We start from the raw sequence: 57,671 nt of genomic DNA, 5'->3' as shown, positions 1-57,671 counted from the left end.
GTACTGGGGATGCCACCGGCTGCATGGCTGGTATTCACTTTCAGATATTGAAGCTTCACATTACTGCTCAAATCGAGGGAATCGATCGCGGTGACGTAACTGGTGAGCGAGCGGAGGCTTACGAAATATTTAATCCCCCGAAGGCTGGTTATGCCCCTGCCGGTCACATAAAGGCTGTCTACATTTTTAACATCGGCATATCTGACAAGCCCGTCTTTTACTTTGCTTTTGTCAATGCCGGTCTGGATCAGATATTCCTCAAAACCGGCCGCCAAAGGTACCAAGTCATTATCCGAAGGGACGGTTTCGGCGGGCTCCTGCGGACCAGGCTCAATAACCTCTTTTTTCTTATGGCACGCGCTAAAAATCACAGATAAGCCCAGCGCCAGGCCTAACGCGATGTTCCTCAGGTTTGTAAAGCTTTTTTCCTCCATTTAACTAATATCCGGTAAAATCGCCGGTCTTCAAAAACCCTCCCTGGAAATTATTTCAGCTTCAGTCCCGGAACAGCGCCGAGGATCGCTTTAAACTGAGCAGCCTGGTCTGCGGTAAATGCTCGTTTTGGAATGATGTTGGCGCTGCCGTCGGATGTTTTCAGCAGAAAAAATTCATCGGTCTCAATGGCAGAGTGCAGCTTTTCGTAGGTAAGCCTGTTGGTAAAGGTTTCGCCCGTCAGGATATAATAGGTTTTATGGACTGCCAGCCTGAGTGGCTGCACCATGGGGTTATTGGCTTTGATGATGGAAGGGGCCTGGACTTTTGCCGATATCTCTGCCAGGAAATAGCCATATATCGCCAGGGCAATGGTAACATAGTATCCGGAATTCGGGTTGAAATTGCCATTTTTCAAAGTGACCACGGTGACGAAAACCAGGCCACCCAGCAGGACCATGCCCACGATCTTAAATATTTTGGTAATGAGCCGGGTCTTTGCAACGGCAACCAGGCCGCGGTACAATTCTTGGGCACTCAGGGTAAAGGGTATTTCATTCATTAAATCTGGGTTTTTAAGGCTACATAACGGTTTCCGATTTCGCTAAGTTAAGGCTTAGGATTGGTTCTTTTGCCAACAGGCTTTCATGAAAAAATAACCCGGGTGTAATGACAAACCCGCTCTGGTTTGCGATGTATTGTGAGAATTGCCGATATTTAATAAATTTTTCAAGAGAAGTTAAACCTTAATAAGCGTAACATGAAAAAGAAAATGATTTCAAGAGGATTTGTTTTTGCATTGATATGCATGCTGGTGTCCACTGTGACATTCGCTCAGGGTGACAAAGCCAGTCGACCAAGTCCGCCGATGACCGCTTCTGGCAAAGCCGGCGGAGCTACAATCACCATCAATTATTCGAGTCCGTCGGTAAAAGGCCGTAAAATTTTCGGAGACCTGGTCCCATTTGATAAAGTATGGAGAGCTGGCGCCAATGAGGCCACCATTTTCGAAACAGATAAGGCTATTACGGTGGAAGGCAAAAAACTGGCCGCTGGAAAATACAGCTTGTACGCCATTCCGGGCGAAAAAGAATGGTCGTTTATTTTTAACTCGGAAACCGGCCAGTGGGGTATCAAACGCGATGGAAGCACTTCCAAGGACGCAGCCAAAGACGTACTGACTGTGAAGGCAAAACCTGCTAAGAGCGCTTCCAAGAACGAAAAACTCGTGTATGAGGTCACTTCAAAAGGATTTGTACTTCGCTGGGACAATACCGAGGTGCCGGTGGCGATCAAGTAATGAACTAACAAAGTATAGAACGCCCTGCAGATCTGATGATTCGCAGGGCTTTTTTTTATCAGGCAGCGCCCCGCTACTTACATGCGCATTGGCACTTTATTCATAAACCCTTAGGTCAATTTCACGATCGGCTAATGCAATTACGGTTACAAAAAACACATTACTCCCGCAAAGCATCATGCCACTTTGAAAATATTGACATTTTATAGGTATATTTTTATATTTTTATAATTGCTGAATATTACCTTTGGAGCAGGCTGTTTTTAAATCACTTGAAAATAGAGGCTTTACATAATGAAACTGAGTTGCTTGTACAAGCGGCGTCCGGTAGCGAAAAAGCATTCGCCGCCTTGTTTCATGGGTACCGCGACAAAATCTACTCCGTGGCCATGCGCCTGACCCGGTCCACATTTCAATCTGAAGAGGTTGTCCAGGATATTTTTCTAAAACTCTGGGTAAAAAAAGAAACCCTTCCTGAAATCCAGGACTTCGAGGACTACGTGTTTATCATGACGCGTAACCATGTGTTCTCCGCCATGAAAAGGATGGCTCGCCAGCAACAACTGGTAGACGACCTCCAGCTGGAAATGCCCTCCGCCGAAGACAGCACCTACAACCGGATCCTGGACCAGGAAATTGAAGAGATCATCCACCAGGCGGTGGAACTGCTCCCTGCACAGCAGAAACAGATCTATCTGCTCAGTAAAGAACAGGAATTGAAGCGGGACGAAATCGCTAAAATGCTGCGAATTTCCTCTGAAACCGTCAAAACGCATCTCGCCCGTGCCCTCCGCCACATCCGCGCCTACAGCAAACTGAAACTGGATCTCACCATCTCACTACTGCTTTTTTTCTTGATAAATTAATTTTTTAACTTTTTTTAATCTTATTGTCCCCCAAAACATTTTGTCGGAAGTCTTTAGCGTGAAGGTCTGATACAAGTCGGCCGTTACCCTGATAGCACTTATGCATAGCCAACGCCTGGACGATCTGTTTTTTCGGTACTGCGAAAAACGCCTTACCGGAGAAGAACATGATGAACTGATGAGTTTGTTACTGTTGGAAGAAAATCGTCTGCAGATCAACGGGCTGATCGATCAGCTTATCCGCGATGATCATTCCGACTACCGTTTACCGGAGGAAACGGCAGATGATATCCTGACCTCCATCTTCACAGCCACCGCGGCCCAACCCGGGGAGCACGCCGATATTCCCGTGGCCGAACGAGAAGAGGAAACCAGGTTAGCCGTCTGGCCGATTTGGTTGCCAAAGCTTGCAGCGGCTTCGCTGGCTTTGCTATTGCTTTATGGCGGCTATCGCTGGTGGGAAGGAAAAGAACAGCAGCCGGCCCGCGTTGCGGTTTTGCAAAGTGTCTATGGCGAAGACATTGCGGCAGGGGGAAATAAGGCCAGCCTTACATTGGCCAACGGACAAACGCTCGATCTTGCCACGATCACCAGCGAAAGCCTGGAGAGTCAGCCAGGGACCATTATCGACAGGTCCATGGGCGAGGTCAGGTACCAGCAGGGTAAAACAAAAGACCAGGCTATCGGGTACAATACCTTAAAAACACCTTTGGGCGGACAATACAAAGTGGTGCTGCCGGATGGTTCACGTGCCTGGCTCAATGCAGGTTCCAGCCTGAAATATCCGACTGCTTTCGTAGGAACTGCGAGAAACGTGGAAATGACCGGTGAAATCTATTTCGAGATCGAACATAACAAAAAGATGCCCTTCCACGTGCAGGTGGTCGACAGCCATGTCGACAAGAAGGATACCGAAATCATTGTCCTGGGCACGCATTTCAATATCTGCTCATACGACGACGAGCCCACCATACAAACAACGCTGCTCGAAGGGTCTGTGAGGGTTAAAAAAGGCGACGTTGCCAAGATACTCTCCCCTGGCCAGCAAGCCCGGGTCCGTGCCTGCAAAGACGAAGAGGACATTGCGCTCAAAACGGTCGACACAGAAAGTGTGGTAGCCTGGAAAGAAGGACGATTTGAATTTAACGGGACCATCCGTGAAATCATGCGGCAGATCTCCCGATGGTACGATATCGATGTAAACTATGAAGGCAACGTGGAGAAGAAATCTTTTGCAGGGACTATATCCAGGAAAAACAATGTCTCCGAAGTACTGAGAATGCTGGAACTGACCGGCGGCATTCAGTTCAGGATCGACGACCGTAAGATAACCGTAAGAAATACAGACTAAAATGCGCAATCTATCCTAACCCTTAAACCTGAAAACCGTGAATACTTCCTGAAGAAAGTCATTTCCGGATTAATCAAAAAGCCGGATGCGTTGCGACCGCACCCGGCTTCACCTGATTGATCTCTGATCATTGGACAACGAAACATTAACCTTAATCAAGCATACAAAACTATGAAATTTGTATACAAGGGCAAAACCGTCCCATTGGCATCGTATATACTATTGCGTTCCCGGGATTTTCGTTTTGCCGCAGCTAACCGAGTAGACTTTGGCAAAGTACTCCTAACCATGAAATTAACCGCGATAATGATCCTGATTGGCACGCTGCAAGTGTTGGCTGACAACACTTTCGCTCAACAGGTTTCCCTGCGAAAAAAAGATGCGTCCCTGCTGGAAGTACTGAAATCTGTCAGGAAACAAACTGGGTATGTCTTCATTTGCGACCTGGACATGCTCGAAAAAGCCCAGAAGGTAGATATCGACGTGAACAACGCGCCGCTCAGGGAAGTCCTGGATGCCTGCTTTTCCAAACAGCCGCTGACCTATAACATCGTCGACAAAACGATCATTGTCAAAAGAAAGCGGGAAGCACCTCCCAAAAGAAAGGAAGAAACCAGTTTAAAGGAATCCTATCCCTTCACCCCGGACCCGGAAGTGAAACAAAAAATGATGGATTTGATGCTGGAAAAAGTGAAGCCGGAGAACTTCCTCGACATTACCGTCCAAGGAAAAATATCCGACGAGAAGGGCGAACCCCTGGCAGGTGTTAACGTGATCCAGAAAGGCACCCAGCGCGGAACTTCCAGCGATGAAAAGGGGAACTTCAGTATTGAAATCAGCGATCCCGATGCGGTCTTGATATTTTCTTTCGTCGGGTTTGTTTCGCAGGAAACCGTAGTGGGCCGCAGGAGCAACATCGACATTGTTCTTAAAATCGACAATAAAGCGCTTCAGGAAGTGGTCGTCGTCGGTTATGGAACCCAGAAACGTTCGGACCTGACGGGGTCTGTTTCCTCAGTAAAGGCCGAGGATATCAAAAGTTTGCCTGTTCGGAGCGTAAGCGAAGCGTTACAGGGACGCGCAGCCGGGGTGCAGGTAACACGCAACGACGGTTCCCCGGGAGCTTCGTCTGACATTGTCGTCAGGGGCGTGGGATCGATCGGAGGTATGGCGCCGCTCTACATTGTGGACGGCATCAGGATGTCGGCAGGCAATAACTTCAACCTGCAGGACGTGGAGTCCATTGAAATCCTGAAAGATGCAAGCGCAGCAGCTATTTACGGTGCGCAGGCGGCAGGAGGCGTGGTACTGGTCACGACCAAGCGTGGTACGAACCTCGAGAAAATGAACATCAATTTCAATGCTTATTACGGGGTGCGTCAGCCCAGAAACCTGTATAAATTGCTTGATACACCGGATTATGTAAAAGCCAAGTCGGCTTTCGGGGTGGCTACCGGCGGCTGGGGTGACCCCAATACATTACCGAACAATAACTGGGTCGATGATTTGTACCAGAACGGAAGCGACCAGAGCTATTCTCTTTCGCTTTCCGGTGCTACCCCAAAAACCAATTACTATTTATCTGCCAACTACCAGCGCGAGGGCGGCACCATCATCGATAACTATTTTGAAAGGTATGGTATACGGTCCAATGCCGATTTCAAAATCAACAACAGGCTGAAAGTCGGCGAAACCCTTTATGCCTGGCGTACGGGAAACAACCCTGTGCAAACCAGCACCTTCCCTTTCCGGTCAGCTCCATTAGTGCCGGTTTACGATGCCAGTAACCCCGTTGGCGGCTGGGCAAAGACGGGAACATTTTTTACAGGGCCTAACCTGGTAGGAAATGAGCTGATTAACCATGCCAGAAATATCCAGTACGCATTGGAAGGGAATGTTTACGCCGACTGGGAAATTCTGAAAGGGTTAAACCTGCGGGCAACTGTCGGAACCTCGATTTACAGTAGCGCCAATTATAAATTCACAGAGGCCTATGACTTTGGAACGCTGAAAAACGTCAACGCTTTCCTGAGCCGCGACCAGTCCAACTCACGCAACCTGACAGGCAACTTTGTTCTAACCTACAACAAAGTTTTCGGCCCGCACGAATTCAAGGTAATGGCAGGTTATGAGGCCTATCAATCTGATCTGAGCAGTCTGCATGGTGAGGCCCAGGGCTTTCAGGTAATTACCTATAACCTCGGCATGACCACCAATCCGAGTACCTACAAAGCAAGTGGGGGCGAGTTTCCGCAAACGCGGTTATTGTCACAATTCGGACGGGTCAATTACACCTATGCGGGGAAATACCTGTTAACTGCCACAGTGCGCCGCGACGGGTCCGACCGTTTCGGACCGACCAATAAATGGGGGGTATTTCCATCATTTTCATTGGGCTGGAAGGTGAATGAAGAAGCGTTTATACGTGACAACTTCGAGCAGATATCGAACCTGAAAATCAGGGGCAGTTACGGGAAACTGGGAAGTACCAGCAACATCCCGCAATACACCTACCAGGCCTCTTACGGCGGTAGCGGCGGCACCAATATTCTGGGCCTTCCGGACGGAACGCGCTCCAAGGGCTATGCACTGACAGCCCAACTCCCCAATCAGAACATCAAGTGGGAGCAAGTCAACCAGACTGATATCGGTCTGGATCTGGGATTGTTCAGGAACAGCCTCAACCTCACCGCCGACTGGTACAGCCGCCAGACGCAGGATATGATTTACCAGGTTCCCGTGCCGGTATCTGCAGGATTCTACGGTTCGAGTGTTTATACCAATATCGGACAAATGAGCAACAAAGGCATCGAGCTGGCATTGGATTACCGCGGTAAGGTGAAGGATTTCACTTACTCAGTCAGCGCCAACGCTTCTTTCAACCGCAACCTGGTGAAACAGCTGAGCGGGACCAATAATAACCCGATCAACGACGGAGCAGCAGGCGATTACCTCGAAAGCACCGTGGCCCGCACACAGGCAGGACATCCGCTGAGCCAATTCTACGGATATATCGTCGACGGCATATTCCAGTCTGATTCCGAAGTAGGAGCATTGAACCAGAAAGCTCAGGAAGCCGCAGCGGCGGCCGGTCATTCGGCGACCGGCGTTTTTTACCAGGCTGCCGGCACCGGCGCGGGTGACCTCAAATTCAGGGACACCAATGGCGACGGGCGCATTACGATCGACGATAAAACATTCATCGGAAACCCCTGGCCCAAAATGACCTATGGATTTTCTATTAACCTGGGCTGGAAAGGTTTCGACCTCGCGGCGATGTTCCAGGGAATTCAGGGCGTAGATGTGTTTAACGGGAATAAATATTACACCCAGTTCTTTGTAGGCGATTACAATACCACCCGTGATATTTTCAAAACCTCGTTTTTCAACGGCGGCGGCCTGACCGACCAGCCCCGGGTAGGAACCACAGATGCCTCAGGCAACTATGTCCGCGACCCGAATTCCAATTACACCCGGATTTCAAGTTTTGTGGTTGAAAACGGCTCATTCCTGAAACTCCGCAATCTACAAGTCGGTTACAGCCTGCCTTCCTCGTTGCTGAAACAGTGGAAAATGACAGGTTTGCGGATCTATTTCCAGGGACAGAACCTGCTGACGTTCACCAAATACTCAGGTCTTGATCCTGAGATCGTGGGAAGAAACGGCACGACGGCCCGCGGAATCGACACCATTTACTCCTATCCGCGCACGAGGCTTGTATCCATGGGAATCGACCTGAATTTTTAATCCATTTTCTGACCAAACAGCTATCAAGGCTATGAAAATATTAGTTCAAATATCGCTCTTCGTTCTGCTTGCAGGAATATTTTCCTGCAGCGACGATTTTGTAAATGTCGATAACCCCGGGGCACTATCTCCTGCCAATTACCCCAACTCGGTAGCCGACCTGGAACAACTGCTGACGGGTGTTTATGCCACGCAACATGCAAACGGACTTTTTGGCCATACCATGTACGCCAAAAACAGCTGGCTCTGGGACCATACGACCGACCTGAGCTGGCAGGGCACCCCTACCTGGATCCAGATGGGACAAAACAATTCCCAACCCAACGATAGCTTCCTCTACGATACCTGGCGGGAACTATGGCGGGGAGTGCAACGCGCCAACACATTGCTGAACGCCGTGGAAACTTACCGCAAGAAGGCGCCGCAGGATGCCGCATCCATTGACCTCATCAAAGGCCAGGCCCTGTTCCTGAGGGCCTGGTACTATTTCTATCTCGTTTCCTACTGGGGCGAAGGGTTTATTGTAAACGGACAAGGCGGAGATAAGCTTGGCGTGCCCATTATCAGCGAAACGGCTTCCAGCCTGGAAGCTACCCAGGTGTCCCGAGGCACGGTGAAGGAAGGCTGGGACTTTATCGTTGCAGACCTGAAAAATGCAGAAACGCTGCTGAAAGGCACAACCTGGACCGGTGCCTCCGACAAATACAAAGTATCGGGCTGGGCAGTAAAAGGCTTTTTGGGCAAAGTGTATGTGTATCAGGAAGATTGGGCCAATGCAAAAACCTACCTCACCGATGTGGTGACCAACAGCGGCAAATCGCTCGTGACTTTCGATGTTTACAAAAACATGTTCAACGGCATCAACGAATTCACTTCCGAATCGCTTTTTGAAATCAATGTGAACGTGGATATGACGGCACGTGGCGGGGACGACCAGTCTATGGGTTCCAGTATCGGGATGGTGATCGCGCCAACTTTCGTAGGTGACAATGGCGGACAAAGTGCTTCGGCCTGGTCGAACGTATTTCCCCACGCCAAGAACATCGCGCGTTTTGGTTTTAATGAAGGGCATTACTTCAAAGCAGGAACTACCTCGGCCAATATTGCCAATGTGGACCCGGCCTATATCTCGAAATCACTCGCTGCCAGGCAAAATAAAACCGTTGATCCCCGCCTTTGGGTGGCCTGCTACCAACCTTATGTTGACTCCATGGTGGTGAGCGGTAAAAAACGCCCGATCTCGCATTATCTGGATATAACCGAGCTGGATATGGAAGCATGGAGTTTCAGGAAATTTACAAACCCGACAGGCACAGAGGCTGAAATCAATATGTCGAGCGGGGCCAATTTCCCCTGGTTGCGGCTGGCCGACATTTATCTTTTATATGCCGAGACACTTTCACATTCCGGCGATAACACCAACGCTTTGGAATACATTAATAAGGTCAAAAGAAGGGCATACAACTATCCGGTAAACAGCCCGTCGCCGGTGGACTACAAAAGTCTGACCGACGTGACCAAGGCAAGCGATGCGGTTTTGAAAAACGATCCGCTCAAATATGAACGCTGGGCCGAGTTTTTCGCGGAAGGTTCCTGGTGGTTCGACGTATGCCGGTGGAAAATCGGCGACAAGGAAGCTGCATACTATCAACGCATCCGAGGGGGAACGATCCAATGGGATGCGACCGACTATGCGCAGCCGATCCCGATCAACGAGATTACTTCCAATGTCAACATGAGGCAGAACCCGGGGTATTGATTGTCATCCTGGAACTACAAGCAACATCCCACCAAGACATGAATCTTAACCAACCAAAAAGCGCCGTCGAAGGGCGGCGCTTTTTGTACAGGGTCCTTTTGCCCGTTTGCTTCCTTCCAATGGTTGCCTTCGCTTTAATTGGTCAAAAATCTGCCTTATCTGACCAAACGGATGAGGATTGGACAACCTACGGAGGTAACAAAGCAGGCAACAGGTACTCGGCACTTGCGCAGATCCATACAGGTAATGTGACCAAACTGCAGGTCGCATGGCAATATGATGCCGCTAAAAGACCGGAAGGCGCTCCAGCTCCAAGACGCGCCATGGAAATCCAGTGCCAGCCAATCGTTGTGAAAGGCATTCTTTACGGAACCACGCCTACATTGACCCTATTTGCGCTTAAGGCGGATACCGGAGAAGAGCTTTGGAAATTTGACCCTTTTGAAGACGATACTCCCCGGTACCACGCAAGTCGCGGGGTTACGTATTGGGAAAAGGAAAATGACAGACGCATCATCTTCGCGGCGGGAAATCATCTTTTTGCAGTGAATGCTGCCGATGGAAAGCTGGTAGAAAGTTTTGGAACGGGCGGCAAAGTTGATTTACGCGGTGGCTTTTCCGGTTTGCCCGGCAGAGAAAATACGCCGATTTCAGTGGATGCGACCAGTCCGGGGGTTATTTATAAAGATCTGCTGATCATCGGTTCGCGGGTTTCGGAATATGGCGACGCAGCCCCAGGTTATATCCGCGCATTCGACGTTCGGAGCGGCGAATTGAAATGGGTTTTTCATACCATCCCACAACCAGGTGAAAAAGGCTACGAAACCTGGCCAAAAGATGCGTGGAAGAAAATGGGCGGCGCGAATAACTGGGCTGGTATGGTGCTCGATGAGCAAAGAGGCGCCGTTTATTTTGGTACCGGTTCGCCTTCGGTTGATTTCTATGGCGCAGAGCGCGAAGGCCAGAACCTGTATGCAAATTGTGTGATTTCGCTCGATGCGGAAACAGGTAAGCTGAACTGGTATTACCAAACCGTGCACCACGATCTTTGGGACCGGGATATTTCCTGCCAGCCTAACCTGGTGACGGTGAAGCATCATGGCAAGCCTGTGGATGCAGTTGCGCAGGCAACCAAGGACGGATTACTTTTTCTCCTCGACAGAAATACAGGAAAACCGCTCTTTCCGGTGCAGGAACGGCCCACGAAAAGTGCATATACCCTGCCTGGGGAACACCCCTGGCCAACCCAGCCTTACCCTGTCAAACCGGCTCCGTTTGCCCGGCAGGTTTTTACTGAAAATGACATTACCGACATTTCGCCAGAGGCAACTGCTTTTGTAAAAGAGAAATTCGCGTTAAGCCGGTCGGGAAACAAATACCAGACGCCCAGTAAGGAAGGTACCCTCTATCTCGGCATCGGAGGCGGCGCCGAGTGGGGCGGCAATGCAGCCGATCCGGACGGAATCTTGTATCAAAACTCTAACGAAATGGTATGGGACCTCAAAATGATGGATTACAGCGGACAGAAAAATACCTCAGACGGACAAGCTGTTTACATGCGCAACTGTGCCGCATGTCACCGTGCCGACAGGCAGGGTAGCGGCCAGGAATATCCCAGCCTGGTACAGGTAGGCAGCAAGCTCTCCAGGGAGGAGATCCATGCGATCATCAAAAGTGGCCGGGGCAGGATGCCTTCCTTCCAGCATATACCCGACAAGGAACGCCAGGAGCTTGTCCGTTTTCTTTTAAATACAGAAAGCAAACCCGTTGCTGCGGCAGAAAATCACAGCGCCACTGAAGCCCCGGCGGCAATTGTCAAAACGGATTTCCCCTACATTCCGCCCTATATCAACAACGGCTGGACCCGCTTTTTCGATCCCAATGGTTATCCCGCCATCAAACCACCCTGGGGAACGCTCAATGCCATCGACCTCAACACAGGCGAATATCTGTGGCGGGTACCCTTGGGTGAGTTTCCTGAGCTGACCAAAAAGGGGATACCCATTACCGGAACTGAGAATTATGGAGGGCCCATAATCACTGCCGGCGGACTGGTTTTCATTGCTGCTACCAAAGATGAGCGCATCAGGGCTTTCGACCGGAAAACCGGAAAAGTAGTCTGGGAATACCAGCTTCCTGCGGGAGGTTTTGCAACGCCAATCACTTATATGGCAAATGGTAAACAATATGTAGTAATTGCTGCAGGGGGAGCCAAGAACGGGCACAAACCGGGAGGTTTTTATCTTGCATTTGCACTTCCCTGATCATGAAAATACCGCTTAACAACTATTTTTAAAATCCTTAACCCCAAAAATCCGAGTAATGAAAAAAAATACAACCGAAGCTGACCAAAATCGCAGAGATGCCTTGAAAATGCTGGGTGCAGGCTCCGCTGCCGGATTATTGGGCTTGCTGGCAACCCCTTCAAAAGCCGACTCCAGAGAACATTACGCCACCCCGGGCTATGCAAAAGGAATGGCGCCTGTCAAAATCAAAAGCGTAAAAGCAATCGCGACCGCGCCGCAGGGCTCCAACCTGATCGTCGTGAAAGTAGAGACAACCGAACCGGGCCTGTATGGCCTGGGCTGCGCGACTTTCACCCAGCGGGCAATGACAGTCTTAGTAGCGGTCAATACCTATCTGAATGAATTTTGTGCCGGAAAAGATGTCGATAACATCGAGGATATGTGGCAGTCGGCTTATGTAAGCTCTTACTGGCGGAACGGCCCCGTACTGAACAATGCATTGAGCGGACTGGACGAGGCGCTTTGGGATATCAAAGGAAAACGCGCCGGAATGCCTGTTTATCAGTTGCTGGGCGGCAAAGTCAGGTTTGCTATCCCCTGTTACACCCACGCAGGCGGGAAAACTGCCGAAGAAACTGCCGACGATGTGCAGCGGATCATGGAACGAGGCTTCAAGTACATCCGTATCCAGCAGGGTGGGTATGGGGCGGTAGGAAGCACCGAACAGAAACCGGATTTCAAAGCGGCCGGGTTCGGCGGGGAAACGGACGCCTATATGAACGAACGCTCCTATCTCAAATCGGTACCCAGGCTTTTTGAAACCGTGCGTAAAAAGTGTGGCGAGGAAATCGAGCTGCTGCACGACATCCACGAGCGGGTACAGCCGATGGATGCCATCAATATGATCAAAGCATTGGAAGAATACAGGCCGTTTTTCATCGAAGACCCGTTTTCTCCCGAAAATATGGGCTGGTTCAAACAATTGCGGCAGAGCACCACAGTACCCATTGCCATGGGCGAGCTTTTTAACAATATCAATGAATTCAGGGAACCGATGGCACATCAGATGTTCGACTATATCCGCTGCCACGTATCGCAGATCGGCGGCATTTCACCAGCCATGAAAGTAGCCAGGCTGGGCGAGTGGTTTAACGTCAAAACGGCCTGGCACGGCCCTGGTGATGTTTCCCCGGTAGGCCACGCCGCGCATGCGCACATCGATCTGGCGATCTGGAACTTTGGGATCCAGGAGGCTGTCAGCTTTATCGACAAAACGCAGGAGGTTTTCAAGGGCTGCCCGACTATGAAAAACGGCTATATGTCCGTAAACGAAGTCCCGGGGCTGGGTGTGGATATCGACGAAAAGGAGGCTGCCAAATACCCGATCAGTTCCAAGTCCAACTGGCAGGTACGAAGATTTGACGGGACAATTATCAGACCGTGACAATTGTCGTCGCGCTGCGCGCAGTCGAAGGACCAGAAGCTGGCTGAAAAAAGGCATATTGTCGGCCCGGCAGCGTCCTTCGACCGCCGGGCGGAACCACCAGCTCACGCCGACATTTTTTAGATAACACAATGAACAAAACCCGACTACTTTTCTTTAAGATACTGGCTGTTTCGGCGCCTTTGCTCCTGCTGGCGCTGCTGGAAGTCGCTTTGCGGTTGTTCGGGTATGGGCATGATTTAAGTCTTTTTATCAAAGACCCTGCGCGCAAGGGCTATCTGGTGATGAACAAGTATGTGTCTGAAAAGTATTTTTCGACGCAGCAGAATGCTACGATCGGGAATTACGAGCCGTTTTCGGAGAAAAAGCAGCCGGGTGTTTTCAGGATATTTGTCCTGGGCGAATCCACGACCATTGGCTATCCTTATATGCACAATGGCTCCTTTCATCGCTGGCTGCAATACCGGCTGATGCATACTTATCCCGACAAGGATTTTGAAGTGATCAACCTTTCGCTGACTGCCGTCAATTCCTATACTGTGCTGGATTTCGCAAAAGGGATTTTGGATTACAAGCCCGACGTAGTGTTGGTTTACACCGGGCACAATGAATATTATGGCGCATTGGGTGCCGGATCTGCGGGCTTTGGTGGCAGCAGTCCTTTTTTGATCGGAATACTGATACGATTGAGGGAATTTCGATTTTTTCAGCTGATTTCAAACGCAGTTTCCGGCATTACAGAACTGATTTCCGGTGAAAAACCTGATCTCCGCGAAAACCTCATGAAACGGATGGCGGCTGATCAGCGGATCCCCTTTGCGAGCGAAAAATACCATGCGGGAATCGATCAGTTTAAAAATAATATCGATGCGCTTTGCGAGTTACTGAGCTCAAAAAAGATCCCCTTGCTGCTTAGTAACCTCGTCAGCAACGAAAAGGACCTGAAACCGCTGATGAGCCTTGCCGGGGATGGGAAGGTGTCCGCAGATATCCATTTCCAAACGGGTAGCAAGCTTTATCAAACCGGAAATTACGTCGGCGCCAAACAGGAATTTATTAGGGCGAAAGAGCTGGATGTTTTGCGTTTCCGCGCACCTGAAACGATCAATGATATCATCGGAGAAATGGTCAAGAAATATCCGGGAACCGTCCTGATCGATACCAGAAGGTTGTTTGAACAACATTCCCCGCATCACATCCTTGGCTCTGAAACGCTGCTGGAACACGTTCATCCTAACCTGCTGGGTTACGGATTGCTTTCGGAGAGTTTTTACCAGGGATTAAAGGGAAGCAGGCTGATCCCCTCGGGCGGAGCGAAAGAAATGTCTTTTAGGACATTGCAAAAACAAATGCCTGTTACCGCTGTGGACTCACTGAAAGGCGCCTATGAGGTGATGATACTGAAAGAAGGCTGGCCGTTTAATGTGCCCGTGCCGCCAGCGGAAAAACGAAAAAGAACCATTGAAGAAGAATTGGCCGGTGCCCTCGCAGTAAAGCAGATCTCCTGGCGCGAAAGCATGAACAGGCTGCAAAACCACTACGTGGCCGCACACGATACCGCAGGCGTGCTCAAAGTAACCGAGGCATTGGTGCTCGAAAACCCGCTCGACCTGGCCTTGTATGACCGGGCCGGCAAGTTATCCCTGGCATTGAACGAAAATGAAAAAGCGATTACCTATCTGACGGCCGCGTTCCGGAAAGAGAAAAGTTTCGAAAGGGCACGTCAGCTTTTTGTCGCGCTACTGAAAAACGACCGGCCGGTTGAGGCATTAAAATACATCGAGTATGCGGCTGCAAACAATCCTTCCGGATTTAGCCTGAATGAATTATATGCTTTTGTAAAGCAATTGATTGCTGTCAGAGAACGCTTCGCGAAAGACAGCACGGACGTCCGCCTCAGCAACCAGCTGGCCCTGGGCTATCTCAAATTTGCCAACACAGCAGCTGCCGGGAAGTATGTAAAAAGATCTTTGCAACTGGACCCCGGCAATGCTGACGCGCTGAAAATACAGCAACAGGTGCATGCCGTCAGCAGGTAATCAACGGCAGTTCCGCAATGCTTCATGCGCCTCTCTGAGCCTTCTGCGCGCAATAGGTATGTATTTTCCGCTAGTCAGCTGCACATTGTCCGACCACGCAGACCGGATGTGCAGGACGTTGACCGTGTAGGATTTATGAATTCTTACAAAATCTCCTTGCAACATCTCCTGAACAGTTTTGAGGCATTTGGAAACCAGGTACCTGCCTGTTTTGGTGCACACAAACGTGTAATTTCCTTCGCCTTCCAGGTGTGTGATATCGCTGGCCCTCAAAGGCAGCGGCCGCCCCAGGGCCTGAACAACGATAAAGTCTGATTTCTGACCTTGAGCAGGAGGGAATGCTGAAAATGCGAAGGTTGGATGAATGGATGTTTTAATGGTCGTTTTCATGGCAAACAGGTAAATGGATGGGCTGATAGATCAATTGTGACACAAATCTGCCTGATCCAGAGCGCCTTGCCAACCTGCAGGTGCCTGAAATGTCATTTTGGTTCATTGTAACGTGGCTTTCCTGTGTTGAATGGTGTACAGGATGAAGCTGTCATCTGGCCCTGGCTTCCAGCAACCTCACAGGGCCTAGCAGCCCCGAGGGCAGCAAAGGGGAGTCGGGCTTGTAAAAAGGCATCGTTGTGAATGTGAACTTCTGGGTAACGCCCGGCTGGGCATCGCCGATCAGACGGTTCACCCAAAGGTTTGTGACTTTCACCACCACCTCGTTGCTCCCTGACCTCAGCGCCTGTGTGATATCAATTTTAAAGGGGTTTTTCCAGACAGTCCCCACACTTTTGCCATTGACGGCCACTTCGGCGATATTTTTTACATCTCCGAGATCTAGGATGTATGATGCATTTTTGCCCACCGCTGGCAATTCGATGGTATTCTGATAAGTGGCCGTGCCGGAAAAGTATTTGATACCGGGATCCGCATTTTCAGAAAGAGATGCCAGTGTATTGAATGTCGCTTGCTGCGGTGCGCCCCTACCCTCCTGGAAAGTCAGTTTCCAGGCACCCTTTACCTTGGCGACTTCGGTTTCGCTCATAGCCGGTTTTGTAAAAGCAGCAACAGTTGCTTTGCCCTCAAAAACAACAAAATATGCCCCCCAGGACTCAAATTTCAAAGGCACAATGGTGCGCCCGTCCTTGATCTGGTACGATACCTTCTCCGTTTTGCCCGTTTCGGGATTCCATAATTGCGGTACTTTCCCGGTCACGCGGAAGCTTACAACCGCTTCGTTGGGGTTCTCGCTACGGTTATCCAGCCAATACAGGTCGGCATCGGCCGTCTGACGGTGAACAAAGAGAATCTTTGCTTTTGCACCCGAAATATCTACATCTTTTTTGATGCCCATTTCACTCAGTACGGTTTCCAATGGTTTTGAAGAAACATTGGGATTACCCCATATCCGGTTAACCAATGCGGTAAATTCGGCGGCATCGTCGGTGAGGCTCGGCGTCCTTTCAGGTTTTGTCCCGGCCACCCTCATGCCCGATTTTACCAATTCGCCAAGCTTTTTCAATACGGGCAGCGTCATGTTTTTAGCCGTTGAATCCAATACCATCAAACGGTACGATTGCCCGCTCGGTGTAACGATTTTGCTGTCCTTGATGGTTATAGCGCCCTTCAGGACGGTGGCATTGGCAAAGTCGTACTCGTATCCCGCCGGGACATCGGGCAGTTTCCGGGCGAATACCTGGGTAATGTTATTGTTTTCTCCATAGTAGTACAAGACGTCGACCACCGGCTTGCCCTGCTGCAAAAGGAAGCAGCTCCTGCTCAGGTAATCCGTCCAGACTTTCGCCTGTTCGGCCCAGGTTTCCTGCCTGGTAAAATATTGCCCGAACGGCCCGAGCGAGAAGCCCGGCTTTTTGTCGTCCAATGGCTGATGAACTGAGGTATGTATGACAAAACGGTTCAGACCCGAGGCCATTTCAAGGTCCGCGGTACGTTTCAGCTTCTCCGGATGCCAGCTGAACGCATTGCCTATCGAGGTCATGGATTCGGCGGCAACCAGATTTTGTCCGTAAATGTGCGCCACAGAAGCGGCTTCCCTTATGTCTGCCTCGCTCCTGACTTCTTCGTCTGCACCCCCTGCGAGGCTGCCGGGCGTCCACATGGCGGACATCGGTATATCGGCTCGGCGTTTCACGTCCATTCCGTCGGCGAGAAAAATCCGCCCGTTTTCGTGCGACTCGGTATACCGTTTCATGCCGCGTGCGTGCAGTGCATCGCCGATCACTTCATAGTGGTTTTCGACGATCAGCTCGCCAATGGTTTTACGGTAATCCCACAGAAATTTTTCGCTGGCTTCCCCGCTCTGCACCACCCTGCCGGTCAGTACCGGCAGCCACGGCAGGAGGTCGTATCCCCGGCGCTTTTTGAATTCTTCGGGCATTGCCAAGGTCCAGGTCATGTGTCCCGCTTCGTAGCTATCCAGAACCATATTACTCAACCCCTCTGCGCCCATTTGCCCGCCGGTAGCATCCTTGTACATGTCCAGGTAGGTTTCAATGTATTTACTCACGGCAGCCTGGTCAAGCTTATCCACTTCCAGCCCGGTAGCTTCCGGGGAAGCCGGGTGATTCTGCCGTCCGGTGAGGGAGTAGCCCAGGCGGAGCACCACCCAGTTGCCCGCCGGGGCTGCCCAGCTGAGCGTACCGTCTGCATTCATCTTCGAGGTAAGGTCGATCACATCCTGTATTGGAATGGCGTCAGCGTCTTTCCTGATCAGGGTATGTGTATTTTCTTTCCAGGGACTAAAGCCGGCCTTTTCTTCAAACAAATCCACTCTATCGGTGTTATAGAGCACAATCTCGGCCACCTGAACTCCATCCGGCTTGGGCGTGCCCTGACGGCCCCCGAACATTTCGGCGAAGGGGTTGCCCTGGGGCGCGAGCGTTTTGAATGCAAACCGGAAATACTTCGCCGTGGTGGGTACTATGCTCATCGTCTTCTGAGGTACGGTGCTGCCTTGGATGGTCACTACATCCCGGAAATTCACCCCGTCGTCGCTGACTTTCAACACCCTGTTATTGGGCGAACCTGTGAATTCCGCCAACGCCCCGCCGCTGCTCGCTCCTACAATTGTAAAAGCTTTCACCGTTTGAGGGCTCTCGAATTCATACTGCACCCACATATCCTGCCCGATTTCCGCCGGCGGCAGCAAAGTCGATTTCGCAAGGTCACCGTCCGTCAGGTCGGCCAGACTGAATGTGCCGCCGCTGGATGTGATCTTTGGATTAAGGGCAGTGAACGATTTCTCGTTTGCTGGCAAGCGGTAGGCAATCACTTTTGCATCGGCATAATAAGTGGGAAGCGGCCCGGCAGGGCCTCCCAGCGTACTTGCACCCATGGGTATGTTCTGGAAGGCGCCTGTGGTGTTGGAAGGCTGCGGAAGTTTTCCCGGGAACGCCTGGCCACCCGTTACGTACGTTTCTGTCCAGACATATTTTTTCATAGCATCACTTGCAGGGACCCAGGGCCCGCCCGTCACGCTCCAGCCGGGAGACGCCGCAATGGTCATTTCCAAATGAAATTTTTTCGCAAGATCGGTGGTATACTTAAAGGCGTCTTTCCATTCCGGTGTCATGAATACCAGCTTCCTGGCAGTTATCTGCGGCGTAAAAAGGCTCGCATCGAAGTTCTGAAAACCTCCGATCCCCACGCGGTCCATCCATTCCAGGTCTTTGGCAATCCCTTCTTTGGTAATATTCCCGTTCATCCAGTGCCACCACACGCGGGGCCTGGCTGCATGAGGCGGTGTTTGAAAACCCGTCTGAAGTGCGGAAGGCTGCGCCAGGGCAAGCACGGGCAGCATCAGTGCCAGCATAAAAATTGTCTTCATTTTGAAATCGGCTTTTCCGGTGAAACGAAACCATTACAGATCCATTTACTGTCTGACCACACAGAGAATAAATATTTTTCTATTAATAATTTGTATAGTACTAGTTAGCCAAATTTCCGCCTTGATCGGCAAAATCAGAAGTAATTATTTTGCAGGGCTTTTAGAGGGAAAATCCTCACGCCGGTTCCTGCCTTTATTTTTTCAGGCTTTTCAGATATGCCATGGTCTGCGGCACCTGCACCGCGTAGCTGGGACTCTCATCCTCGATGTAATAGTGCTCGATCGCAGACTTCTGGGCAGCTTTCAGGATCGCAGGGATGTCCAGCTGGCCAGTCCCCAATGCAACGTCATTGGTAACCGGGGTACCTCCCGATAAATTTCCTTCTACACCCTTGCGCAGGTCTTTCATGTGCATCAGCTTGAAACGCCTGGGATATTTTTTGAGCAGACCTGCGGGATCTCCGCCAGGGAAAAATGCCCACAGCACATCCAGTTCGAAGTTAACATAAGTCGGGTCTGTCTTCTGGATGATGTAATCCATCAGCGTGCCGTCCTCATATTTTTCAAATTCGTAACCGTGGTTGTGGTAACAAAAACTCAGACAGAATTCGTCTTTCAGCTTTTTCCCGATCGCATTGAAATCGGCAATGGTTTTGTCTGCCATCTCGACGGTGAAAGGCCCTTTATGAGGTACCCAGGCCACACGCACAAACTTGGCGCCCAACGTTTTGGCATTTTGGCCAACTTCTTGTGTTTTGTTCAACGCGTCATCGTAGCTCACTCCGAAGGACGAACAAAGTATCCCGCGCTCGTCCAGCATTTTCCTGAGGTCGGCTGCGGTGTTCCCAAATAGGCTGGAAAACTCCATATCCTTAATCCCCAGCATTTTAAGCGTGTCCAATGTAGCTGCAGTATTTTTGGAAAGACTGGCACGGTAAGTGTAGGAAACCATCCCAGGCGTTTGCGGGAAAAGCTGTTTTCCTTTTTGCGCGAAGGACACTTGGCTGATCAATACCATGACGAGTGCCGACAGCAGGCTTTTGATGTTCATTTTTTTAAAGGTTTGTGCATGCATTTTTACATACGCATATCACCATGACGAAAGACCAGGCGCCTCACCCTGCCCGGCTTTTACGATTTCAGTTTTTCGGTAAAAAAATCGATCGTGCGCTTCCATGCCAATTCCGCAGCAGGCTTGTCGTAGCGGGGTGTCGTGTCATTGTGAAACCCATGGTTCACGTCCGGATATATATAGGCCGTGTATTCCTTGTGGTTCTCTTTCAAGGCCTTTTCGTAAGCCGGCCAGCCCTCGTTCACGCGGGTATCCAGACCGGCGTAGTGCAGGAGAAGCGGAGCTTTTATTTTCGGGACATCTTCGGTTGCGGGCTGTCCCCCATAAAAAGGCACCGAAGCTGCCAGCTCGGGAATCCTGACAGCCATCATATTTGCGATCCCTCCGCCAAAGCAAAAACCCACGACGCCTATTTTTCCGTTACAGTCTGGATGGTTTTTCAAATATTCAAAGGCGGCGATAAAATCCTCTGACATTTCATTGCGGTCGCGCTTGCTCTGAAGTTCCCTTCCCTTATCATCATTGCCGGGATAACCGCCCAATGGTGTCAGGGCATCCGGTGCGATTGAGATAAATCCCGCCAGGGCCGCCCTTCTGGCCACATCCTCGATGTGCGGGTTCAGGCCGCGGTTTTCATGCACCACCACAATTCCACCCAGCTTGCCAGCCGCTCCTTCCGGTTTAGACAATAACGCTTTGATCGTTTTACCGCCCTTCGGGGAATCATAGTTGATGTAGTCGGATTTTAACCTGGGATCATTGGCCAGTACCTGAATAGCACCTTGATAATCAGGCATTAAAAAGCTCATCAACGACGCGACGGTCACGCCGCCCACGGCATATGCCGACAAGCTCTGCATGAAATTCCGTCTGTCGATCCGGTCGTGCGCATAGTCGTCGTAAAGGTCAAAAACTTCCTGTTTAATGTCTTCTTTTCTGATCTGGCTCATGTATTTGCTAGTTTAGATGTTGATTTTGATGTTTTAAATGAAAGACCTTTTAACCTGCATCATACTCTGGCGGCAGCTTATCCTGCGGCCCCGTTCCTTGGCCTGATACCAGTGCGCAGACAGAAGATCCATTCCAAAGCTCCAACTACAAATCCAGCTGTACATGGTGGATTGTTTGAAAGGCTCTTCTGAGGACTTCCTTGATCACTTCCAGCCGCATCGGTTTGGACATATAATCGTTCATCCCGATACTCAGACAGTTTTGTCTGTCCTCGATCATGGCATTGGCGGTCAGCGCCACGATATAGGGAGAAGCTCCGTACTGCTGCCGGATTTGCTTCGTAGCCTCCAGACCATCCATGTCAGGCATTTGCACGTCCATCAGCACCACGTCGTAACGATCTGTGGCAAGTCTATCCAATACTTCAAACCCGTTGCTAACCACATCGGCCCCATATCCCATTTTCTTCAACACATATTCGATAAACTTCTGATTAACCAGATTATCCTCGGCAACAAGGATATGGAGAGGATAATCCAATGAAAAATTTTCCTCCAATAGCCTTGTTTCTGCCCCTGGTTCCGCATGCACACGCACCTGGTTGGTCAGTCCTCCATAGATTGCTTTGAGTAAAACCGATTTTTTAACGGGTTTGATGACGATATCCGATATCAATCCTGGGAATTTCGTCCTGGCATCGTCTCGGGCAGTACTCAGCAAAATCACGCCAAGCGTGGCCCCCTCTTTTTTAACAGAACGGACAAACGAAAGGCCGTCTTCTTCGGGCATATCCGCATCGACAAGGATCAGCTCGATACGCTTATCCTGTTCCAAAGCCTTGCGGGCTTTCGCAGCAGACAGCGCGAGAATGGGCAGGAGCTGCCATTGGTCCAGATAATTCTTCATAATCTGTAAACTCCTGCGGTTATCGTCGATCACGAGTACGGCTTTACCTTTGATCCGGAGCAGGTTATCCGTTTCGATCACCTCAGCCGCTTTCCTGTCGCTGAATTTGGTAACAATGTAAAAATGGAATGACGACCCCTTTTCATATTCGCTTTCCACGCCAATTTCGCCGTTCATGAGTTTGATCAGGCGTTCGCTGATCACCAGCCCCAGGCCAGTCCCGCCGTATTTCCTGTTCACAGAAGAGTCAACCTGAGAAAAGGCTTGGAAAAGATTAGAAAGATTGTCGGCACGGATACCGATGCCGGTATCTTTTACATTGAAACCAATGCCGATCTGGCCATCCAAAGGATCCGAGTACTTGATTACCTCCACATAAACTTCACCCTCCGACGTGAATTTGAGGGCATTGTTGATCAGGTTGGTCAAAATCTGCTTCAGTCTCATGCTATCGCCAACCAGGTATTCGGGCAGCGCGGGATCGATCTGGTACAGCAGGTCAATATTTTTCCTGGACGCCTGCAATGCAAACAGGTCCATCAATTCTTCCATCACGGGGCGCAGTTCATATTCGCGTTCTTCCAGATCGATTTTACCGGATTCTATTTTCGAAAAATCCAGGATATCATTGATCACACTCACCAGCGTTTCCCCGCTATTCGTGATTGTCCTGGTATACTCGAGCTGTTCCTCTGTCAGTTCGGTTTCGGACAACAAGGCTGTCATACCGATCACCCCATTCATGGGAGTTCGTATCTCATGACTCATTGTTGCCAGAAAAATGCTTTTAGCCTGGTTCGCGCGTTCAGCCTCTTCACGGGCCAGCTGCTCCTGTTCGTGTTGTTCATGGAGTTCTTCGGCCTGTACCCGCAGTTCTTCGGATTGAGATTGCAACTCCTCGTTGAGCGCGTACAGGTGGTCCGACTGGGCGTGCAATTCCTCCGCTTGTTTCTGCACCAACGCTGTCCGCTCGTCCACCAGTTTTTCCAGCTCTGCTTTTTGGCTGATAATCGCATTGACACGGTACCGGTAGAGCAGGTAAACAGAGCAGGCTGTAAAAACAACCGTCAATATCATAAACCACCAGGTCAGCCAAAACGGCGGGGTAATGATGATGGTCAGGTCGTGATCTGCGTCAATCCAGTCACCGGAAATATTCTGGGCCCTGACTTTGAATGCGTATGTTCCGTGAGGCAGGTTGGTATATACAGCCGTATTTTTGCCGCCCGCGTAGTTCCATTCCCGATCAAATCCTTCGAGCAGATAGGCGTAATTTCTGCGGGAAGATGCGAAATCCAGGGCGGCGTAATCCAGGGAGATAAACGATTGGTCGTACGATAGCGTGAGGGAATGCGTTTCAGATATTTCTTTGGGTAAAACCGCCCTCCCCTGACTGGCTATCGCCGTAATGTCACGATTAAATATCTTGAAATTGGTAATGACAATCGGAAACCCGCCCGAACCATGGTGTACCTGCCCGGGATTGAATTGATTGAAACCATTGGCGCCCCCAAAATACAAGTTGCCATCACTATCCCTGAAAGCCGATTTTTGCTTGAATTCTTTACCCTGGAGCCCATATTCTACTGAGTAATTCTGAAATTTTCCGAGCCTGGGATCAAACATGGACAGCCCGTCTACGGTACTGATCCAAAGCATGCCCTTTTCGTCTTCCACAATCGCTTCGGCCACGTTATTGATCAGCCCCTGCTCGGTCGTATATTTTTTGCATTTACCCGTCGAAGGGTCGAATCGGACCACGCCCGTCAAGGTACATATCCACAAAATGCCTCGCTGATCTTCGATCAGGCTATTGATAGAACTGGTGTACAGTTGCTTGTTTTCCGACAGTTCGTAAACAACAAAAGAATCAGTGGCAGGATCGTAACGGTTCAGCTCGCCGATTCCCGTCCCCAGCCACAGATTACCCTTCCGGTCTGTCAGCAGGCAGTTGACATTATCGTCGGAGAGGCTTTTCGGGTTACCAGGCTCGTGGGAATAGTGCCTGAAGACCTTGCGCACAGGATCGTAGGCATCGAGGCCTTCCCCGTAAGTGCTCAGCCACATTTGCTGATCGGTCGTTCGGGCAATTGCATAAACATTGTCGTTCCGAAGCGAATTGGCAACACCCGGCTGGTGCCTGATCACATTAAACTGCCGGGTGACGGGATCGAAAATGCTTACTCCCTCCCCCCAAGTGCCGATCCAGAGCCTGTGGTCACGATCACCGACAAGTGCCAGGACATAATCGCCAGAAACGCTGTTCCCCGTTTTTTTCTTCCGGTATGCCGTGAATTTTCGTGTTCCCTTATCAAAAAAATTCAGGCCGCCGCCATCCGTGCCGATCCACATATTCCGCTTCGTATCCTCATAAAAGCAAAGAACGAAATCGTGCGAAAGGCTGCCCGGCGACGAATTATGCCGAAAGTGTTCAAAGCCAACGGGGTTCGTGTAAATGTTGACACCCCCGCTGTATATTCCCAGCCACAAATCGTCCTGCCTGTCTTTGTAAATGTAATCGACCGAGTTCCCGGCAATGCTGCTGGGGTCTATCTCGTCGTGGACATAGGCGGCAAATGTCCATTTTTCGGTATTCAGAACGTTCAAGCCGCCGTTTTCGGTACCTACCCAGATACTTCCCCGGCTCTCATTAATGCTGGTAATGTTATTGTGGGAGATCGATGCAGGGTCATCCGGATTGTTTTTGAAATGTCGGAACGTCCCATTTTCCGGCTGATAAAGGTTTAAGCCGCTGCCATAAGTGCCAATCCATAACCTGTTTTTGCTGTCCTCGTAAATGCATTTCACGTGGTTTCCAGAAAGTGAAGCTGCTGAACCGATGCTTGCTATGAACCTCTTAAACGACCCGGTTTTCCGGTCCAACAGGTTAAGGCCGTTAGCTGTACCAACCCAGATATTGTCACGGCTATCGCAAAAGGCCGTATTGATAATATTATCGCTCAGGCTGTTTCCGTTGTGTGCATCAGACTTAAAATGGGCGATGACGATTCTTTTGACGGGATCAAATTCATCAAGACCAGCAGTAGTTGCCAGCCACAGTTTCCCCTGTTTGTCAAAAACGATCCTGGTAATGTAGTTGCCTGCAATGCTCCGGGTATTGTTCTCCTGGTGAACATAGCTTTTAAATGTTCCGCTGTTCCGGTCAAAGAGATTCAATCCTCCACCGCTGGTCGCGATCCAGATATTCCCCGACTGATCTTCGGCAAGACTGGCTACCACGTCATTGCTGAGGCTGTTCCTGTTTTTCTCTTCGTTTTTATAAACCCTGAATTCGTGCCCGTCGTACCGGTTCAGGCCACCGTTGGTACCGATCCAGATAAAGCCCCTTTTATCCTGAAAGATACAGTTGACGTGATTGTCGAGAAGCCCGTCTTCGGCCGAGATATGCTTAAAATGAAAAGGTCTGTTTTGCGCGAAGGAACAGACTGAAATGAATTGCAGCAGCGTGAAAAAAAGACAGCAGGAAAACCACTTCATATTTTTTCTAAAGGCGTAGAAATACCACGCAATTTAACACATAGTAGTATAGAGTTAATAGGGATTAATATATTACTTCTTCGTTTAATCCTTTTATAATCCAGGACTGGCACGTCTGTTCACGGGCTCTCGTACCGGTAAAAACGTGGAATCTGTCGACGTTTCTTTCCCTTTTATCTATAACCTCCCCAACTAGCCGGAGAAAACGATTACTTTGAATTACAATTAACTAGCTAAAAACAAAGCCCTCATCTATGACAAACCTTTTCAGTCCCGCCGCATATTGCGTCCGTTCCGGTTTCCCGAAACTGGCCGACGCCTGAAAGTTCGGAGCTTTAACGATGTTGACGCCCCATCCGGTCATCGTTCTGACAAAGCAAAAGACTGTATTTCACAATACGATTTTCAACTCTCTGATCCATTAGAAGCAGGCCAATATGGACAAATCTGATTAGCCTTCCCGTTGCCTGGCGACAGGCAGTAGCGGGCTATAACCGGCAATTTGGTTCGTACAATCTGGGCCGATGGAATTCATGCAGCGATATGGCCAGACTAAGGTGGCAGAACCCCGGACAGAGGCTGCTGCGGTTATGGTCAGATTTGCAAGAAGGAGTACGATGCAAAAAATGCTACAATTGTCGCCTCAGGTGATTGAGCTGACAACAAAAATATAATTTGTTAGGGGTGAGTTGGAATAGGGTACGGGATTTTCCGGTACCCTATTTATTTTGCCCTTAACTCGGGTCAAACAAAAGCGGGAAGAACTGCCCCTGCATTTTCTCTCCTTTGGGAATTCGGGGGACGCCGTCCAACAATACGCTGTCCGTATCCGAAACCGTTCCGTCGCCGAATACATTCAAAACAAACGCCCTTCTGGAACGTTCGGACTTATTCTCGTAAGAGCCATGCACCATCAGCGGATGATGGAATGTGGCATAACCTCTTTTCATTTCAATTGGTATGGGCTTGAATTCGGCCTTCTGTTCTTCGGTGAGGTAATCCATCAGACCATTCATATCACCGGCAAGCTCAGGCTTGTCCAGCAGTCCCCAGCGATGACTTTTCGGTATGTAGTAAAGACACCCGTTTTCAATGTTGGCATCATCGAGGCCCGTCCAGCAGGTCAGGTGGTTCATTGGCAAGGTACGTGTCCAGTAAGAGTAGTCCTGGTGCCAGGCCACCACACCACCGTGAAGCGCAGGCTTGCAAAACAGCTGGTCGTGCCAGAAACGCACTGCTTTATTGCCCAGCAACTGGCTCGCTGCCATTACAAATGCTGGGTTCCAGAGCGTATCGTGAAAGCCGGCAGTGACGCGCCAGGCGCCCAGTGCATGCAGCAATACCGCATTGGGGTCACTTGATTCATTGGAATGGAATTCATAAAAAAGCCCGTGCTTCGGGTGCGACACGTCAACGATCTCCTCCAATTCCCTGTTGAGCGCGTCCACTTGCCAATCGTCCAGAACTTTGATATTGGCAAGATACCCGTTCTCATTAAAAAATTCCACCTGCTCTGCACTGAGGCGGTATTGCTCCCATCCCTCGCTGGTGAGCGGCTGCTTAAACAAATCTGAAACCAATGAATGGCTTTCAGCAAAATCGGCAAATTCCTGCATTGTCCTTTAAAAAGTTATGGGTTTAGGATTAGACAAATATCCTTCAAAATCATAAACAGCCTCTTGCTTATTTTGACCAAATAATACCCTATTTTGTAATATATTGCATCCATTATCGCCACAACAGAGCATAATAGGAAATATAAAGCAATTGACGATGAAAGCTTTTTTTGAGCAGGTCACACCATTGACAGAAAATTCTTTCAAAGTGTTCAGGCATGAAGTAGCCGAGTTTGATGCGCCATGGCATTATCACCCTGAATACGAGCTAACCCTGATCCTGCAAAGCGAGGGAATGCGGTATATCGGCAATCATGTGGAAAACTTCAGTGCGGGTGATCTTGTGCTGCTAGGCCCCGACCTGCCGCATTGCTGGAAAAATACCGGGGAAAATCAGCTGTCGGCGCAGGCGATCGTGATACAGTGGCAGGAACAATTTCTGGGGAAAGACTGGGTTCAAAATCCCGAGTTCTATCCCATCCGGCAGATGTTCAAATTGGCTGGCCGGGGGCTCAGGTTTAAACAAACCGAAGCAGGTCAGGCAGGACGGATGATAGAACAACTTCCGGACCTAAGTCCCTTCAAAAAGCTTGTCCGGTTCCTTGAAATACTTGATTTTCTGGCCGGCACCTCCAACTGGCAGGTCTTATCCGCCGAGGGTTACGCTTATCCGCGCAATGATGAGGACAGCCAGAGGATCAATGTGGTCTACAATTATGTGAGGGAGCATTACCGGGAGAAGATCACGCTTGGGCAGGTCGCCGCCCTGGTGCACATGACCGAAGGGTCATTCTCGCGCTTTTTTAGCAAAAATATGAATAAGCCTTTCTTTACTTTCCTGAACGAATACCGGATCTCTGTCGCCTGTAAATTATTGATAGAAAGTGACATGCAGGTTTCCGAAGTGAGCTATGCCTGCGGGTACGAGAGCATGCCCTTTTTCTACCGGCAATTCTCCAAATTCGCCCATGCCGCGCCGGGTGGTTATAAGAGGCAGTTTTTGGCGAATATCCGCGCCTAGTCATGAAGTTACCTCCCCCTCTCCTCCAATGCCCTGTCAAGCTGCGGGTCCATGTACGTCTGTCAATTTCAACGCTGTGCACCGGATCAGTCTATCACCAGGAAGCAAACCAATCTCCTCCTTGCTAGCAGCTGAGCAGTGAAATACACGGCTTACTATATACGAATCGTTGCGCGTAAAAAAATCAGGTTTCCATTGTAATGCAGGTTTTGGTAATACCTCTTCATTTCCATATATATTGGACCGCCGATGTGACGAGTCCGGTGCTTTCAAAAAAGAAACTATCATTGAACCAGACCGGATCATTTCGTCCTATTTTTGAAAAGCAGGTTTGGATAGCTTTGTTGCAATAAAAAATCTCAAAATTCCTGTCGCTGAAGCAGCCGCTTGAAAAAAGATTTGACCTTGTTATATTCAGAGCCAAACAACCCAGCCCATGAAGTCCGTCCCATACCTTCGCATCAGCATTTTTGCCTTTTTGATTCTCCAAATGACCATCACGCAGGCACAGCCGGGCACGACCGCCTTGAAGCCTGTTCAGGTGGACTCATTCATTACCGGAATCATGGACAGCGCCTCAGTCCCTGGTCTGTCCCTAGCCATCATCAAAAAGAACAAACTTGTTTATTACAAAGGATATGGCGTGGTCCGGGCGGATTCGAGTCGAAAAGTATCGGCTTCCACCGTTTTCGATGCCGCTTCGCTCAGCAAGCCGCTTTTTGCTTACGCGGTGTTGCAGTTCGTCGCGGATGGTATGCTGGATCTGGATAAGCCCTTATATCATTATCTGCCTTACCCGGATGCAGCAGCGGATGAGCGTTACAAAAAAATCACCACCCGGCTGGTATTAAGCCACCAGAGCGGTTTCCCCAACTGGCGCAAAGACAGGGCGTCCAGTCAGCTCGAACTGAAATTCACCCCCGGCGCACACTTCGGTTATTCGGGCGAGGGATTTGTTTATCTGCAAAAGGTCATTGAAAAGCTCACCGGGAAATCCCTGAATGAAATCATGCAGGAAAAGGTGTTTGGCCCTCTGCATATGGATCGGAGCGGATATGTATGGCAGCCCGGCTTTGATCCTGATTTTGCCTTGCCACATCCTAATACCAAAGTCCCCTGGCGAAAAGAAAAGCCCGAAAATGCCAATGCGGCCTATTCCCTTCAGACCACCGCTCATGATTATGCCCAATTTCTGCTCGCGCTTCTTTCCCCAACCAATAAATCAAAATCCAAAGCGCCGCAGATGCTGAGCCGCCAAAGCCGGTTGCCGCAGAAATTCGGCGACGAGGACACATTGTCTGCCAGCTTGTTTTGGGGACTGGGAATGGGTTTAGAAATTGCTCCCGCCGGTACCTATTTCTGGCATTGGGGCGATAATGGCGCCTTCAAATGCTTCGTGGCCGGAAATCGGGCAACGGGGGATGCTGTTGTCTATTTTACCAACAGTTCCAATGGGTTGCAGTTACTGGAAGCCATTACCGAACGCTTCACAGGCGCTCCGGGATCGGCAAAGCCCATTGCCACATTTTTAGATTACGGATCTTACAAAGACCCTAAAAATCTGCTGCTCCGGTTCACCATGGACAGTGATGTCGCCACGGCTATCCGACCTTTCCTGGATCGAAACGGGCGGGCGACGCTTACGGAAGAGGATATGGATTGGGTCGGCCATGAATTGATTGACGCCCGGCGTCTGGCCGAAGGGCTCGATGTATTCCGGCTTAACCTGGAAGCCCATCCGGGCTCCGCTGCCGCGCTGGCGGGCTATGCATATGCCAGCCTCTGCATGGGCGATCAGCAGCAGGCAATGTACTACTATTCAAAATCTTTAAAAGAAGATCCCGAAAACGTGGCTAACAAGCAGATACTGAATGGGCTTGAAAACGCCTCACGGTCCGATGGGACCAGTAAGCTGGTGCTGAAGGGTTACCCGAATGCAAAGCTGGTTACCGTCGGCGGATCATTCAATGACTGGAATCCGCTGCGTACATTTTTTATCAAAAAAGGCGATGACTGGGAATGCAACCTCAACCTGGCGCCGGGCACTTACATTTACAAGCTGGTGGTGGATGGCCAATGGATCCTCGACCCTTCTAACCCGGATACTCAAAAAACCCCGACCGGAAACCTCAATTCGCTCATGGTGGTGAAGTGATGCGCGATGCCTTAAAATCGAACGAGAACTGTCCGGTAGCGGACAATTCCCGTTTCTGAATTCAAAAAAAAATGCGATTACAGCGCCTGAAAGCTTCTTTTTCCATACTGGCATACCATTTGTTATACCGAATCAGATCATATTGTTTCTGGAAATTAATAAGTCATATCGATGAGACGAAGCGATTTAGGCGAGTTTGAAGAAGTGGTGCTCCTCGGCGTTGCAGCGCTGTCTCCCAATGCCTATACCGTAGCCATTGCCGAAGAGCTCGAACGGGAGACCGGCAACATGGTCACCTCGGGAGCTGTACACGCAGCCCTTCAGCGCCTGGAACAAAAGGGTTATGTCCGTTCGGTGTGGGGAGAGGCGACTGCCGAACGGGGCGGCCGCAGAAAGCGGCTTTTTACCGTAACCGCATTGGGCGGCCGCATTCTGGAAGAGGCCAGGGCTGTCCGGAACCGCTTGTGGGACCGTATCCTGCCCAGCATCCGCCTGGAGTGGAACTGATTAAACTCCTCCCGTATGAAACCAAACCAACCACCCCGCCGACTGACCCGGCTCATCGCCTGGCTGGTGGCCCCGCATCTGCGTGAGCAGGTATTGGGTGACCTCTACGAGCGCTACGAACGACGTGCACAGGTACACGGGGAAACGGCAGCCCGCAGACGCTATTGGTTTGAAGCACTGGCCTACATGCGGCCAGCATTTATTAAAAGACAAAAAAATGAATACCCGTCACCCTTTTTACTGAATCCGGCCATGTTTAAAAATTATGTCAAAATCACATACAGGACTTTTGTTCACAATAAATTGTATTCGATCATCAATGTAGCAGGGCTGAGCATCGGGCTGGCTGCGGCCATGCTGATCATGCTTTACACCAAAGATGAAATCAGTTACGACCACTTCCATGAACGGGCCGATCAGATTTACCGTGTGGACAGGAAAATGGTCAAATCGGAGGGTAACATCGCAAACAGTGGTTACACCGGCTATTTTCAGGGATCACGATTTTCGGCGGGCATCCCGGAAATCCTGGCTTTCGTTCGTCTCCAGCAGGCTCAGACGGAAATGAAAACAGGTGCAGATATTCACCCTCAATCCGTGAGCCTGGTCGACTCCAATTTCCTGACCGTATTTTCTTTTCCATTGATACGCGGCAACGCCAAAACCGCATTACTCGACCCGACGTCGGTAGTCGTTACAGAAGAAATGGCCCGAAAGCAATTTGGCACAACAGAAGCTTTGGGAAAAACGATATTTTTAAAAACCGGCAGCGGGTTCAGTCCTGTTACCGTGACCGGGGTAGCCAAAAATTGCCCGCAGAATTCATCTATCAAATTCGAGATGCTACTGCCTTTGCATATTTCAGCCAGCGAGGAAAGCATCAACGAAAATTGGTTCAGGTTTTTCCTGAATACCTTCGTCGTTCTTGCTCCTGGTGCGAATGTACAAGCTGTCGACGCGAAGATGCAAAAGGTGTTCGAGGCGGATGCGGCAGAATCGATCAAGATGATCCGCGAAAAATATGGTATCGCAGATATTGGCATGTCGTTTTTCCTTCAGCCTCTTACCGATATCCATCTCAGTAAGCATGTATCGGCAAGTGAAGGGCTTTCAGATGCAGGCAATCCGGCTTATTCCTACATCCTTTCCGGTATTGCCCTTTTTATCCTGATCATCGCCTGCATCAATTTTGTAAACCTGATGGTGGCACGGTCGATCAAGCGCGCCAAGGAAATTGGCATTCGAAAATCAATAGGTGGTAACAGAAATCAGCTCATGGTACAATTCCTGGGCGAGTCGTTTCTGCTGTGCCTGGCTGCTTTTGTACTTGCCATCCTGATGGTGCAAGTTGTTCTCCCGGTTTTTAACCAACTAGCCGGTAAGGCGCTGGCCCTTTCGTATCTCTTTGATTTTAACCTCATAGCCGGATATATTATTCTTTTTATCGGTACTGTATTGCTTGCAGGATTTTATCCTGCGTTGGTCATCTCCGATTACAACCCGGTTCGTGCGCTCAATGCGAAGCTTACTTTGACCGGAAAAAATTACCTCCAAAAGTCTCTAGTTGTTTTGCAGTTTGGCATGGCCTCATTTCTGATCATTGCTACGCTCGTCATTTTTTCACAATTCGATTTCCTGACCAGCGAAAAGCTGGGTTATGACGATACCCATTTGATCACTGTTGAGAAGTGGGGCACGAAACACCATGACGCAACTTTATTCAAGGATGAATTAATCAAGAATTCCAATATTGTAGATGTCGCATTTAAGAATAATGGTTACGCAGGCAATACGGTAAAGGTAAATGGGGAGCAACGGGTAAATATCACATTAGAAACGATCGACGCCTCCTTTATCCCATTATTGCAAATTCCTGTCGTAAAAGGGCGAAATTTCTCTCCAGCTTACCCCTCTGATTCAACGCATTCGGTTTTGGTAAATGAAACATTTGTAAAGCAGGCCGGCTGGAAGGAGCCGATCGGGCAGGAAGTTGCTTTTTTTGATATCAACCAGAAATACAGCGTAGTAGGCGTGGTGAAAGACTATCATTTTAAACCACTCACCGAAAAAATCGAACCCCAGTTATTTACGATGAACCCTGGTAGCGACTATGGGATGTTCTATATCAAAATTAAGCCTGGAGGTGAAACAAACAGCCTGAAATACATCGGAGAAACTTTTAAAAACATGTTCCCGCTCGAGGCTTATTCTTATGCTTTCCAAGACCAGGAAAATCTCAAAAGTTATGAATCGGAAGCAAAATGGAAACAGATATTACTGTTCGGCGCGATTCTGACCATTTTTATTTCCTGTATCGGGTTGCTGGGGTTGTCTGTGCTTTCGGCCGAGACCCGGACAAAGGAAATTGGTATCCGTAAGGTATTGGGTGCGTCCGTAGCAGCGATTGTAGCCGGTTTGTCAAAAGATTTTTTGAAACTTGTCCTGATCGCTTTGCTATTGGCAATGCCTCTTGCCTGGTGGGCCACCCATAAATGGCTGGAGAATTATCCGTACCGGATCGCACTAAACGCGTGGCTGTTTGTGTACTCAGCCGTGATTGTCATCCTGATTTCTTTCATCACGATAAGCTTCCAAAGCATAAAGGCCGCACTGTTGGATCCGGTCAAGAGCCTTCGCAGCGAATAAGCGCCATGAAATCAAACCAACCTCCCCGCCAACTCACCCGTTTCATCGAATGGCTGGTGGCCCCGCACCTGCGCGAGCAGGTATTAGGCGACCTGTACGAGCGCTACGAACAGCGGGCGCAGGCTTACGGGGTAGCGGCAGCACGCAGGCGTTACTGGCTTGAAGCATTGGCCTGTCTGCGGCCCGCATTGATCAAAAGACAAAAAAATGAATATCCGTCAACCTTATTTCTGAATCTTGCCATGATCAAAAACTATTTCAAAATCGCCTGGCGTAATTTGCTGAAAAGTAAATTCTATTCTCTTATCAACGGCGCCGGACTGACCCTTGGGTTGGGTATCGGGATACTGATTTTGTTATGGGTGCAGGATGAGCTCAGTTTTGACCGCTTTCACAAGAATGCAGGCAATATCTATAAACTTGAAAACCGTGTCGGAACAGGTTCGAGCAAGCAGATATGGACCACAACCGTCGCACCCATCGCCATATTGGGAAAAAGGGAATTGCCCGAGATCCGGGATGGCGTGAGGCTGGTTTACAATGATCAGTACATTCTCTTCCGGTACAAAGACAAGGTTTTTAATGAAGAAAACTCGTCTTTTACCGATCCCGGCCTTTTCTCTGTTTTTGATTTTAATCTGATAAAAGGCAATGTCGAAAAGCCTTTTGCGGACGACAATTCCTTGGTACTTACGGAAACTACGGCCAGGAAATACTTTGGCGACGAAGATCCGGTCGGTAAAATACTGAGCGTCAACAATCAGCAAAATTTCACAGTCAGCGGCGTCGTGCAGGATTTCCCCAAAAACTCGACCATTCAGGGCGACCTGTTCCTGCCGATCAGCCTGCTGTTTAAAAACATGTACAGCAGCAGAACGGACGGGCGAAATAAGGACAACGATTTTCACCAGTTCAACTACAATACCTACCTGCTCCTGCAACCCGGCCAACAGGTTTCCAAGCTCGCCGACAAGCTCAGGAATATCCATTTGCACAATAAGCCCGACGACACCGACATTGCATATCTTTTGCAGCCGCTTACCAGAAAACACCTCTACAGGGCCGATGGGACCGACGGCGGCATTGAAACCGTCAGGATGTTTCTCATCATTGCCTTGCTGATTCTGGGAATTGCCTGCATCAACTACGTAAACTTGTCTACCGCCCGTTCGATGTTGCGCTCCAAGGAAGTGAGCATGCGCAAGATCGTCGGTGCGGCGCGAAAGCAGCTTTTCTTACAGTTCATCATCGAAACCACCTTGGTTTTCGCCATGGCAGCTTTGCTTGCGGTGCTCGTCATCTATGCCTTGCTGCCGGTTTATAACCAGCTGTCCGGCAAGCAGCTTGTACTGGATTTCGGTAATTTTCAAATCTGGAAAGTGATAGGATTAACCCTGCTGGGTACGTTGGCGATATCAAGCATTTATCCCGCTTTGTTACTTTCTTCTTTCGACCCGCTGAAAGCGTTCAAAGGAAAAGCATCCACGGGCATTAGTGACGCCGCATTGCGAAAAGTACTTGTGGTAACCCAATTTGCCATTTCGGTGATCCTGATCATTGGTACTTTGGTGATCAGCAACCAGCTGGAATACATTCGTTCGAAGGCATTGGGGTACGACAAAAGCCACGTCCTCTCATTCTCCATGCGGGATATGAACAAGCATTTTGAGGCTGTAAAGACCGATTTGCTTAGCCAGCCGGGCATTGTCGGCGTCACACGCGCCGGATCCAACATTGTCCGCATAGGCGGCCAGACGGGCAGTAACGACTGGGACGGCAAGGAACCGGGCGAAACGATGATGATGCGCCCGATGGCCATTGACAAGGACTTTTTGTCTTTCTTTAAAATGCAGCTAGCCGAAGGCCAGGGTTTTACCGGTTCGGTATCCGATTCGTCGCATTTCATATTGAACGAGACGGCCATCAGGGCGAGCCGGATCAAGGACCCGATCGGGAAGCGCTTCAAGCTCTGGGACAGAGAAGGCACGATCATTGGTGTGGTCAAGGATTTTCATACGGCGTCGATGAAGCTGAAAATCGATCCTGCTGTTTTTTATTACAATGCCGGGGATGCAAACCGCATCTATGTCAAAACAACGGGCCGAGACGCCGATAAGGCGATAGCCGCCGCAGAACGTTCCTGGAAACGGTACAATGGTGATTTTGCGTTCACTTACGCTTTTCTGGACGATACTTTCAACGATATGTATAAATCCGAACAACAGAGCGGCTTTCTGTTCAACATTTTCGCGATGATCGCAATTATCATATCCTGCCTGGGGCTATTTGGCCTCGCTGCCTACACCGCGCAAGTCCGTACCCGGGAAATCGGCGTCCGCAAAGTATTGGGGTCCAGCGTTGCCGGGATCGTGACGCTGCTTGCCAGGGACTTCGTCCAGCTTGTTGTGATCGCCATTGTGATCGCCGTGCCGGTTGCCTGGTACAGCATGAATATCTGGCTGCAGGATTTTGCTTACAAAATCAGTATTTCCTGGTGGATGTTTGTCGCGGCAGGGGCGTTAGCATTGGCGGTGGCAGTGCTCACAATCAGCTTTCAAAGCATCAAAGCGGCACTGACAAATCCGGTCAAAAGCCTGCGCAGCGAGTAACCGGGAAGCTGGACAAGAGGCGGGCCTTACCGGCCCGCCTCTTCGAGTAAACTCCTGACCCTGTTCAGGTTCGATTGTTTCAATTCGTTCAACAATCGCTGACAATAAGAGGTATGGTAATGGTGCGATTCCAGTAATTTAGCCGTGCCTTTCAGCCATTTTGACCTTTCAATTTCCTGTCCGATCCTAAGCTCTGCCTCTCTTTGCATCAGCAGGTCGTGGTCGAACATATACTGGGTACCCAGATGGTAGAGGTCCGCGTCACAAACGATTTCCTGCAATAAGTTGGCAGGATGCTGCGGAAGCCTGGTTGCCAGGATGCATGTACGGACCTGATCGATCACCTCGTCAGAAATATGAAGGGTTTTCAGAAAATCGGCTGCCAGGTCCGCCCCTATCCCTTCATGCCCTGTCGGTCCGCCTTTGAGGTAACCGGTGTCATGGAACCACGCAGCCGAAACAACTATAAAACGATCTTTTTCAACCAGACGATAGTGAGCTGCGATTTCCCTAACCCTTGAAACGACCGTGCGAGTATGATCCAAATTATGGAACAAAAGGGCGTGGTTGTCATTTGCTTTAAAAATCTTGACAATATATCCTTCTACTTCCCCACTCAGATCACCATCATGCATACAATCGACTGCTTTTGTTGTCGGGTTTACGAATGAAGACCGCTCCGGTCTTCTCTTGGGGGCCAAACTTAGCATGCGATTCTGAATATTTTCTGGAGAAAACTTAAGTGTATTATACCGGCGGTTTCGGCGCCGGATTAATTGAGATACCTGTAAGCAGGAATACTAAACTTTGCCCTGAGAAAGGTTTGCCAGATAGGTTCTGCGACAGGATCCATGTATTCGTCGCTGATATCCACGTCGTCCGAACGCACCATGACGTGAATGACGAGGTCAAACACATCGGTCAGATAATAGCTGGCATCCCTTGGAAAAGCCACGCCGGTGTGCCTGCTGACAAAGCCAAGCATTGATTTGATGTCATCGTCCGACATCCTGAGTTGCTTTCTGAAATTGGTTTCCAGCTTTACGCGTTCGGGAAGAATGCCTTCCTGAACAAAAAGGTAATTCCGGAGAATGGTCATATTGAATTTCATACTGTATTGGGCCAGTTTTTTGTGCACGATTCGAATAAAAGGTCTTTTTTCCCAAAACGGACTCGCCGTTTATTGGGATATTACGTTATACGGTGAAAATGGGCGGGGTGATGCATATAAGATAATTTGCTTTAAAAATAAAGTGTCTGGCCACACAGCATACAAGCCTGCGCTCTGGCCCGCTACGCTGATCTGGTTCGAAGAAGAACGTATAGACGAAACGATTGTTGCACCGGTTTTAGGACCAGTTGAGCTGGTCGCGATGCTCCATCTTCAGGCGGCAACTATTCGGCGATTGCATGTGTATAGCGATAACCAAATGGTTGTTGAAACTGGTGCTTTCCAATCTCGAGGTACTGTGCCCGGCTCGGCAAGGCTATAGCCAGGCAGGTTTTGGATGTGGCAGACAACACCAGATATGTGCTTTCAGAAGAAGATTTTGGCTTCATATCAGCTGGAGAGAGGCTGATAATCAAATCCCGCTAAGATTCGGCATTGCAGGTGCCAATACTCCAAAACGACAGCAGCCAAAATCAAAAAATGTGCGGTTTTTGAGCTAAAACTTCCGGCGGGATTTGTATAAATTGCCTTTTCACCTAAACAGTCTCCGGCATTGAAAGCCCTCTTTTTATCACTTCTGTTATTATTCGCGGGCTATTCCCATTCGCAGGATTCTGGTTCCTGGATCCGCATTAACCAGCTCGGCTATGCAGCGTCTACCCCGAAGGTGGCGGTGTTGGCTTCCAATTCTAAAGAAAAGTTTAAAAATTTTGAACTGATAGACGCAGAGACGTCCAGGGTTGTTTTGAAAAGCAGCGTTGGAAAGGACTTTGGAGCATACGGGCCTTTTACGGCTACCTACCGCCTGGACTTTACGGAGATCAAAGAGCCGGGAAGATTTTTCCTGAGGTCGGGAACCGCGCGCTCCCCCGAATTCGAGATCAGTGATTCGGCTTACAGGGGGTCAGCGGATTTTGCATTGAAATACATGCGGCAGCAGCGCTGCGGTTATAACCCTTTTTTGAAAGCCACCTGTCACCCGCTGGATGGCTATACCGTCTATGGCCCGATGCCCGACCGTACTTTTGTGGATGTGACCGGGGGCTGGCACGATGCGTCGGATTACCTGCAATATTCCACCACTTCGGCCAATGCTACCTATCATTTGCTGGCAGCATTCCGCGATTTTCCAGAAATTTTTTCGGACAACCACCTGTCAAATGGGCTCGAAGGAAAAAACGATATCCCCGACGTACTCGACGAAGCGAAATGGGGCTTGGACTGGCTGGCAAAAATGCATCCCCGCCCCGACTGGATGTTTAACCAGATCGCCGACGACCGCGATCATGCCGGATACAGGCTTCCAAACCTCGATTCCGTCGACTACGGTTATGGCAAAGGCACCGGGCGGCCTGTTTACTTCATAACCGGGGAAAAGCAGGGACTTGGCAAATACAAGAATAACGCTACCGGCGCTGCCTCCACGGCCGGAAAGTTTGCAAGCGCATTTGCACTGGCCTCGGGCATTTACAAAAAACGGGACCAATATCTTGCGGATTTGTATCGTTCCAAGTCGATCTCGGCTTATCAATATGGCTTTGCCAAACCAGGTGTCGCGCAGACTGCTTCGGTCAAAGCTCCATACATTTATGCGGAAGACAACTGGGTCGACGACATGGAATTGGGAGCGGCCTCCATTTACCAGCTCACAGGCGAGAACAGGTACAAAGAAGAGGCCCTCGGCTACGGTGAAAAAGAAACGGTAACCCCCTGGATGGGAGCCGATACGGCCAATCATTACCAATGGTACCCATTCCACAATTTCGGTCATTACGAGCTTGCTAAAAAAACCGGCAAAACGGATAGGGAGAAGCTGATCGCCTACTATAAGGATGGTATCGAAAAGGTCTGGCAAAAGTCGAAAACGAACGCATTTTATCGCGGCGTGCCGTTCATCTGGTGCTCCAATAACCTCACGACGGCATTTGCCATCCAATGTTACCTGTACCGCCAACTGACAGGCGATGTGACCTATCTGGCATTGGAACAGTCCGCTTTCGACTGGCTTTTCGGATTAAATCCCTGGGGTACCAGCATGGTTTCAGGGCTGCCCGCCAAAGGGGATACGCCCGTAGACCCGCATTCTTCCCTTACTGCGCTAAAAGGATATCGTCTGGACGGAGGATTGGTTGACGGCCCTGTTTACGGTAGCATCTACGGTAACCTCATCGGGATCCGATTGAACGATGCGGATGAATACGCCGCTTTCCAGTCAAAGCTCGCTGTATACCACGATGATATGGGCGATTATAGCACCAACGAACCCACCATGGATGGAACCGCATCCCTGGTGTACCTGCTGGCGGCAAAAGAAGCGGATTCCAGGGGAGGGGTACCCGGAAAAAAGTAGTGACCGACTCGCACGGCGCCGTGATCAGGGGCGACGTAAGCAAGAAGCAAATTTCCCTCGTCTTTACCGGCGATGAATTCGCCGACGGAGGCGATTTGATCCGTAAAGTGTTGAAGCGCAGGCATATCACCGCTTCGTTTTTTCTGACTGGCAACTTTTATGCTCATAAATCTTTTTCAGGTATGATTAAAAAACTGAGAAAAGACGGGCATTACCTAGGGCCGCATTCGGACAAGCACCTTCTATATGCGGATTGGAGAAAAAGGGACAGCCTCCTTGTTTCGAAAGACCAGTTTACAAAAGACCTGAATGATAATTTGAAACGTATGCACAGGTTCGGCATCCAACGATCGGAAGTTCCTTATTTTTTGCCTCCTTTTGAATGGTACAATTCAAAAATTTCCGATTGGACAGGTGAAATGGGCATGCGGTTGATCAACTTCTCGCCTGGGACCATTTCCCACGCAGATTACACTTATCCGGAAATGAGCAATTACAAGAGTTCGGAAGAAATTTACGGATCAATCATCAAGCGGGAAGTGTCCGATCCCAATAGGCTGAATGGGTTTATTATGCTCACACATATTGGTACCGATCCGCGGCGGACCGATAAGTTCTATAACCGGCTGGACGAGCTGGTTACGGAACTTTCAGCCCGCGGATATGTTTTCGTCGGGCTTAGGGAGTTGCTGGGGGAATAGATTAGAAGATGTAGTTGAGTGATTTGGTCAATTTGTCATTTGATTATCAGTATAAACTTTTGGTATACCCCAAAAGTCATTTTGTTGTCCCTCAGCCGCAGAGCGGCACCCTGTTTCTAGCTCAAAAACCCAGCCTTCAAAACCCAGCCCCGGCGGGCCCAATCATTGATTGCGGCTCCTAGAAACAGGTCGCTCCTCCGGAGCTATTTTTTCTTCTGCTCCTGCCCAAATATCCCCCCAACCAAATTTGCTTCCCACCAAAATCCTACGAATTTTCGCATTCCAAAAAATCATAGGGTTATGAAGAATTTCAGAGTATTGCCTTGTTATGGTGAGGATCAGCAAAAGCCTCCTAAGCGCTTCTATGAGCGTTTGGACACTTAAGACAAGGCATTCTTTTAACCATTTCCAAAAATCATAGCTATGCACACCAATCAAAACGACGAGTCGGAAGACTCCGCATCGGCGGACCGCGCATCGGCGGATCGGCTCCACCGCGCCTATGGGCGGAAAGTCTAAGAGTTGCTTTCTTCAAGCGCCGCTGAACCTAGATCGAAGATCTTTGGCAAATGTACTCAGGCTACTTCGTTTTTGTTCAGGAATCGGGTTATGATCCACGAGGTAGCCACAGGTTCGCATCTTTTCGTCAGCTGGCGTTTTTCTTCCAGGAAGTTGGGAAGATTAAACAAAGGAAATAGCTGGCAACGAGGAGGGCAATTGGCATTGGGCTGATTGCCTTTTTTACTCATTGAATAATGAACGAGAATTCTGAAAATATTGCTGATCAGGCATAACGAGATTTTGGTATCCAACTTCTTTGGTAATAATTGAACATTGTGATTTCTTCGCCCAAATAGCCTACCCGTGAAAATTTGATCAACAACAGCTCTCTAATGAAAGAAAGTGAAAAGTACGATCTACAAGCCATCGTAAAGCAATTCCCAGAGCTATCACCGACAGTAAAAACGGATGACGAAACCTTGAAGATTCTGCAGGCGAAGTATGCCATCTTGTTGCAGATTGCCGACCAAGAGTTGCGCGATCGTGAATTGAGACTTAAAGAAGATTCCGGCAGGGTGGCTCGATGGGCAAACCCGCTAGTTGTCGGAGTATTTGCCGGGGCCTTGGGGTTAGTTGGCACATTTGTCAATGGAATAGTCAGCAATAGCAATCAGAAAGTGCAATTGCAGAATGAATTAATAAAAGAGGCTATCAAACCTGTGAATGAGAAAGAGCGCGCGAAAAGTCTTGTTTTCTTTGCCAACAATGGTTTAATAACACTTGATGCTCAGTCGCTTGCCTCTCTTATAAAAATCGCAGGAACAGAGCAGCCGGTTCCAGGATCATCGGAAGAGGGGTATGTTTCGCCACAGCCTGCACGACCAATCAATTATGCACAAGTTATTGTAGACCGCATTCGAGAGGCGCCTGGGGTTAGTTATCCGGATGGTATCAATCCGGTAGCGCACCTTGGTGACACGACCCGGCGGGCAATCATTCTTCACGATGCAGTTGGAGCAGATAATTCTGTTACGATTCTAAGGGAAGGAGTGAAGGGCTCAGGCTTAAAAGGGCCACTAGCGCATTGGGCGGTTCAATCGGATGGAAAAATAGCTTTCATTGAAGATGAGACCCGCAAGGTATTCCATGTAGGCAAAGCTGATCGTGGCATATCAAATAGTAATTCCATTGGTATTGAAGTAACCGGTAAGGCTGCACTTCAAAACAGGCAGCAAATAGAGAGTTTGGTTCGCTTAGTCGCAGACGTCGCAGATCGTTGGGGCATCCCAACTGATATGATCTTAAGTCATGCGGAGGTTGCGCTTCCACGTGGAAGGAAGCTTGACATGTTGCAACAGGCTCCCGTAATTCGGAAAATGGTTGAGGCAGTGCGCAAGCAAAAATCATGACGTTAGTGAAGGCGTGGCCTCAGGTTCGCGCATTTTAAAGATATGCTCCTTTAATTTGCTCTTAATGTCCCAGATAATATTAAGAAACCCTAAAAAAAGCCTGTCGGGAAGTTTGTTTACAAAATATTCTCTACCGGGTAAATAGATATTAACTCCTTTTTTATTCTGACATTGGTTCAAAAATAAACCTGCTATGGCTTCGGTAAGCATTGGCTTAGGCAAAACATGCATCCTGTCTCTGCTTTTTGCCTGCGCTGCCTGTGCGCGAACGGCCAACACAGAAATAGAGCGCTCGATTACCGCTAGTCGCCGGATAGCTCAGCGACCACAGCGACCACGCCGCGAGGCTGAAAAGGAAGGCGCATTTCGTCAGCGGTTTTTCGATTCCTTAAAAACAAAATTTGGCGTTGATGTTTCCAATAGATCAGATACTTTGATTCTTGTTGAATACACGGATAATATTTGTGGCAATTGCAGCTTTGACGAGCTGGCTCTTCTGGCAGCTGATGTCGTTTACCGGATCAGTCCCGGCAAGCCCCACATGTCCTACGACGAGCAGTCCATTATCGCTGACAGTATTACTTTGCAGAAGTACGGTCTGCACGTGGGTGCTAATTTCTGGAAGCTCAAATTATATAAAAATCTGCCAGACCCTTTTAAACCGGCGCATTATGAATTCTCTTGCCTAGATGGCGCACGCGGTTACATTACCTGGATATTGCCCGGAACTAACTGTCGCTCTATTTTTTTGACATGCTTGTAACGCTGTTTTTTGGCGAAATCCGTCACTATTATGTTACGGTGAAACTTGATTGGGGTAGTAGTTACCGCGGTATATACTGCTCAATCATCTCTACATTCTCCGCTTTGTTGAAAGCCTAACGCTTCGCGAAGTTCCACGGTCTATTTTTTACCCTGATCCGCGTGGATCTCATTTCCCCAAACCATTGGAAAACTTCGCATCAAACAGCCGAATTGGTCTCAATCTGAGCAATTTCCTGCAAAAGCCGGTTAGCTGGCGTATGCTCTCCTCGGGTCGATGTTGAGAATGTCGGCATTCTTTATCGGAGAAGTTGTGTATGGGTATCGGTAAATCAGCTTTTACCCTTACCAATGCAATGGGGCATGGGAACCCAATTTCATCATTCACCAACGGGTTCTTCCCGGTGCACAGGAACCGGCTGCCCAAGGTTTAACTTACCGTTTCAGCACCACCATTTCAACCCGGCGGTTCTCCGGGCAATAATTCGGCGGCGGGCAGTTCTTGCTGATCGGACGTGTTTCGCCAAAACCTTTTACCTCAATGCGCTCCCCGGAAACACCATGGCTAACCAGGTATCGCTTAACCTCTTCGACCCTGTTTTGCGACAAGCGCAGATTAGCCGATGCCTCCCCGATCAAATCGGTATGCCCTTCCAGCCTGATCCGTACCGCCGGATACCTCTGGAGCCATTGTGTTAGTTCATCCAGCTCCGGGAACGATGATTTACGCAGTTCGGCCTTTTCTAGATCAAAGAAGACATTCAGACGTGTAGGCTCCTTCATCGATATCCTGTCGAACCGGCTGTCGGTTTTTACTGGAGGGATAATGGGCTCCGAAACCGGTACCGGACGGTATTCCGCCCGCGTTTTTGGCTGCCTCACGCGTTTGGTCCCCGGCTTGAAGTCAAATCGGTACCTGACTGTCAGGTTGACAACCGCATTCGTATAATCCACCCTGTTTCTCCCGGCAACATAATTATTCTCCGCAAAAGTATGCAGTTCACTGAAAACCACCTGGTCTTTGATCGGAATATGGGCGGAGACGGCCAGCTCTACCGGGAAGTTCTTTTCCTGGAGGCCAATTTCAGGCGTCAGCAGAATATTGTATCTGGGCACATTGTCGTACATGGTTATAATAGTGCCATCCCCGTACGAAACATAATTGAGCGGCCGGTTGTCCGGCAGGTTCACAATGGCGCTGCCGCGCTTATATTTGAAATAACCAGCCGCCATGACGCCCAGCCTGGCGATAAACTGCATTCCTCGTGAGCTGTTTCCCGTATCCCAGTATTTTGCAAGGGACACTTCGGCGGCGGTAGACCTTAGAAGCCGCATAATGCTCGGCGTACAATTGACGGGTATATGGAACCCTCTGTTCTCCGGGTAATTCAGGGTATAGGTCTGCTGTCGGTAAACGACATTCCCCATGATCATCCACCCTCCTGTACCACTCTTGTTGCCGAGCCTGTACATGGCGCCAATACCTGCGTGGTAATTTCGCTGATCACAATCCACCAGATTGCCATAATCGTCATAGCATTCGGGATTGTCGACCGATCCGCGCTGCAACAGGTACGGCCCTTTCTGGTTCACAATCGCGGGCTGCATCACCGTCATGTTAAATCCAAGTGACGGAACGATCGCAAAATTGCCCCGGCGCATCTGCTGGCCTAAAGCTACCTGGGCAGTCATGAACAGGAATAATAATAAGGTATACCTTATCGTCTTAACCATCATGCTCATAGTGCTAATGTCTTTTGTAAAATGAAAGCATTAAAGTGTGGGCAGGACGACCCAGTAAAAGGTAACAATGCGTCTTCTCCGGTCATTTTTAATGACCTCCTTTATGGCGGGCGGCAACTCCTCACCCCTACCCAAAATATCGACAGTGATGTCGACCGGCTCCTGGTAGTTCTTTTTCTGTTCGGAAATGATTTGCAAAAGCAGCTCTCTGACTGCATCAGCCCTTAATTCCGACAGTTTGCGGTTCAGGTCGGGAGAAGTGGGTTCCGTAATTGCGTCATCCTCCGCAAGCCGGGACGCCAGGTCCTTAAAAAGCACGGATCCTTTCTCCACGGGTGTTGCATCTGAATAGCCGGTCACAATGATTTGCCCTTTCAAGCTTGTGAAGGAGCCCTTATATTTATCCGCGAATTTGAAAAGCTTTTCGACGATCGGGGCAAAAAGGCGTTTTCCCTCCTGGACTTGCTCCTTTACGAGATTGTACTCGCCAGGCCGGAATAAGGCTCCTATTTCGGATTTAGAGAAAGTCTCGCTGCCCAAAAAGTCGACGATCACTTCTGTCTTTTTTTCCAGGATACGCAGCATATCGGCCGATTCCTGAACAGCCTTATTGGCCGCTGCTACCACCTCAGCTTCCTTTTTATTTCCTGTCTTCTCGCTATAATCCTGAATGTCCGCTTGTGCTGCTACCAATTTCTCTTTTGTCTCCACTATCTTTTGACGCTCCGTTTCAACGTATTGCTGAATATTCTCATTGGTTTCATGATTGATCTTCTCCAATGAATCTGCCTTAGCGGCAGCGGCAGCTATCCTATCCAGCATCATCAGGGAGTTTTCCTGCGATTCCAATGCCACACGCAGGGCCAGGGCAGATTGTGAGACGGACGCGCTTTTCCGCGAACACCCTCCCAGAACTAGCATAAAGAAAAATGCGAAAAAAATAAGCCCAAAGTTTCTCATAACGATCGTTGATTTAATTCCGTGTCCCGCTCGAAGTAAGGGCCGAGGTCTTCCTTCGGCTTTTCCTTAGGCCTGGATTTCTTGTTGGGAGGTCTCTTTCTGAGATAGTTCAGTTTTGCGGTCAAATGCGGCGAAGGCTTCAGCGCATGGGCCGTCTGATACCATTCAATGGCATATTGTTTGGAATGCTCGTCACCATTAAACTGGTGAACTTGCCAGGATTGTGCCCCACGGGCTGCATAGATAACATAAACCGAATCTACAAACGGTCCTCTCCTGCCCGACCCATTCTTTTGTGTAAAGGCGGCCCTTGCCGCGGCAAAGATGGGGGCATGCCTATCCTCCGGAAGGGAGTCAAGTTTGTTCAGTAACCTGAAAGCTTCAGATTCCGATATTTCAAAGCTCGATTCGTGAGGCTCAGGTGTCGGCTCTTTTGGAATAACTTCCTGCACGACTGGCCCTTGCCTGTCTGTGATACCCCCATTTGGGGTTGTGTCGGCCCCCTTTTGCAAGATCTCATTGATGTAGCCCATCCATGGATCCCGGTAAAAATAGGCTACGGCAACCGATCCGAAAATCATTAAAATCAGAAAGAAGGTCATTAGCCTTTTACCGGAAGGCGATTGCCTGGCCGGGGAAATTTGTTTCTGAGGGGGATCGTCGGCAGCCGCAGCGGGTTGCGTTTCGGCCTGCCCCTGACTATCCACAAACCATTCCGTTTTTCCATCGGGGTAAAAGCGGACCACATAAAATTGCTGGGAATGCAGATCAGCCACTGACCACGTCCTCATACCCGTAGCAACGTCGCTGGCCAGCTCCTCTCTCAGCAAGAAACGTTCATAAATAACTGTATTGGGTATTAATTGTTCCATGTGGGCCCATTCAGATTAATTCAAAAAACCCTTTTCCTGATATTTGCCGGATAATGCCCAGTACCCTGCAAAAACGGCAGACACGATGAGCAGATAAAACGACATGTTTAGAAACTGGGATGCCCCCGGCGCATTCTGCACCATTTGATCCGACCATTTTCCAGCCTCAGGGAAAAACTGCCCTATCCCCGAGTTGACCGTTCCCCTGATCCCTGCTTTTACCTGCGCAAATTGTGAAAAAAGGCTGCTATCGCTCATGAAAGCCAGCGCCGAAGTCAGCACAGTAAGCACGTAAGCGATAATAAACCAAAGCCATTTGACACCACCGGCACTCGTGAGGATCATAGCAAGTGCGCCAAAAACAGCCATGATACCTACCGGACTGTTTTTGATACTAAACGAATTACTGAGAAAACTTCCAACAATCGGCAGGTCCGCGCCAATGCTTGCATAGGGACTTATAATGCAGATCAGTGTGATGACAGAAGAAAGCACCAACGGCCAATTGGGCACCTGAACTGCAATGCCTTTTAAGTTGGCATTAGGCGTTATACCGGGCGAAGTCGTGGGTTTGCCGGGCTGCGGCGGCCAATTTCCTGCAAAAATCGGGGGCGGGGCTACCGGGGCAGGTATGTTCGGCAGGCCGCCTGTCACCTGGGTCACAGGATCAGCTACCGGTTCCTGAGATACTGCCGGCTCACTCACATTTGTTATACTTTGAGCTGCGCTGCCAGCAGAAACTCCTCTCACCGCCATATCAATGTTGGAAATACGGGTGTGAATCTGGAAAACGACAATCAGCAGCTCAAACAGCAGCCTGATCAGGAAAGGCCCGATGATCAGTCCGCAAAATCCCGACAGTACCATGATATTGCCCCCGAAAGGAGAATCAATCCCTTTCATGATCAGATATAAACTGCCCAGGATACTGATTATTACATGTATGTAGTAGACCACAGTCAGAAAAGCGGGCGAGATCATTTTTTCGAAATGAAGAAAGTCGCGAAAATCAAATTTGTTTTGCATAAGGGGGATTTTCTTAGGATAAAAAACTCAACGACCGGCCAGAAACATGACGTCGGCCTGCAAGAAACTGATCTTACGGTTTATTATATACGTTATCGACGTATCAATGCACGGACTGATTCTATTTCTTTCACTGTGTTTTGTTCAGCCGTTTGTTACTCCCAGCCATTTCCGGAAAGTAACAGGCCACGTTCAGATTTAATTGGATGTGATCAGTACTTGAGCCTGAAACGGCCATTCGTCACCTTTAAAACCTGACTGCCTTTTCCACCGTCGCTGAACACGTCGAAGTAAAAGGTACCCTCTACGACGAAGTCGTCAATTTGGGTAATCTTGCACTTACCATTCATGGATTTACCGGGTGATACAATGAAGCTTGCAGCGTAGTCTTCATACCTGCTTTTGTGATAGCGTCCGTATACAATCGTAAACTCGCCTGTCTGGCCCGTTAGAGCCTTGTCAGTTCCAAAGCTTAATTCCTGATAATCGGCGGGAAATGCTCCCAGGTAAAAACTGCCCCCATAAGTATCATTCTCGGCCATGGCGTCGTCTGATCCTTCATGACGGAATGGCTCGCCTCCCACCTCGGCGTAGACATAGTACTCGGTCTTTGGCGTAGGTGAGTCGGGATCTCCTTTACTGCAGGAGTCGGTTAACGTCGCCACCAAAATGACGAAATAGGCTGATATACGGACACTTGGAGTTGATAATTTCATAACAGCTTTGAGTTTGGGGTTTTGAATCTGGCCGATGGCGACCAATAGTTATCCGGCCATTTTTTACTATATGGCCGGAAACCCAAAAACGTCACAAGACTTCGCTGATATTTAAAAAATCCGTGATTGGCTTTCGGGCCTTATCATTGAATACCATATCACGGCCGGAGGTAAAAATCCTAAGTCTATTTTGTTTAAAAATCCCAAATCTATTTTCTGTTTAAAATAGCCGTCACCTGCTGAAGAACGTTTTCGGCAAGGTCCCGGGAATTTCCGGTGAATTTAATGTTGCCCTTTGCCACCTTGTTTTGGAACAGTTTCGCCTGAAGTGTAATCACGTTCTGTACAACCCTGTATTCTCCGGCAAGGTGATAGGAGTTAGGATAGTGGGATTGCACAAAAGCAATGGGCGGCGATGCCCCCTGATAGGACAATTCGTACAACCTGTCATCCACGAGCAGGGATAATTCCTTAGTATCATCAAATTCTCCCGCCTGCAGGAAATTGGTTTTCGAAAAAACTGGTTTGGGGTCATTAGCCGGAATCTTTGCCTTATCTGCACTGGAGATCAATAAACCTATATCGAAACTCTCGTTGTTTTTGGGTGTCACGACCATCGGGACCTGCAATAGGTCTATCTCCCGGGCGCGCAACTCCACCTGGTCCCGCGCATATTGTAACAGCTCCGATACATCCACATACTTCCCCTCTCTTAGTGCGGCACCTTTCATTCCCTGGAGCAAAGTGTGTGTCAGGATACCTTGCCCATATTCGCTTGTCTCGTAGCTTTTACGGTCAGAAGCATTGGCGGCGATAATATAAGTGGCCGTCCGGTCGCGCATTCTTTCAATTCCCCGGCGCACCGCCTCAGAAAGGTCCCTGCCGGCAATCAGACTATTGGCAAGTGTTCCGGCTGCACAGGCATCCATGATCAGCAACTGTTTTTGCGCTTTTGTCGTGTTGAGAAATTCCATAATCTCTTTCCCGGAAATACTCTGGCTCTTGCGGGTTTCGGGACTTTGATAATCAGAGGTACGCGCATCACTTGTCAAAAAGTAAAAATCCTCCTGTTCCCCTTTATGTGAAATACCATGGCCAGCCATATATACCAGCAAAACATCATCGTACCCGGCTTTTGCTTTCACCTGATCAATGGCCTTCTGAATATTGGCCCTGGTCGGAAGCTGGTTGTATACGCTCTCGGAGGTTAACTTAAGCACTGTTGTGTTAGCTGCTGAAAAAAGATTATTGCCTGCAACCCGGAGTGCCGTCGCCATGGATTCCGCGTCTTTTGCGGAATAACGGAGATCCAGTTGGGGATTGGCGTAATCCGACACACCTACCACGATTGCCCACAACCTTGGGGATTGGCCTCCGCCTGAGCGCTGGATCACGGGGGCGGGTTTCTCAACAGGTTTGGCAGCGATAGGAACCGAACTTGCAGGGCTCTTTACCTCGATGGTTTCCATTTCACTGGCTATCCCGTTTGTTTTTTCATAAGCAATCACACCGATCACGTTGTCTTTCCCTTGAAGGATCTGCTGCTCTTTCGATATGTCAAGGTTAAAGCTGATGGAGGGTTTATCGGCTATTGAAGCGGGATTAGGCGATACAAGTTTTCTGGCGTCCTCATAAACCAGCTTGTCGTTGATATACACTTCAATGCGCCCAATCCCGTGCTTGTTATTTACTGAGGTAACCACATATCGATCAGGATTATTCGGGACCTTGGCAATGGTAACAGAAGGCGGATTAACCACTTCTGATTGCCTACCCGGAAACATAAAGCTGCGGAGTAGATTGGGCGTATAGAACTTGGGGCGGTAAGCGTCCACTCCCACCAGTTTGTTATTTTCCACAGCAAATAAAAGTTCTTTGATCGCCCTATCCGTCCCGTCAAAGCGGCCATCTCCCGCCACTACCACATAGTCTTTCTCGGAATCCCGTAAGGATGCCAGGATAATCGTCTTATTTTTTTTGTCATTGATAAAAAGCGGCCCCTCGTTGATTGTCCAGCAATAAAATCCGTCACTTCCTGATTTGATGTTGTTGATCTGCAATCCCGGTTGTTCGTTGTAATTGGTCAGCACTTCGCGAGATAATTGTGTTCCTGATTTGATATCAAATACATACGTAACCGCCTTCGAATCGTCAGACTGGAAATTTTCCTCACCAGTGACAATGAGTTGGGCATTATCGGCGGAGCAATGAAGGGAATGGATATTCAGGTTTACCTTCTTAAACCTTCCTTTGTAAACGCCCCTGAACAAATCCCACTGAAAAATTTCTCCAGACGCATTGGCATGAAATAATTCCTTTTCGGTCGCCGAAAAGGTCCCTGCGTGAATAGTAAAATCATTCATCGGGCTTTTGATAGCCTTAACCGGAGCATTTCCAAAATCGGTTGACCATATGTTCAAATCGACATGACGGTTTGTGAAATAAACTTTATTTCCGTCACCCGCGACAACCAGGCTCGAAACGTCCCAAGCCGCAAACTCATTGATCAAAAATGGAAGTTTGGTACTGCCACTGATTTTCCTGGTCGCTATATCTACTTTACTGATAATAGGTGCATTCCTGTACCCATCTTCTTTTACGACGCAAATAATACTTTTTTCATCTTTGGTCCAGGCAATAGTTGAAGATCCCGGCACATAATCGATATCGCCTCCATTCTCATATTTTAAGGAATTGACAATTGCCCGGTCAGCAAAATTCCAGATGATAATTTCTCTGTTATTGTTGTCAAAAGTCGTGAAATACTTACCGGTCGGCGAGAATTCAAATGAAAGGATATTTCGTTTTTCCCGGCTTCGCCCGGAGCGGTAATCAGGAACGTTTACACTTTGCTCCACCTTTTCTGTAAAGAAGTTGATAAAATTCAACTCTCCGGACTTACTGAAAGTGATGATATTTTTGTCATCAGGAGAAATAAAAGCACCAAACATTGCTTCGATTTCCGCACTCTTACGGAATGTCTTGATTTTAGTCCCCCGTTGAAAATCAAAGACCTCGAGAATCTTTTCGGCTGTTTCGACCAAAACATATTTTTCACTTGCTGAAACGGACATCACTCCTTTGCTTGTCCCCCTGAACTTTCTCAAAAGGGTGCTGGTCGACAAGTCATATATATCTAATTCGGTGCCGCCGTTCGCGTGGTCCCTGAAAACATACAATTGATGGCCCGCCTTGGAGTAAACCAGCTTGGTGATCTCGTTGTTTCCGGTATCAATAAATGAGCCCTCAATTTCCCTGATTTGCTTTCCCGACACCAGGTCAAAAAACCTTATCCCGCCAAACATATGTGTGGAGGCGATTTCTTTATTATCGGGAGATAACGCAAGCAGCCCGGCACGCACAGTTCTGAGCCTTATGTTATCTGCTGTTTTCTGGGCATTGCTTTCAAAGCATAAGCAAAGCAATACGAACGCTTGCACGGCGATGGAAAAAAGTTTCATGTAGTCGGAAGGCGAGTAGGGAAACGTATATATTTATGCCAATTTAAATTGAAACGGATCTAAACGCAACTGGTCTTGTATAATCAAATTAAATCTTTCCTTTCTTTTCTTTTAATTCTTGGTTCTCTTTTAATTCTTGGTTCAGTTCAGCAGCATTTGCGTGCACAGAATTTAAGCATTGACTCGGAAGACTATAAATTTGCAGAAAAAATTTATAATACCTTGTGGGCAGGCTTTTCCAGTAATAAGGCCAGGCCGGACCTCATCCTCAGCGCTGTTCCGGGCAGTAAAAACATCGCCAGGTATTCGGCCGAACCAGGAAAGAAGCCCTTCATTGTGCTGGATGCCCATCTGGTTGGATTATTAAAAGCAAACTTCAAACAGCAAAGCGGTGCTGCCCTGGCCTGTGTATTGGGACATGAACTGGCACATCATTACCACGCACACCAGCAAATGACGTCTTTCGCTCAAAGGGGAGGAAATGACCAATTGGAGACCCAGGCCGACCTGACAGGCTTTTTTTATGCATATATCGCAGGTTATCCCAGTTTCAGTCTGGCTGAAAGGCTTTTTGGATTCCTTTATGACCATTATAAGCTGGACAACGAAAACAAGGGATACCAGTCCAGGCAGGAAAGGGCTCAGAATGTCCGTGCCCAGGTTTTTGAGGCCAGAAAAATGGCCTACACTTACGAAAGCGGAAAGTTGCTGCTGCTACTCAACAGGCCTCAGGAAGCTTATGATTGTTTTAAAGTCGTAGCCGCGACAATCCCAGCCAAGGAGGTCATCAACAACCTTGGTTTATCCTGCCTGCTGAGAGTGAGCCAAGAAAAATGGATAGACCGGCGCGAAATGCCCTTTGTTCTTCCTTTTGAACCAGATCTTTCGGAAAGGCTGCTTGCCAATGCGCGCGGGATTTCGGAGTCTGAAAAAATACAACGGAAAAATTTGCTGGAAGAGGCTGAACGGGCTTTCCAGGACGTGTACCAGCAGGGTACTTACGAAGCCGCCTCAGTTAACCTAGCGGTTTGTCAGCTGTTGATGGACAATCCCAGCGCGTCCATCGGCACGATCAACCGAATGCAATTGCAATCTCCTGAGGCAATCATGGTAAGGGGAATTGCGTATCTCAAAGACGGACAAAAAGAGCGTGCCGCCATGGAGTTCAATCAGGTCGGGAAGGATAAATCCACATTGGCACGGATGAATTCGGAGATCTATCAGGCCGTGCTGGCAAAAGGCTGGCAGAAAGCAGCAGAAGTGCCGCTTTCTAATTCGGCCCAAAAAAAAGTATCACTCTTGTCTCCTGACAAATTGCCGGACCTCGATTTACCTTCCTTTCAGGAAATAACCCAATCGCCCTTTCTGATCAGTGTAAGTAATACTCCTTTTGGGGATGCTTATCACCTCTTAACACCGACGGTGAGCAACGGACCCATCAAGCGCAATGTGAGTTGGGTTGTCTTAAAGGCAGTCCCTTCCAAAAGGGCCAATCGGCTTGGCATTAAAAGTGGGGACAGAGAATCGATACTGACGGGAAAGACAGGATACGGGACACCAGACCTCATTTTCAACGCAGGACCTGGTGTCGCCTACTACCTGTATCGTTCTTCCCAAATCGTGTTCATGCTCCGAAATGGAAAGGTACAGGAATGGATTATTTTCAATAAGATGTCCTAGTTATTCCATTTCCTGTAAGGGCGTCATATTTTGTGCCTCGGCAGGATTCAGACCATACTTTTTCTCTTTCCAAAACAAGATAAGCCTGTTATTTGCAAGATCATGAATGATGTGAGGCGCCAGCTGGCTGCCTGGTGCCTCCGGTGTAAGTATTTCCAGCGTATCACCTGAAATCCGGTACCTTAACGGGCCATCGGTATCAACTACGATTTTACCTGTGTAAGCCCCGTCCCCTTTGTCCCCGGGCGAAAATCCAAATGAGCCGTCTGTTGAATTTTTAACAGGTATATTCACAAAAACCATCTCGGAGCCGGTTCTCATATAAAACCAGGCGCTAAAACCAATGCTTAAAACCAATAACACCGACGCAGCAATGCGAAACCAGGGCTGGCGGTAAAGCGGTATTATTTGCGGGGCCACACCCGGATCCCTTTGAACATGCTCCTCTGCATTGTCCGCTTCCAGGCTTTCCGCATATTTCCGTACTTCCGATTCCTTTAAAAGCATGAGCATTTCAATTTCTTCCCTCAAAGCATCATCGTCCTCCATCCGCATCCGGAAAAGGTAATCCTCTTTGTCAGAAAGCTGGCCGGTAATAAACTTCCGCTTCTGTTCATCTCCGGAATTCATATCATTATTGTCCATTGCAGATTGTCAGTTGAAGTTCTCTTTTCTTTGCATCCAGGCATGCTTGTCTTACCCAAGCATGTTTCGCCCGGCTCAGGAGCATTCGGGAGTTTTGCTCAGTTGTGTCAAACATCATCGCTATTTCCCGATGGGAATATTCGTAAATAAAAAAAAGTTTAATAATACGCTGTTGATCGGCACTGAGTTTTTCCAAGGCTTCCAGCACAAGTGACGAAGAAATGCTGTCTGCCCATCCCATAATGCTCGTTCTATATATTTCATCAAAAGCCGACTCGTCCAGCGAAGTGGAATTCCACTTTTGTTCGTTCCGGGAAATTCCCTTCACTACATTTTCGGCGACACCATATATAAAGGTTGAAAGCTGGGAGTAGAGCGGTATGTTATCCTTCATAAAGAGGGTCACCAATTTTTCTATTACATGACCGGCAACATCTTCGCTGATGACGTATTTTTTTGATTCAGGCAGTTTGTTCGTAATGGCCCCTATCGTTTTATCAACAATCCTGGTCACCTTTTCAAATGTTTTTCTATCGCCAAGCTTAAAAAGCTGGACGTCCATCTGGCCGGGTATAAATTTTTTCCATCTCTCTCCGTCCAGGTCAACCGATCCTTTGCTCCAATGTAGCCAGGTATTTTCCGGCCTGAATACTTTGCTTCTCTCCTTACTAAAAATGTTCCTGAGGCACAACAACAAGTGATCGACGACTATACTTATGTATTCCCGGGAAAGCTGGCTGTCATCCCAGATTCCCGACACATATGAGGATATACGCGTCCCGTACCTTGCCCTTAGTAAATTTTGATGTACTTCGTCCGGCTCACTTCGCAGGCTGTCTATGAATAGTATTTCGTCGCAAATGGATTGAAACACTGTACTTAGCGAGACACCGGACTCGCGGAATTCAGAGCTAAATCGCGCGGAGGATATCACAAACCAAAACTCCTTTTGCGTTTGCTTCGCCAGAATTTCCTTTTCGTCTTCTGCAAGATCTCTGCTTTTAAGTAAGGAAAAAATAACCGGCTTGAAAAGCACGGTGAACTGTTCATTAAAATACTTCTGATCTTTTTGGAACGCTGTTATGAGTTGGTAATCATTCTGATGTGCCATTTGTTCACAGGAAGAAGATTTCTGTCCTAATATCGCAATAAAAATTTCACCGGAAGGATTTTCCGATGAAATTTTACGCCTCCCGGCGGGCCACAAACAGAGATCCATGTAAAACCAGAAGCCCCCTCCGGCGTCGGAGGAGGCTTCATTTCGGGTTACAAATGCAGTTTTGGCCCTGGACCTTTCGGGGTTTCCGGAGGTTTGTCATCAGCAACCAGTTTTTGTTTTGAAGCCTGTGGCTCCACTTGGGTTTGCTCGGATTCACAAGCGAATCCGATTGCGATGAGGGCTGAAAATGCAAGGCTGCGCCATACAGAGCGGCCCATGGCCACTCTTGTAAAGTTTAAATTCATACTAACAGTTTGTTTAAGGTTTGCTGTTAGCTGGGCGCCCTTCCAACATTACTCGTATATGTCCGCCAGGTCAACGAATGTGACAAGTCGTTGAAAGTATTTTCAAAAAAATAAGCAGCTGCATTTTCAAGGCATTCCCCTGCCTGCAAAAAATAATTTTACATAACACCTCTGTGTGGTATTCATCCATAAAGAACCTCCATCCACTCTTTATGGAAGAAAATTTTACGGACATTGAAATCGTCGAAATGATACGGTCAGGCGACGATAAAGCAGAGAGCCTGGCCATCAGATTTCTGATCAGAGAGAATTTTCCAAAACTGAAAAGGTACGTGTATAAAAATTCCGGCAGTGAAATGGATGCCGAAGAAACGACCAATGATGCTATCCTGGCCCTGTGTACCAACATTCGCAGGGACTCATTTCGGTTGCTGGAAGGAGTGCAGTTAAGTACCTATATTTTCCGTGTTGCGATGAACATTCAGCTCAAACGCCTCAGAGAAAACCGGAAGATCCGGTACGTCACACCCATTGACCTTTCGCCGGAAAGTGATGATATGCAGCTGCCGGAAGAACAACCGGATGATAATGACCTGACAGATTGCCTGTCAAAAGCTTTCAAAATGCTTTCCAAAAAAGAACAGGATATCATTACCGCATTTTATATGGAGGGGGAAAGTATGAAGCGTATTGCGCAAACACAGGATTTGAAGAATGATAAAAATGTTAAGTCCCGGAAGTATTTGATTATCAAAAAACTGAGAGAACTAATCGAAACCTATGGATGCTAATTTTGATTTCGAGGAAGAAGAACTGATTGAAAATTGCCTGAGAGGTTTTTGCACCAGTGAAGAAATGAGGGAATTTCAACTGAGAATAAGAGTTGACAAAGATTTTGCAGAAAAAGTAAATCTGAGCCGAAAGACATATCTCGCGGTTGACCAGGCTGTTTATGAGCGAAAAATACGGGCCATATCCAGTTCCGCAATCCGTGAGATGTCGGTACACAGGCGCAGGACCCGACCATTGTTGTATACCTTCGGAGCATTGACAGCCGCATGTGCCGGTTTCGCGCTCTTCTTAAGTTTCGCACCGCTCAACCTCCCACCCAATCTTCAGGAGATGAATGTGGTCAGGAATATGAGCAGAAACCATGAAGACGATTTCAGCGGGTCACTCTCCATGCAGAAAAAACAAGCTTTCCTGTTGTTTTTTGAAGCGCAATCCCATCTGGCGGAAGGGAATACCCAATCGGCCGTTTTAAAACTGGAAGAGTTGTCCCGCATGAATGACCTTCGTCCCTATTTCCGGGAAGCAGTCAAATGGCACCTGGTTGTCGGACATCTTGAGAATGGTAACGTGGCCCGTGCAAAGGAAATTTATGAAAAACTGGGACCTCCGCAAGAGTACAATATCAGCCTGCTCGAAAGGTGGAAAATATGGTGGCACCTACAAAGAGCGCATTGAATATTTCCGGTAACCAAAGCCTGCGCCCATCAACATCACGCAGAAAGCGACAAGCCAAAATACGACAGGGATCCGGGCCTCTTCGTACAGCGGCGAACTGTCCCCAATATACGTTAGGTGTGACCAGTAGTAGGGATGGTTGATCGCTTTTGCCAGGGTTGATTGCAGGAAGTCTTTTTTTGCGGCCTGCAGTGCGTAGTCGCCAGACATACCTTTTCGCAAATGATCATAAAAGGCAGTGACGATAAAGGCCGTCGCCTGGTCGTCGGCTTTCCAGAGGGAAGTAAGAATTGCCGGACATCCGGCTACGCGAAAAGCCCTGCTAAGACTCATCAAGCCTTCACCATGGTAAGACCTCGTCTTATCTCCTTCGCAAACACTTAATATTGCGAGACGGATGTGCCGTAGTGGCAAATTCATAATCTCGTGGGCAGCCAGCTGATAGTCTGAGACCGGGAAAAACGATATATAAGAATTTGCAGGAAGCGAGTCGTTATAGCTGGCATGTGTGGCCAGATGAAGAATGCTGGCTTGCGGGAGTATTTTCAAAAACTGGGATTTCGTCGCCTCGGCATTTAAAAAATGAATGTCGGAAGTGTGCAGCACCTCCCGACCGGTGTTTTCCAGCAAATCCGATTTACCCCTAACATACAGTGCTTCGTCCAGTTTGTTTGCATATGGCGCAAACCCAATCGTATTATTTGCATAGCTGTATTTCCGGTTGTCCGGGCCGAGCA

General features: G+C 48.8%; 41 protein-coding genes (2 of these 41 cut by a window edge). 20 read left to right on the top strand and 21 right to left on the bottom strand.

Annotated elements, in window-relative coordinates; translation table 11 throughout:
* Both AC1XUF_RS25840 and AC1XUF_RS25835 read right to left on the bottom strand, forming a co-directional pair.
* Positions 1-434: the 5' end (the start) of a leucine-rich repeat domain-containing protein gene (locus tag AC1XUF_RS25840; protein ID WP_483344755.1), read on the bottom strand. 811 nt of this gene lie to the left of the window's left edge; only the first 434 of its 1,245 coding nucleotides appear in the window; its start codon is at positions 432-434; its stop codon lies beyond the left edge, outside the window.
* Positions 435-484: 50 nt separating this feature from the next.
* A complete protein-coding gene (locus tag AC1XUF_RS25835; RefSeq protein ID WP_483344754.1) occupies positions 485-994 on the bottom strand; it encodes a YcxB family protein in 510 nt (169 codons plus the stop codon).
* Positions 995-1,192: 198 nt separating this feature from the next.
* Here AC1XUF_RS25835 and AC1XUF_RS25830 point away from each other — a divergent pair, with 198 nt between their 5' ends.
* The 8 genes from AC1XUF_RS25830 to AC1XUF_RS25795 all read left to right on the top strand — a co-directional run bounded on the left by AC1XUF_RS25830 (position 1,193) and on the right by AC1XUF_RS25795 (position 15,184).
* The gene (locus AC1XUF_RS25830; RefSeq protein WP_483344753.1) at positions 1,193-1,732 is read left to right on the top strand and encodes a DUF2911 domain-containing protein; all 540 of its coding nucleotides are present in this window, start codon (positions 1,193-1,195) and stop codon (positions 1,730-1,732) included.
* 272 nt (positions 1,733-2,004) lie between these two features.
* Positions 2,005-2,598, top strand: coding sequence for an RNA polymerase sigma factor (locus tag AC1XUF_RS25825; protein WP_483344752.1), 594 nt, complete (start codon positions 2,005-2,007; stop codon positions 2,596-2,598).
* A 100-nt stretch (positions 2,599-2,698) separates the two neighbouring features.
* Positions 2,699-3,949: a FecR family protein gene (locus AC1XUF_RS25820; protein WP_483344751.1), complete on the top strand. Its 1,251-nt coding sequence runs from the start codon at positions 2,699-2,701 to the stop codon at positions 3,947-3,949.
* Positions 3,950-4,120: 171 nt separating this feature from the next.
* The gene (locus AC1XUF_RS25815; protein WP_483344750.1) at positions 4,121-7,696 is read left to right on the top strand and encodes a TonB-dependent receptor; all 3,576 of its coding nucleotides are present in this window, start codon (positions 4,121-4,123) and stop codon (positions 7,694-7,696) included.
* A gap of 31 nt (positions 7,697-7,727) precedes the next feature.
* The gene (locus AC1XUF_RS25810) at positions 7,728-9,455 is read left to right on the top strand and encodes a RagB/SusD family nutrient uptake outer membrane protein (RefSeq protein ID WP_483344749.1); all 1,728 of its coding nucleotides are present in this window, start codon (positions 7,728-7,730) and stop codon (positions 9,453-9,455) included.
* Positions 9,456-9,493: 38 nt separating this feature from the next.
* On the top strand, positions 9,494-11,719 hold the full coding sequence (locus tag AC1XUF_RS25805) for a pyrroloquinoline quinone-dependent dehydrogenase (protein ID WP_483344748.1): 2,226 nt from the start codon (positions 9,494-9,496) through the stop codon (positions 11,717-11,719).
* Positions 11,720-11,777: 58 nt separating this feature from the next.
* Positions 11,778-13,145 (top strand): enolase C-terminal domain-like protein, encoded by a 1,368-nt coding sequence (locus tag AC1XUF_RS25800; protein ID WP_483344747.1) that lies wholly within the window; start codon positions 11,778-11,780, stop codon positions 13,143-13,145.
* A gap of 131 nt (positions 13,146-13,276) precedes the next feature.
* Positions 13,277-15,184 (top strand): SGNH/GDSL hydrolase family protein, encoded by a 1,908-nt coding sequence (locus tag AC1XUF_RS25795; protein ID WP_483344746.1) that lies wholly within the window; start codon positions 13,277-13,279, stop codon positions 15,182-15,184.
* On the opposite strand, the gene AC1XUF_RS25790 is transcribed toward AC1XUF_RS25795, so the two are convergent.
* The 6 genes from AC1XUF_RS25790 to AC1XUF_RS25765 all read right to left on the bottom strand — a co-directional run bounded on the left by AC1XUF_RS25790 (position 15,185) and on the right by AC1XUF_RS25765 (position 27,068).
* Entirely contained in the window at positions 15,185-15,574 is a 390-nt protein-coding gene (locus tag AC1XUF_RS25790; RefSeq protein WP_483344745.1) for a LytR/AlgR family response regulator transcription factor, read from the bottom strand. It lies immediately after the preceding gene.
* Between the two features lie 151 nt (positions 15,575-15,725).
* Entirely contained in the window at positions 15,726-19,025 is a 3,300-nt protein-coding gene (locus AC1XUF_RS25785; RefSeq protein WP_483344744.1) for a glycosyl hydrolase, read from the bottom strand.
* Positions 19,026-19,218: 193 nt separating this feature from the next.
* The gene (locus tag AC1XUF_RS25780) at positions 19,219-20,076 is read right to left on the bottom strand and encodes a sugar phosphate isomerase/epimerase family protein (protein ID WP_483344743.1); all 858 of its coding nucleotides are present in this window, start codon (positions 20,074-20,076) and stop codon (positions 19,219-19,221) included.
* Positions 20,077-20,156: 80 nt separating this feature from the next.
* A complete protein-coding gene (locus tag AC1XUF_RS25775) occupies positions 20,157-21,047 on the bottom strand; it encodes a dienelactone hydrolase family protein (protein WP_483344742.1) in 891 nt (296 codons plus the stop codon).
* Between the two features lie 145 nt (positions 21,048-21,192).
* A complete protein-coding gene (locus AC1XUF_RS25770; RefSeq protein WP_483344741.1) occupies positions 21,193-25,452 on the bottom strand; it encodes a hybrid sensor histidine kinase/response regulator in 4,260 nt (1,419 codons plus the stop codon).
* A gap of 734 nt (positions 25,453-26,186) precedes the next feature.
* Positions 26,187-27,068: a phytanoyl-CoA dioxygenase family protein gene (locus AC1XUF_RS25765; protein WP_483344740.1), complete on the bottom strand. Its 882-nt coding sequence runs from the start codon at positions 27,066-27,068 to the stop codon at positions 26,187-26,189.
* 157 nt (positions 27,069-27,225) lie between these two features.
* Here AC1XUF_RS25765 and AC1XUF_RS25760 point away from each other — a divergent pair, with 157 nt between their 5' ends.
* The 5 genes from AC1XUF_RS25760 (at position 27,226) to AC1XUF_RS25740 (ending at position 36,006) form a co-directional block, all read left to right on the top strand.
* Entirely contained in the window at positions 27,226-28,089 is an 864-nt protein-coding gene (locus AC1XUF_RS25760) for an AraC family transcriptional regulator (protein ID WP_483344739.1), read from the top strand.
* Between the two features lie 436 nt (positions 28,090-28,525).
* Positions 28,526-30,244 carry a serine hydrolase gene (locus tag AC1XUF_RS25755; protein WP_483344738.1) on the top strand — a complete coding sequence of 573 codons (1,719 nt, stop codon included), beginning with the start codon at positions 28,526-28,528 and terminating at the stop codon, positions 30,242-30,244.
* Positions 30,245-30,415: 171 nt separating this feature from the next.
* A complete protein-coding gene (locus AC1XUF_RS25750) occupies positions 30,416-30,751 on the top strand; it encodes a PadR family transcriptional regulator (protein ID WP_483344737.1) in 336 nt (111 codons plus the stop codon).
* A 15-nt stretch (positions 30,752-30,766) separates the two neighbouring features.
* Positions 30,767-33,397 (top strand): ABC transporter permease, encoded by a 2,631-nt coding sequence (locus AC1XUF_RS25745; protein ID WP_483344736.1) that lies wholly within the window; start codon positions 30,767-30,769, stop codon positions 33,395-33,397.
* A gap of 5 nt (positions 33,398-33,402) precedes the next feature.
* Positions 33,403-36,006, top strand: a complete 2,604-nt coding sequence (locus AC1XUF_RS25740) for an ABC transporter permease (RefSeq protein ID WP_483344735.1) — start codon at positions 33,403-33,405, stop codon at positions 36,004-36,006.
* A 26-nt stretch (positions 36,007-36,032) separates the two neighbouring features.
* On the opposite strand, the gene AC1XUF_RS25735 is transcribed toward AC1XUF_RS25740, so the two are convergent.
* The 3 genes from AC1XUF_RS25735 to AC1XUF_RS25725 form a co-directional block, all read right to left on the bottom strand.
* Entirely contained in the window at positions 36,033-36,716 is a 684-nt protein-coding gene (locus AC1XUF_RS25735) for an HD domain-containing protein (RefSeq protein ID WP_483344734.1), read from the bottom strand.
* Between the two features lie 62 nt (positions 36,717-36,778).
* Complete coding sequence (locus AC1XUF_RS25730; RefSeq protein ID WP_483344733.1) at positions 36,779-37,117, bottom strand: hypothetical protein; 339 nt, start codon at positions 37,115-37,117, stop codon at positions 36,779-36,781.
* Positions 37,118-37,401: 284 nt separating this feature from the next.
* Positions 37,402-37,566 carry a hypothetical protein gene (locus AC1XUF_RS25725; RefSeq protein ID WP_483344732.1) on the bottom strand — a complete coding sequence of 55 codons (165 nt, stop codon included), beginning with the start codon at positions 37,564-37,566 and terminating at the stop codon, positions 37,402-37,404.
* Positions 37,567-37,730: 164 nt separating this feature from the next.
* Here AC1XUF_RS25725 and AC1XUF_RS25720 point away from each other — a divergent pair, with 164 nt between their 5' ends.
* From AC1XUF_RS25720 to AC1XUF_RS25705, 4 genes are all read left to right on the top strand, one after another.
* Complete coding sequence (locus AC1XUF_RS25720; RefSeq protein ID WP_483344731.1) at positions 37,731-39,527, top strand: glycoside hydrolase family 9 protein; 1,797 nt, start codon at positions 37,731-37,733, stop codon at positions 39,525-39,527.
* Complete coding sequence (locus AC1XUF_RS25715; protein WP_483344730.1) at positions 39,527-40,228, top strand: polysaccharide deacetylase family protein; 702 nt, start codon at positions 39,527-39,529, stop codon at positions 40,226-40,228. The genes AC1XUF_RS25720 and AC1XUF_RS25715 overlap by 1 nt, the downstream gene beginning before the upstream one ends.
* An 893-nt stretch (positions 40,229-41,121) precedes the next feature.
* Positions 41,122-42,138, top strand: coding sequence for an N-acetylmuramoyl-L-alanine amidase (locus AC1XUF_RS25710; protein WP_483344729.1), 1,017 nt, complete (start codon positions 41,122-41,124; stop codon positions 42,136-42,138).
* Between the two features lie 193 nt (positions 42,139-42,331).
* On the top strand, positions 42,332-42,901 hold the full coding sequence (locus AC1XUF_RS25705; RefSeq protein WP_483344728.1) for a hypothetical protein: 570 nt from the start codon (positions 42,332-42,334) through the stop codon (positions 42,899-42,901).
* A gap of 434 nt (positions 42,902-43,335) precedes the next feature.
* Here the strand turns inward: AC1XUF_RS25705 and AC1XUF_RS25700 are convergent, their stop codons facing one another.
* From AC1XUF_RS25700 to AC1XUF_RS25675, 6 genes are all read right to left on the bottom strand, one after another.
* The gene (locus tag AC1XUF_RS25700; protein ID WP_483344727.1) at positions 43,336-44,643 is read right to left on the bottom strand and encodes an OmpA family protein; all 1,308 of its coding nucleotides are present in this window, start codon (positions 44,641-44,643) and stop codon (positions 43,336-43,338) included.
* A 30-nt stretch (positions 44,644-44,673) separates the two neighbouring features.
* Positions 44,674-45,603, bottom strand: coding sequence for a hypothetical protein (locus AC1XUF_RS25695; protein ID WP_483344726.1), 930 nt, complete (start codon positions 45,601-45,603; stop codon positions 44,674-44,676).
* A complete protein-coding gene (locus AC1XUF_RS25690; RefSeq protein WP_483344725.1) occupies positions 45,600-46,475 on the bottom strand; it encodes a hypothetical protein in 876 nt (291 codons plus the stop codon). The genes AC1XUF_RS25695 and AC1XUF_RS25690 overlap by 4 nt, the downstream gene beginning before the upstream one ends.
* 15 nt (positions 46,476-46,490) lie before the next feature.
* The gene (locus AC1XUF_RS25685; protein ID WP_483344724.1) at positions 46,491-47,501 is read right to left on the bottom strand and encodes a DUF4282 domain-containing protein; all 1,011 of its coding nucleotides are present in this window, start codon (positions 47,499-47,501) and stop codon (positions 46,491-46,493) included.
* A gap of 212 nt (positions 47,502-47,713) precedes the next feature.
* On the bottom strand, positions 47,714-48,217 hold the full coding sequence (locus AC1XUF_RS25680) for a hypothetical protein (RefSeq protein WP_483344723.1): 504 nt from the start codon (positions 48,215-48,217) through the stop codon (positions 47,714-47,716).
* A 209-nt stretch (positions 48,218-48,426) separates the two neighbouring features.
* Positions 48,427-51,678, bottom strand: coding sequence for a caspase family protein (locus AC1XUF_RS25675; protein WP_483344722.1), 3,252 nt, complete (start codon positions 51,676-51,678; stop codon positions 48,427-48,429).
* A 75-nt stretch (positions 51,679-51,753) separates the two neighbouring features.
* Between AC1XUF_RS25675 and AC1XUF_RS25670 the strand changes: the two genes are divergently transcribed.
* Positions 51,754-53,358 (top strand): M48 family metalloprotease, encoded by a 1,605-nt coding sequence (locus AC1XUF_RS25670; RefSeq protein WP_483344721.1) that lies wholly within the window; start codon positions 51,754-51,756, stop codon positions 53,356-53,358.
* Here the strand turns inward: AC1XUF_RS25670 and AC1XUF_RS25665 are convergent, their stop codons facing one another.
* The 3 genes from AC1XUF_RS25665 to AC1XUF_RS25655 form a co-directional block, all read right to left on the bottom strand.
* On the bottom strand, positions 53,359-54,003 hold the full coding sequence (locus AC1XUF_RS25665) for a hypothetical protein (protein WP_483344720.1): 645 nt from the start codon (positions 54,001-54,003) through the stop codon (positions 53,359-53,361).
* Positions 53,993-55,114 carry a sigma-70 family RNA polymerase sigma factor gene (locus AC1XUF_RS25660; RefSeq protein WP_483344719.1) on the bottom strand — a complete coding sequence of 374 codons (1,122 nt, stop codon included), beginning with the start codon at positions 55,112-55,114 and terminating at the stop codon, positions 53,993-53,995. The genes AC1XUF_RS25665 and AC1XUF_RS25660 overlap by 11 nt, the downstream gene beginning before the upstream one ends.
* Before the next feature lie 155 nt (positions 55,115-55,269).
* Entirely contained in the window at positions 55,270-55,467 is a 198-nt protein-coding gene (locus tag AC1XUF_RS25655) for a hypothetical protein (RefSeq protein WP_483344718.1), read from the bottom strand.
* Positions 55,468-55,679: 212 nt separating this feature from the next.
* Here AC1XUF_RS25655 and AC1XUF_RS25650 point away from each other — a divergent pair, with 212 nt between their 5' ends.
* Together AC1XUF_RS25650 and AC1XUF_RS25645 are read left to right on the top strand one after the other, a co-directional pair.
* On the top strand, positions 55,680-56,258 hold the full coding sequence (locus AC1XUF_RS25650; RefSeq protein WP_483344717.1) for an RNA polymerase sigma factor: 579 nt from the start codon (positions 55,680-55,682) through the stop codon (positions 56,256-56,258).
* Positions 56,248-56,934 carry a hypothetical protein gene (locus AC1XUF_RS25645; RefSeq protein WP_483344716.1) on the top strand — a complete coding sequence of 229 codons (687 nt, stop codon included), beginning with the start codon at positions 56,248-56,250 and terminating at the stop codon, positions 56,932-56,934. Before AC1XUF_RS25650 ends, AC1XUF_RS25645 begins: the two co-directional genes overlap by 11 nt.
* Here AC1XUF_RS25645 and AC1XUF_RS25640 read toward each other — a convergent pair.
* On the bottom strand, positions 56,917-57,671 hold the end of the coding sequence (locus AC1XUF_RS25640) for a CHAT domain-containing protein (protein ID WP_483344715.1). Its footprint extends 2,041 nt past the window's final position; the window shows 755 of its 2,796 coding nt (coding positions 2,042-2,796); its start codon lies beyond the right edge, outside the window; its stop codon occupies positions 56,917-56,919. The genes AC1XUF_RS25645 and AC1XUF_RS25640 overlap by 18 nt on opposite strands.

This window comes from Dyadobacter sp. HNCC25DJ185, from assembly GCF_056895195.1.
Note: the sequence above shows the minus strand (reverse complement) of the source record. Positions and strands in the feature narration are given on the sequence as shown.

What these genes read in the sequence shown, in the direction of transcription:
- AC1XUF_RS25835 (WP_483344754.1), bottom strand. Translation starts at nt 994, where the DNA reads ATGAATGAAATACCCTTTACCCTGAGTGCCCAAGAATTGTACCGCGGC.
- AC1XUF_RS25830 (WP_483344753.1), top strand. Translation starts at nt 1,193, where the DNA reads ATGAAAAAGAAAATGATTTCAAGAGGATTTGTTTTTGCATTGATATGC.
- AC1XUF_RS25820 (WP_483344751.1), top strand. Translation starts at nt 2,699, where the DNA reads ATGCATAGCCAACGCCTGGACGATCTGTTTTTTCGGTACTGCGAAAAA.
- AC1XUF_RS25815 (WP_483344750.1), top strand. Translation starts at nt 4,121, where the DNA reads ATGAAATTTGTATACAAGGGCAAAACCGTCCCATTGGCATCGTATATA.
- AC1XUF_RS25810 (WP_483344749.1), top strand. Translation starts at nt 7,728, where the DNA reads ATGAAAATATTAGTTCAAATATCGCTCTTCGTTCTGCTTGCAGGAATA.
- AC1XUF_RS25805 (WP_483344748.1), top strand. Translation starts at nt 9,494, where the DNA reads ATGAATCTTAACCAACCAAAAAGCGCCGTCGAAGGGCGGCGCTTTTTG.
- AC1XUF_RS25800 (WP_483344747.1), top strand. Translation starts at nt 11,778, where the DNA reads ATGAAAAAAAATACAACCGAAGCTGACCAAAATCGCAGAGATGCCTTG.
- AC1XUF_RS25795 (WP_483344746.1), top strand. Translation starts at nt 13,277, where the DNA reads ATGAACAAAACCCGACTACTTTTCTTTAAGATACTGGCTGTTTCGGCG.
- AC1XUF_RS25790 (WP_483344745.1), bottom strand. Translation starts at nt 15,574, where the DNA reads ATGAAAACGACCATTAAAACATCCATTCATCCAACCTTCGCATTTTCA.
- AC1XUF_RS25785 (WP_483344744.1), bottom strand. Translation starts at nt 19,025, where the DNA reads ATGAAGACAATTTTTATGCTGGCACTGATGCTGCCCGTGCTTGCCCTG.
- AC1XUF_RS25780 (WP_483344743.1), bottom strand. Translation starts at nt 20,076, where the DNA reads ATGAACATCAAAAGCCTGCTGTCGGCACTCGTCATGGTATTGATCAGC.
- AC1XUF_RS25775 (WP_483344742.1), bottom strand. Translation starts at nt 21,047, where the DNA reads ATGAGCCAGATCAGAAAAGAAGACATTAAACAGGAAGTTTTTGACCTT.
- AC1XUF_RS25770 (WP_483344741.1), bottom strand. Translation starts at nt 25,452, where the DNA reads ATGAAGTGGTTTTCCTGCTGTCTTTTTTTCACGCTGCTGCAATTCATT.
- AC1XUF_RS25765 (WP_483344740.1), bottom strand. Translation starts at nt 27,068, where the DNA reads ATGCAGGAATTTGCCGATTTTGCTGAAAGCCATTCATTGGTTTCAGAT.
- AC1XUF_RS25760 (WP_483344739.1), top strand. Translation starts at nt 27,226, where the DNA reads ATGAAAGCTTTTTTTGAGCAGGTCACACCATTGACAGAAAATTCTTTC.
- AC1XUF_RS25755 (WP_483344738.1), top strand. Translation starts at nt 28,526, where the DNA reads ATGAAGTCCGTCCCATACCTTCGCATCAGCATTTTTGCCTTTTTGATT.
- AC1XUF_RS25750 (WP_483344737.1), top strand. Translation starts at nt 30,416, where the DNA reads ATGAGACGAAGCGATTTAGGCGAGTTTGAAGAAGTGGTGCTCCTCGGC.
- AC1XUF_RS25745 (WP_483344736.1), top strand. Translation starts at nt 30,767, where the DNA reads ATGAAACCAAACCAACCACCCCGCCGACTGACCCGGCTCATCGCCTGG.
- AC1XUF_RS25740 (WP_483344735.1), top strand. Translation starts at nt 33,403, where the DNA reads ATGAAATCAAACCAACCTCCCCGCCAACTCACCCGTTTCATCGAATGG.
- AC1XUF_RS25735 (WP_483344734.1), bottom strand. Translation starts at nt 36,716, where the DNA reads ATGCTAAGTTTGGCCCCCAAGAGAAGACCGGAGCGGTCTTCATTCGTA.
- AC1XUF_RS25730 (WP_483344733.1), bottom strand. Translation starts at nt 37,117, where the DNA reads ATGAAATTCAATATGACCATTCTCCGGAATTACCTTTTTGTTCAGGAA.
- AC1XUF_RS25725 (WP_483344732.1), bottom strand. Translation starts at nt 37,566, where the DNA reads ATGAAGCCAAAATCTTCTTCTGAAAGCACATATCTGGTGTTGTCTGCC.
- AC1XUF_RS25710 (WP_483344729.1), top strand. Translation starts at nt 41,122, where the DNA reads ATGAAAGAAAGTGAAAAGTACGATCTACAAGCCATCGTAAAGCAATTC.
- AC1XUF_RS25705 (WP_483344728.1), top strand. Translation starts at nt 42,332, where the DNA reads ATGGCTTCGGTAAGCATTGGCTTAGGCAAAACATGCATCCTGTCTCTG.
- AC1XUF_RS25700 (WP_483344727.1), bottom strand. Translation starts at nt 44,643, where the DNA reads ATGAGCATGATGGTTAAGACGATAAGGTATACCTTATTATTATTCCTG.
- AC1XUF_RS25695 (WP_483344726.1), bottom strand. Translation starts at nt 45,603, where the DNA reads ATGAGAAACTTTGGGCTTATTTTTTTCGCATTTTTCTTTATGCTAGTT.
- AC1XUF_RS25690 (WP_483344725.1), bottom strand. Translation starts at nt 46,475, where the DNA reads ATGGAACAATTAATACCCAATACAGTTATTTATGAACGTTTCTTGCTG.
- AC1XUF_RS25685 (WP_483344724.1), bottom strand. Translation starts at nt 47,501, where the DNA reads ATGCAAAACAAATTTGATTTTCGCGACTTTCTTCATTTCGAAAAAATG.
- AC1XUF_RS25680 (WP_483344723.1), bottom strand. Translation starts at nt 48,217, where the DNA reads ATGAAATTATCAACTCCAAGTGTCCGTATATCAGCCTATTTCGTCATT.
- AC1XUF_RS25675 (WP_483344722.1), bottom strand. Translation starts at nt 51,678, where the DNA reads ATGAAACTTTTTTCCATCGCCGTGCAAGCGTTCGTATTGCTTTGCTTA.
- AC1XUF_RS25665 (WP_483344720.1), bottom strand. Translation starts at nt 54,003, where the DNA reads ATGGACAATAATGATATGAATTCCGGAGATGAACAGAAGCGGAAGTTT.
- AC1XUF_RS25660 (WP_483344719.1), bottom strand. Translation starts at nt 55,114, where the DNA reads ATGGCACATCAGAATGATTACCAACTCATAACAGCGTTCCAAAAAGAT.
- AC1XUF_RS25655 (WP_483344718.1), bottom strand. Translation starts at nt 55,467, where the DNA reads ATGAATTTAAACTTTACAAGAGTGGCCATGGGCCGCTCTGTATGGCGC.
- AC1XUF_RS25650 (WP_483344717.1), top strand. Translation starts at nt 55,680, where the DNA reads ATGGAAGAAAATTTTACGGACATTGAAATCGTCGAAATGATACGGTCA.
- AC1XUF_RS25645 (WP_483344716.1), top strand. Translation starts at nt 56,248, where the DNA reads ATGGATGCTAATTTTGATTTCGAGGAAGAAGAACTGATTGAAAATTGC.